This window comes from Paraburkholderia sp. CNPSo 3272, assembly GCF_024206495.1.
In the GTDB taxonomy this organism is placed as follows: Bacteria; Pseudomonadota; Gammaproteobacteria; order Burkholderiales; family Burkholderiaceae; genus Paraburkholderia.
Window position 1 is genome coordinate 1 of record NZ_JAMBPQ010000019.1, and the last position, 57,671, is coordinate 57,671.

A 57,671-nucleotide genomic window follows, 5' to 3' on the forward strand; every position below is an offset into this window, starting at 1 on the left:
CCGCCCACGAGGTGAGTGGTCTGATAGCGGCGCGAGTCGAAGTGCGCGCCGAACTCGCGCGTGTAGACGTTGATGGCCTTCGGGCCCATCGCCTCGGCAATCTTCTGCATCTGGCCCGTCACGTACCGCGCCATCTTGATGTCGTTGTCCTTCCAGTCGAAGGTCATGCGCAGGAGCGGCTGGCCGTACGAATCGCGATAGGTCGGATCGAGGTCGAGGTACACGTCGCGGTACGACATGTTGGAGCCGTGCGCGTCCATCGAAATGGTGTGCGCGTAGTGGTCCTTCACGGCCTTCTTCCAGCCTGCTCCCCAGTTCGGCGTGCCCGCGGGCGTGGCGATGCCGCTGATCGGCTTCACGCCCGCCTGGTTCACCCACAGCGGCGAGCCGCCCACGAAGCCGGGCGGCCCGTGGTCGAAGTTGTCGGCGTTGAAGTCGTCCACGGCCACGCCGTTGCCGCCCGCGCCGATGAACGGGTTCGTCCACGTGTCCTTGTCGAAGAACGCCGTGATGGTCGAGAGGTTCTGATAGGCGAAGTTGCGGCCCACCACGCCCTCGCCCGAAACCGGGTCATAGGGCTTGCCGATGCCCGAGAGCAGCAGCAGGTGCACGTTGTGATACTGGAACGCCGAGACGATCACGAGATCGGCAGGCTGGAACACTTCCTGGCCCGCCGGATCGATATACGTCACGCCCGTGGCGCGTTTTTTGGTGTCGTCGAGTTCGACGCGCAGGACGTGGCATTTCGAGCGCAGTTCGAAGTGCTTTTCCTGCTTGAGCGCGGGCAGGATGTTGAGGTTCGGCGAAGCCTTCGAGTACATGTAGCACGCGTAGCCGCTGCAGAAGCCGCAGAAGTTGCACGGACCCATCTGCACGCCATAGGGGTTCGTGTACGGTCCCGACGTGTTCGCCGAAGGCAGGCGGTAGGGATGCAGGCCGAGAGACTTCGACGCGTCGAAGAAGCGCTGCGCCGAATAGGTATTCAGTTGCGCGGGCAACGGGAAATTGTCGCTGCGCGCGGCTTCGAACACATTGCCGTCGCCGACCACGTTGCCCTTCACCTTGTACGCCTGGCCCGAGGTGCCGAACACCTTCTCCGCGAAGTCGAAGTGCGGCTCCAGTTCGTCATAGGTGACGCCGTAGTCCTGGATCGTCATGCCTGCGGGGAGGAACTTCTTGCCGTAACGCTCTTCGTAGTGGCTCTTCAGGCGCAGCTCTTCAGGCGTGATGCGGAAATGCACGCCCGACCAGTGCAGGCCCGCGCCGCCCACGCCTTCGCCGGGCAGAAACGCGGCGAGCTGGCGGTAGGGCAGGGCCGTGTCGTTCACGCCGTGGCGGATCGAGACAGTGGTCTTCGAAAGATCGAGGAAGAGCTTCTTGCGGATGTTGTACGTGAGCTCGTCGATGGTGTTGGGATACGCGCCGTCCGGGTAGGTGTCGCGATACTCGCCGCGCTCGAGCGCGACCACGTTCAGGCCCGCTTCGGTCAGCTCCTTCGAGAGGATCGCGCCGGTCCAGCCGAAGCCGACCACGACGGCATCGACGTGAGGTTTTTTGATCGCCATTTACGTACGCTCCCCGTTGATCGAGACCGGGCCGTACGGATAGGGCTTGCCGTTCTGGTTCACGAAATCCATGAAGTCGGCGCGTGCGCCGGGAAAGCCGATCATTTTCCACGCGGCCATGTTGCGGTTGCCGCCGTGGATCGGGTCGCAGAAGTAGCCTTCGCGCGTGTTCTGCAGCAACTGGCCGAAGAACACGGAGGCCGGCACGCCGTCCAGTTCGACCTTGCCCGCCTCGAGCGCGGTGAGCACGCTGTCGCGCGTGCTGGCGTCGAGCGCGTCGAAGTCCTTGCCGTAGGCCTTCGCGCAGTAGGCGTTCACGGCCTGGATGCCGAGCCGGTAGATGTCGCGCGGCACGAGCTTCAGCTGGTAGCCGAGTTCGGGCACGCCTTGCTGGAACGGCCCCTGCATGTACCAGAGCGCGCCGTGCGCGTAGGGCGTGTCCATCTGCCTGTCGATGAATTCGGGCACGCCGGCTTCCAGCGCGCCGGGGCCTTCGGAGTCGGCGGGAATCAGACGGTCGGTGGCGGCTTCGAGAAAGGCCCACTCGCGCGCGTCGAAGAAGCGCGGTTTGTAGTCTCCGTGGGCTTGATGCGCCGCGCCTGCGGACCCGGAAGGCTGGGCGCCTTGCTGCGCAGTACCGGAGGAAGCCTGCGAGCCGCGTTCGCAGCCGGCAAGCGCTCCTGCGGGAACCAGGACCGCCGCCGTACGCAGGAAGCCGCGGCGTGATGTGAGAGGAGAGTCTGACATAGTTGAAATCCGTATCAAGACTGTGCAGCCGGTTTCGACCGAGGCGGCAACGGGGATTGGCTCATGAACTGTGTGAAATGCTCAACGCGCCGCGCTGGATGCTGTGCGTGGATGCATGCTGCGTTCGCTGCCGCTCGCGTCCGCACATCAGGAGCGAGTATTAACGGCAGGCACCTTCCTTGCCTGAGACGCTCGGAGGAATCCAATTCGTAGATCTTCCCGTTCTTTTGACTTTCAATTTCGTAGTGCGAATTAAGAAACTCGCCTCAATAAAGTCGATTCTCGGCAGCGTGACCATAATCAGCAGTGCGCCGATGAGCGCGAACTGAAACCCAATCCTTATATCCCCAGTCAACGGAGACGACACTCCCTTGCGGCACTAGATTGCCCATGAAACTCAGAGGTATGTCTGCTCGAGGAGATTCGGTCCACTAAGCGGGGAGATACTCCACGTCGCAACGTCAATGGCTTGACAGAACATTAGTCTCTCGGCTTGACTCAGTCGGCCGCCTTCGTTAAACCCGCGAAAAGGCTTCCGCCTACGAGCCAATCTAGAGTAAGGCGAGCGAAGACGCAAATACACTTTGGGTTACATACGACATGACGCCGCTACCTGTCGACACATAGATGTAGGTAAACCATTGTGCAGTGGGCCGTTTGAGAGAGCTGGCTTAACTCGACGGCCCGATGGCTTGTCTGATGGCACTGAAGGAACTGCTCTAGACGTTGGTCAACGAGAAGGCGGCGCGGGGGCTCCGTAAAGTCAATCGAACGGCGCCACTCGTCGGTCGCCTGAGTTGCGCAGAGTGACGGCACGTGTGTGTATGACGACTGCCGGGCGCCTCGCGTACTGGCAGAGACGGCAAATACATTCGGCTTGTCCGTAGAGATGACACTGCTGTAGTTGTGCAGGCAGCCATGCGCAACCTACAATCATTCCCGCGCACGTAGCTCTTGCGTAGCCGTCAGTGGCGGTTGATCGCGCAACCAGTCACTGCGCCCCATTTGCGCAATGATTTCGCAAAACTCGGGGTAACGGTACAACCGGTATGACAAAGGAAAATATCGGGAGAAGAAAAAGAAGTTGGCGTCGCGGATTTCGTACGCTTCGCGGGCGTAGCGAATCGCCTCGTCCTTCCTCGCCACCGCGCAAGCCGCGATAGCGAGTGACGTCGGCGTCACATATTCACGGCGGGATCGGGCCTGCATTTCGGCGCAAACCGCGTCGGCCTCAGTGGCTTTGCCCCAACTTGCGAGGGCCACGGCAAGCCACGCCATAGACCAAGGGTGCCGGCCGGACATGGCCAAGGCCGATTCTCCCGCCGCGATGGACGCTTCGAACTGGCCATTCGACAGCAGAGCCATCTGCAGCACCCAGTTAGCAAGGAAGCTCTCGGCATCGAGATGGACGGCGCGTCGGCTGACCTCCACGCCTTCAGCGGTTTTGCCTGCGACAAGACAGGTCAGTGCGTATAAGGCGTGTGCGTAGGCTGATAGGGGGTCCGATTTCAGGGCTAACTTCGCTTGCTCCATTCCCTCCGCCAGTCGCCCTTCAGAGAACTGGAGATAAGCGCTTCCGTACCAGCCGAGTGCCGAGATGTACTTCGGATTCAGTTGCAGCGCGCAAAGAAACTCACGCTCGGCTTCCGCCGAGTTCCAGCCCCAGATGAGGGAGGCGAGAGCCAAGGTGCAGTGAGCTTCGGCGAGCGATGGATCCAGTGCCACCGCGTGTCGAGCGGCCTCGATTGCCTTTGGCATGAAAGCCTGAGGAGCCGCAAAACCGTAGAAGCAAAGCATCGAGTAGCAATCGGCAAGATCTGCCCACGCCAGTGCATAGCCTGGATCGAGATCCACGGCCCGCTGGCAACAGGCGAGGGCACGGGAAATGGCGGGGCCCCTTTTGTAGAGCAGAGCGTGACCCTTCAGGTAGGACTCGTAGGCCTCGAGATTTGGGGTTCCAGGGTTCACCAGGCTTCTTGAACCCCACGGGAACGTGAACTTCAACCGCTGGACGATCGCTTGTGCAATCTCCTCCTGAATTGCAAACACATCCTTCAGCTCACGGTCATAGCGCTCCGACCAGAGATGATATCCGTCCACCGCAGACACGAGCTGCGCCGTGATACGCAGACGGTTATCCGCTCTGCGCACACTTCCCTCGAGAACGGTGCGCACGTTCAGTTGCTCGCCAACAATGCGCAGGTCGATGTGCTTACTCTTGAACGAGAAGGCGGAGCTTCGTGCCACGACGTGAAGCTCCGGGATCTGGGCGAGCGCGTCGATGATTTCCTCGGTGATTCCGTCGGCAAAATATTCGTGCTCCGGATCTGCGCTCATGTTGATGAACGGTAGTACCGCAATGGAATCGTTTACCACGCGCTCAGTGTGGGCAGGCGGGGCGCTGCCTGCAGTTACCGGTGCGACCAGTCGATAACCTCGTTTCGAGATTGTCTCGATGACGCGGGGATTGCGGGCATCGTCGTCGAAGGCGCGGCGTAGCTCGGCGATGCAGCGCTTCAATACATCCTCGCTTACCACGATCTTGGGCCACACGGCTTGAAACAGCTGCTCTTTGGAAACCGTCTCTCCGGGGTGCCGGGCCAGGCACACCAGGACTTCCATTACCTTCGGCTCGACGCGAACGATCCCGCCCAGGGATGAGATGCTGTTGAGGCTGGGGGTGACCACCCAGTTCCCCACTTGGAGGTCGTCCATCGGGTCTCTCCTCCAGCCGGCCGGTTATCAGAATTATAGCTTTGCTGAATAACGTCCGCACGAGCGTGCCCTACGTCGAGGCGCTATACGGCGAGTCGCGACGGCTGCCATCAAGGCTCCATCGGCATCATTAAACGCTGGCCAGAAGAATACGCGATGTCGAACGCGTTCGAAGCTGCGATCCACGTCGCGCCATACGAGAGGATCGTCGTCGACAAGGACCTTGAGTGCAGGATCGACGGCGAGATCGACGCGCATCGGATTCGAGTTATGCCACCTGGGGCTCGGATCGCCGAAAGCCGTCCTCACCAAAATTCCACCTCAACATCACCGTCTCCTCACGACTTCAGGCATATCCAGACTAACAATAGTCGCATCGGAACGACTTATTTTGAAGGGAATATTTAATTTTTCGCGAGCAGAAGCGCGAAGCGAACTCGCCGACCGCCGCTCCGGCTGTTGGTGCCGACCGGGACGCGCCAGGCGGGCATATCGTTCGACGAAATCCGGGATGCCGGGCTGGCATTCACACGCTTTGGCGACGGGCGATCGATGACGCCCAGACGCATCGCGCACCGACTCGGGCGCAAATCGGAAAAGTTCGCGCTGGCAGCGCGCCTGGAGAGAAGAACCACGATGGAAAATGAGCTCAGTCGTACTGTGGATGCGCTCCCGGGCCTGGTATGGACCGCACTGCCGGACGGCCGCATTGAATTCGTCAATCGCCCATGGTGCGAATATACGGGGCTTTCCGTCGAGCACGCGTGTGACGAGGGCTGGCAGTCGGCGATCCATCCCGATGACCGACCCGCACTGCTTGAGACCTGGCGAGCCGTCATTGCTTCCGGTGTGCGGGGCGAGGCGGAAGCGCGGATGCGTCGCTTTGATGGCACCTATCGCTGGTTTCTCTGCCGTGTCGGCCCAGTCGTCGACGCTGCCGGAAAAGTCGTGAAGTGGTGCGGGATCAACACGGATATCGAGGACCGTAAGCAGGCCGAAGCTGCCCTGCGGGCACACGAGGAGCGCTTTCGGCTCATCGTGGACGGGCTGCCTACGCGTGTGATTCTCTTTACGCCGGAGGGAGAGGTATTTCAAGCCAACCGCCATACGCTCAAATATTCAGGCGCGACGGTTGAAGAATTGAAGCAGTGGACTGGCAGAGACTTTACCCACCCAGATGATCGGCGTGCGACTGTTGCCCGATTTTATGCGTCGATCAGAACCGGCGAGCCTTACGATTTTGAGTCCCGTCATCGTCGCGCTGACGGCGTTTATCGATGGTTTCGCGTACAAGGCTTTCCGTTGCAGGACAAGGAGGGGCGAATCGCTCTCTGGTACTTCCTGCAGACAGACATCGACGACCGGAAGCGAGCCGAGGCGTTGCTTGCGGGCGAGAAGCGCCTGCTCGAAATGGTCGCCATGAACCTGCCTTTGCCCACGGTTCTCGATGACTTATGCCGGCTGGTCGAACAGATCGCGAGCGACTGCTTCTGCAGCATCGCGTTGATCGAACCCAGCGATATGTCATTCCAGCAGGTGAATGCGCCAGGCCTCGCCTTGACCTACACCTATCCTTCGAGTGGCGGCCGCGTCCACCTGGACTTGGGACCTTGCGGATTAGCAGCGTCGCTCAGCGAGCAGGTCATCGTATCGGATATCGCGTCCGAGTCACGTTGGCCCACGGCATGGCGCGATCTGAGTCTCGCGCACGGTCTGCGCGCGTGCTGGGCGACGCCGATCCTGTCGCGTACAAACGAAGTGCTGGGTACATTCACGATATTCCGGTCGGAACCTGGAACCCCCACTGCGTTTCAATCCGATCTCACAGGGCGGCTTGCACACCTTGCGAGTATTGCGATCGAGCGTGCACGGAGCGAACTCGCACTGAAGCGAAGTGAGGAGCGTTTCCGTGCGATCGTTGACACGACACTGGACTGCGTGACGGTCCTCGCAAACGACGGAACGGTATTGTGGGTCAATTCGGCTGCACGCCGCGCTTTGGGACCGATGCGTGCGGAAGGCGTGATCGGAGCGTGTTACTTCGATTTCGTGGCTCCTGAACATCGCGCGCGGTATGTCGAGTTCAACAGAAACATTTGCTCGGGGAAGGATGGCGTCCTGGAGTTTGACTTCATCTCGCCACACTGCAAGCGACGGCACCTCGAAACCCATGCCGCGCCGATGCACGACTGCGACGGCGCGATCGTGCAACTGGGCGTCACGCGCGATATCACGGCACGCAAGCAGGCGGAGGAGCAAATGCGCAAGAGCGCGGCGCTGATGGCCAAAGTGGAGCAGCTCACCTTGAGCGGAAGCTTTAGCTGGCGCCCGGAGACCGGTTCATTCACCTGGTCGGAACAGCTCTATCGAATCTTCGGCGTCGAGCCAGGTGTGAGGATCACGCTGGACACGATCGCCGCGCGAGTCCACCCTGGCGACCTTCATCTACTGCACGAAATGATCGAGCGGGCGAAAGACGGCCAGCACCTGGAGTTCGAGCACCGCTTGCTGCGGTCCGACGGCTCGGTCAGGTATCTGCGCATACAGGCTCATGCCACGCATAACCCGCAGGGCTGGCTGGACTACATCGGCGCTATACACGATGTCACCGAGCGCCGCGAGTCCGAAAAAGCGCTCTACGGCCTGCGCGTCGAACTAGCCCACGCAAGCCGGGTCAACAGCCTGGGAGTGCTGACCGCCTCGATTGCACACGAGATCAACCAGCCGCTGGCCGGCATCATGACCAACGCCAGCACAGGCTTGCGCATGCTGAGCGCCCAGCCGCCGAATGTCGAGGGTGCGCTCGGGACCGTGAAGCGCACGATCCGGGATGGACACCGCGCCTCGGAGATGATGACGCGTCTGCGCGCAATGTTCAGCAAGAAAGCGTTGACGAAGGATGCCGTCGATCTGGTCGAAGCCGCAAACGACGTCATTGAGCTACTGCGCGCAGAGATGCGCAACAAGCGGATCGTGCTACGACTGGAAACTGCCGAAAACCTGCCGCCGGCCACAGGCGACAGGGTCCAGCTTCAGCAGGTGGTGCTGAACCTGCTTCTCAACGCCGTAGAGGCGATGAATGGCATCGATGATCGCCCACGGCAAATGCTGGTCAAAATAGAGCGCGAGGATGGCGACCACGTGCGACTTGCTGTCACTGATTCCGGCGTGGGCATCGAGCCGCAGAATGCGGGCAGGCTGTTCGACGCGTTTTTTACGACCAAGAGGGAAGGGATGGGCATCGGGCTGTCCGTATGCCGACGCATCATCGAGAGCCACGGTGGCCGCTTGTCGGCCACCTCGAATGAGCGCTTTGGTGCGACGTTTTCATTCTCGCTACCGTCTCGAGCCGAATTCGAGGCGCCCGCGGACCGTTCTGTCAATAAGAGCTTGCCGGTGCGCCCGGACGCAGAGCAGTTCGTGAGCGACCTGTGATGGCCGAACGCTCGCTTATCGCGGTGGTCGACGACGACGAGTCGGTGCGCGAATCGCTGCCTGACCTGTTGCGCGAGTTCGGCTTCGCGGCGCAGGCCTTTGCTTCGGCAGAGGCGTTCCTGGCCTCCAGCTGTGTGGGTGAGGCGCACTGCCTGATCCTCGATATGTGCATGCCCGGCATGTCCGGCCGAGAGCTGCAGCGCGAACTGGTGCGACGCTGGCACACGGTTCCTATCGTCTTCATTACAGCGCATGGAGATGAAGCCCTCCGCCCACGCGTGTTAGAGCAGGGTGCCGTTGAATGTCTCTTTAAACCATTCAGCGACACTGCGCTACTCGGCGCGATCCGGGCCGCGCTCCACCTCAAATGATCCATCCGGGTGCCTACGAATGGAGTTCTCAGTGACACCAGCCCTAGTAGTTGAACGTGAATCGGAATTCTCGCCGGCGCAAGCCACACCGATCGTCTTCGTCGTCGACGACGATATCTCGGTGCGTGAGGCAATCGAAGCCATGATCCACTTTGCCGGTCTCAGAGCAGAGACGTACACCTGCGCACAGGACTTTCTCAAGCGCCCTCGCGTTAAGGCGCCGAGCTGTTTGGTGCTGGACGTCATGCTTCCCGATCTCAGCGGCCTCGACCTTCAGAGTCTCATTGCCGCCGAGCGTACCGACACGCCGATCATCTTCATCACCGCCTTCGGCGACGTGCCGATGACAGTGCAGGCCATGAAAGCTGGCGCGATTGAATTTTTCACCAAGCCCTTTGACGACCAGGTCCTGCTCGATGCTATCCGGAACGCCATCGAGCGCAGCCGCGTGGCATTGAGCGAGGAAGCCGGGCTGCAGTCGATCAGGGATCGCCACGCCTCACTCAGTGGGCGCGAGCGCGAGGTCATGGCGTTGGTCGTGACCGGGCTTTTGAACAAGCAGGTGGCGGCCGAGATGGGCATCGTAGAAATCACCGTAAAGATGCACCGCAGGCAAGTCATGCGAAAGATGAACGCCCGCTCGCTCGCTGAACTCATAGGCATGGCGCGAAGACTTTTTCCCGACGGTGCGCCAAAGGCCGCGCTGCAAAACATCGCGTAAGGCGGTCCGCATACCGCCGGAAGACTACGCGAGCGACCTGACCATGCACCCGCAGGCTGTGTGCGCTCCGGTCGCCGTTCCTCCCGGTAGGCTAGCGACGCGTTCGAGCATCGCTCCGGGAGAGTCAGGCACGAATGCCGCGCAGCGTTCCTGCGAGCGATCGCACGTACGGGGCATGGTCTGACGTGCAAGTGTCGACGCTGCCCGCCTGGCACGCTGCCTCGGCCGATCCAATCGAGGACGAAGCTCATGTTTGGTCGTCGGTCGTTCGCTTTCTTACGCTCAGATGGGCGTCAACGCTTCCTCCTGCCGACGACGCGATGGCGAACGATGCAACGCACGCTGCTTTGCCAATGCACTCAACCGTCGAGAAGACTGCTATGGCAACGCAGCGCGTGTACTCGAGGGGTAATGCCGGTGCTATCGCGAACGCGCCCACGCCGCAGATGAACGTGAAAACCTGACGGGCAAAGCGCAGGTTGGCGATGGCGGCGGTACCGATGAGGCCGAGCAGTACTTTCGACACCACCAAGGCGAGCAGACCGTTGGGATCGATCGAGCCGCCGAGTTCCAAAGGAAACTCGACTACCGCCCAGCTGCAGACAGCAATGACAAACGCGTTGTACAGCAGGTCACATTTTTGCGCGAACCGAACGGGATTTTTTTGAACACGTGCGGACAGAGCGTCCTTATAGTCTATCGAGTCGTTCATGTTGGCTGTCTTCTCGCAATCCACTTGAAATCCTCCTCTTGGCGGGATACATGTCCATATCGCGCTCCCGCCATGGAGACAAACTACGTTCGATGGATGAAGCAGGCAATGCTTTTAAAGGGCGGAGCGCTCCCGCCACGGCGCTAGCGACACTGAACAGCGCATATGCATACGGCGGGCATCTACGGGGAATTGCCTCCTGCAGAGATGCCGCCATGTGTGGACGTCGGGGAAAATCTGCGTGTTGAGCGTCGGCTTGTGAACGAATTTATGGCATGCCCAATTCGGACGCAATGACACTTTGGATGAGGGGGAAGCGAAACTTGCTCCCGTCGATGCGGCGATGTCCCCACACCATTGTGCATTTGAGTCGCTCGCCGCCTTGCGCTTACCATCTCTCTGGAAGGCGACTTTCAGGACGACTTGCCAGGTAATCACTGCGGCAACGCGGCTCGATGATTCGGTAGGCCGGGCAGGCACATCGAACGCGCTATCAAAATGACGTTCCTCTGTGGATCCTGCAGTCTTCCTTCGCCCCTTTCCATGCCCCTCACAGAGCGGCCATAGAGCAAGGTTCCCGTATGAGAGAGATCTGCCGGAAATTTTTTCGTTTTGGCGTACTAATCGTAGGACTGTCAAGCCTCGGTGGCTGCGGATGGGTGCTGCTCAACTCGAAGGGCAGTGTTGGGCTTCAGGAGCGTGACCTCATCGTCCTGTGCACCGGATTAATGCTAATCGTGGTTTTGCCGGCGATCGTGCTGACCTTTGTCTTTGCATGGCAGTATCGGGCGGCGAACCACAAGGCGAGGTATATGCCAGAGTGGGCGCATTCCACGCGGATCGAAGCCGTGGTCTGGGGTATCCCGATACTGATCATCGTCACACTCGCGACCATCGTGTGGAAATCGACGAACGCATTGGATCCGTACCGGCCGCTCGACGTGCCGGGCCAGCCCATCAACGTCGAAGTCATCGCCACCGACTGGAAGTGGATCTTCATCTATCCAGACCTCGGCATTGCCACAATCAATCAGCTGGTCTTCCCCGCACATCGCGAGGTGGCGTTCAGCATCACCTCGAACTCAACGATGGGGACGTTCTTCATTCCCCAACTTGGCGGCCAGATCTACGCGATGGCGGGCATGCGAACCCAGCTGCACCTCATGGCAAATGAGGAGGGGAAGTTCCGTGGTATGTCGGGTAATTTCAACGGACCCGGCTTCTCCGACATGAAGTTCATTGCAACCGCCACCAGCGAGGATGACTTCCAGCGCTGGGTGAAGCAGGTCCAGACCTCACCTAACCGGCTCGATTTCAACACGTTCCAGAAAGTGGCAACGCCCAGCCAGGGAACCGCCGTAGTGCAATTCTCGCGGGTCCAGCCAGGTCTTTTCAGGGCTGTGATCGACCAGTTCGTTGCTCCGGGAGCGGATGCCGCGGCACATACGGCTCTCAACTTCAGCGCTTCGTCGAAAAGAGAGGAGTAACCCATTCATGTTCGGCAAATTGACATGGGCGGCCGTGCCATTGCACGAGCCCATCATCGCGGTCACCCTGGCGGGCATCGCGGTAGGTGGAGTGGCGGTTCTGGCCGCGATCACCTGGTTCCAAAAATGGGCGGTGCTCTGGGACGACTGGATTACCACGGTTGACCATAAACGCATTGGCGTCATGTACATCTTCGTGGCAATCGTGATGCTGGTCCGCGGCTTTGCCGACGCCATCATGATGCGCACGCAGCTTGCGCTCGCCGGGCCCGGGCACTCGGGCTACCTGCCGCCGCATCACTATGACCAGATCTTCACGGCGCACGGCGTGATCATGATCTTCTTCGCGGCTACGCCGTTCGTCGTGGGCCTGATGAACATTGCCGTGCCGCTTCAGATCGGGGCCCGTGACATGGCGTACCCCTACCTGAACGCCTTCAGCTTCTGGTTGTTCATCGTGGGTGTCGTGCTCGTCATGCTGTCGCTCGGCGTAGGCGAATTCGCGCAGACAGGTTGGGTCGCCTATCCACCGTTGTCGGACATAAAGTTCAGTCCGGGAGTGGGGGTGGACTACTACATATGGGCGCTACAGGCATCCGGTCTGGGAACGCTGTTGACGGGCGTGAACCTCTTCGTGACCATTCTCCGGATGCGCGCGCCGGGGATGACGCTGATGAAGATGCCGATCTTCACGTGGACGGTGTTCGTCACCAGTGTGATCATCATTGCCGCCTTCCCGATCCTGACCGTCGCGCTGGCAGCGCTTGCGCTTGATCGCTACCTGGGCTTCCATTTTTATACGAATGAACTCGGTGGCAATCCGACCATGTACGTCAACCTTATATGGGCGTGGGGACACCCAGAGGTGTACATCCTCGTTCTCCCGTCGTTCGGGATTTTCTCCGAGGTTACCTCGACGTTCGCCCGCAAGAAGCTGTTCGGCTACAAGTCGATGGTGGGCGCGACGCTGGCAATCGGCGTCCTGTCGTTCCTCGTCTGGCTGCATCACTTCTTCACGATGGGTTCGGGCGCGGACGTCAACAGCTTCTTCGGTATTATGACGATGATCATCGCGGTTCCGACCGGCGTAAAGATCTTCACGTGGTTGTTCACGATATACCGCGGGCGCGTCGAGTTCTCGACGCCCATGCTCTGGACACTGGCGTTCCTCGTGACGTTCACGATTGGTGGCATGACCGGCGTGCTGCTCGCGATTCCGGGGGCCGACTTCCTGCTTCACAACAGTCTGTTCCTCGTCGCCCACTTCCACAACACGGTCATCGCCGGTGGGTTGTTCGGCTATTTCGCCGGTTTGAACTACTGGTTCCCGAAGGCCTTCGGCTTCAGGCTCAATGAACGTCTAGGCAAGTATTCGTTCTGGTGCTGGGTCATCGGTTTTTATCTCGCATTCATGCCGCTTTACATGCTCGGCTTCATGGGCATGACCCGGCGCATCAATCACTACGATAACCCGGCGTGGACACCGTATCTCCAGGTCGCATGGGTGGGTGCGGTCTTCATCCTTGCGGGGATCGGCTTCCTCATCGCGCAGATTGTCGTCAGTATCCGCGAGCGCCAGCAGAATCTCGATGTCACCGGCGATCCGTGGAATGCGCGCACGCTGGAGTGGTCGACGCCGTCGCCGCCGCCGTTCTACAACTTCGCCGTGGTGCCGCACGTGGATGCTGTCGATGCCTTCCACGAGGCGAAGAAGCGCGGACTACCGCCGCGCCCGACCCAATACGAGCCGGTTCATATGCCGCGCAGCACCGGTATGCCGTTCATCCAGAGCGTATTCGTCCTTTTGCTGTGCTTCGCGCTGATCTGGCACATCTGGTGGCTCGCGGGTGCAAGCTTCGTTACCACGATCGCGCTGGTGATCGTCCGCTCCTACAACGACGATACCGGTTACTACGTTCCGGGCGATGAAGTCGCGCGGATCGAACAAGCGCGCCTCGCTCCCATGACACGAGATCTGAAACATGTCGACGCACTCGCTGACTGAAACAACCATGCCCGCGAACGCGAACGCGAACGCGAACGCGAACGCGAACGCGAACGCGAACGCCCATGACGGCCACGACGCGGGCTCGCGCAAGGTGTTGGGCCTGTGGATCTACCTGATGTCCGACTGCATCCTGTTCGGTTCGCTGTTCGCGTCGTACGCGGTATTGAGCGGTGCGTTTGCAGGCGGGCCCGGTCCGAAGGACATCTTCGAGCTGCCATACGTGCTGGCCGAGACGTTCATGCTGCTGCTTTCCAGCATCACCTGCGGCTACTCGATGCTTGCCGTGCACCGGCGCGATCAGGGCGCCGTGCTACGGTGGCTGAGCCTGACCTTCATTCTTGGCGCCGTCTTCATCGGCATGGAGATACATGAGTTCCGTCACCTGATCTCGCTCGGCTTCGGGCCGCAGCGCAGCGGCTTCCTGTCAGGCTTCTTCGCGCTTGTCGGCACGCACGGACTGCACGTCGCATCCGGCCTGCTCTGGATGGCGGTGGTTCTGCATCAGGCGGCGACTAGAGGACTGACGCCCACGAATGTGACACGGCTGTCGTGCCTGAGCCTTTTCTGGCACTTTCTGGATCTGGTCTGGATCTGCGTATTCACGATTGTCTATCTCATCGGAGCATTCTGACCATGGCAAACCATGCGACTACCCGCGCCGGGCAAGCGCCCGGCAGCGCGAAGTCCTACAACACGGGCTTTACCCTCTCGATCGTCCTGACGGTCATCCCGTTCGCGCTAGTCATGCATCCGGTGCTGCCGCGCGCGACGACGCTGCTTGTGGCCGTGATATTCGCGGTCGTGCAAGTCGTGGCGCATCTTGTGTACTTTCTGCACATGGGCCGTTCGTCGGAGGGCGGCTGGAACCTGATCAGCTTCGTGTTCACGCTTGTGATCCTGTTTATCGTCGTGGCGCTCTCGGTCTGGATCATCTCCAGTATGCACTTCAACATGATGATCCATTGATTCATGGCGTGCGTACCTCCAAAGGATCGTGCGGCTGCAGCCGTTGCTTCGCATTGCCACATAGTCCGACGAGCGTTGGGGCGCACGCCGCTGGACACTACGGGTATCCAAAGACAAGCCGGATCACGTCGCCCCGGAAGTCGTTTAGCTTTCCTTAGTTCCGGCTGGTATCGCGCGATGGAATTTGCCCGGGCGCCTCGTCGACAGGTCAACGTCGTACAGCCTCTATGAGCTTGTTTTTGCCGCACTCCCAGAACGCGAGCAGGGGCACCGCCTGTCGTTAGTGCGATAAACGATCCGTTTCTATAGCTGCTGGCCGGGGATTGTATTCCACGGGCAATAGCAGCCGACTGCCACTATTGGTGAGGGTTCGACGTGTTGCCCGGCAACAAGCCTATCCAGGATCGGCTCCACAAAACTGTTGGCCGAGCTGCAGACAAGGCCGTTGCTGTAGGGTCCCGCGTAGGCAAGTTTTCCGTCCGCGGCCCAGATGGCGATCGCGGGGCTGGCTGCTATATGCTCCATTCCCTGGATTTCCGATAACGCTTTGAGCTTGCCTCGCAGGAAGGTTGGTAACTCGCCGCGAGTACCGGGCTTGCGCACGCTGTAGAAGTCAATATTCGCGCCTCTGAACATCGTGATGAGATAGTTCAAGTGGGCGTCGGTATTCTCGTTACAGCTTGCGCAGTCAGGGTCCCAGAAGTGCACGACACGAATGCGTCCGGTATTGCCTACCAGGTTCGAGGGTAGACGCAGGTCGGAGTCTTGAAAGAGAACAGCGTGATTCGAGTAATCGGTCGATCCACCGACGCCGAAGTATCGGAACAGTGCGAGGCCGGTTCCGATCAGAATGCATATGCAGGTACAGAGAAACAGGATGACCGGGCGGCGACGCAGCAGGGGAATGTTTGATTGAGGGCTGGCCTCGTCGTTGGCTGGAGACATGTGGCGAGAGAAGGGGTGTTGACGCTTGGGATCGGCGACGGCGCCCACCATAGACCGTGTGGTCGCCGGGTCGATGCCGCTCACTAAGCGCAGGAAGGCTTACGCCTGCGAGTGAATATAAGGCAGTCCATGCGTAGTCGCTATTACACTTTGGATTACATATGAACTGACACTCGTACCTCGGTACGAAGTTTCGATAAACCATTGTGCAATGGACCGACTCACCTCTTGCAACGTAGAGTCGCTGTCATGTCACGCTGTCCACTGAAGGCATTGTGTGCGTGTGACTTTCGCGTTCATGCGGGTCCAGATTGGCCTCGTGTTCCCGGCGTTAATCGGCTCCAACCTGTACCAACACGCGATTTCCCGCTGCGGGGTGATTGGCAGGACCCATGCGGGAGGGCACGCGAATCAGCTAACCGGCTTAATTCATGGAGCATCCAATGAGGACGAGAGAGTACGCTGCAGAAGACGTTGCACGAGTCCGGGTCGAAATTCTCGAACACTTTGAAAACACACTTCTTATCCGCTGGGTGGAGCCGGGGCGATGCCACTATGGCGAGCAGCGTTGGCGTCGGCGTACCGCGAGGGTGTCGGGAGTGTGCGTTGTGTCGAAACGAGCAATTAGACGCGGAGACGCCGTATTTCGCCCCGCCGAGCGGCCCGTCCCGCCTAACGGATCGGCAATGATCTCCGTGGAGGCGTTCACGCTATTCGATATGGCACCGAGAGAATCCCGGCTGGCGCGCGAACGCCGGCGACTGCCTCGCCAACCTCAATGTGAGGCCGCGGTGGGTGGGGAAGAGTCTATCGAGCGGGTGTAGCCGGCGCGAGACTTCGCAGCGTAAGAGCCAACTCAACGGGATCCGGATCCCGCGTGTGATCCGGATGAACTTCTGCAGATCCAACGCTGCGCCGCAGCACCGTTTCCTGGAGACTCGCATTGCGACACGGGAAAGCCTCTCTTGTGCTCCGACGTGTTGTTGTCGGTTTCGCCATCGTCTCGACTGTGAGTCACGCAAAAGAGATTGGTGGCAGGCTGGACTGCCATATCGGAGCCCATGACTTCATTGAGCAGTTGGTCGAAGAAAAGGAAATCGATCCAGTACCGATGGAAGTGGCGAGCAACTCGGTCAACGCGTATCGACTGAGGCCGAATCAGAACTTGACCGCACTCGGCTTCAAAGTCCGGGCTGTCTTTGGCTTTTCGCCGAACGATGAGATGTTCGCAGAGAGCGGCGGAGGTGATGTGTCCCACCCGGTCTATGGCGTTGTCGTCATGGCAGGGAAAGAGGCGGTTAGCGACCGCATTCGCGAAACTGGAAGCCCGGCGACAGTGAAGGAGGTCATGCCACTCGTCCTGTCGGCCGTCGTGTGTGAAAGATAGCTTGCCTTCGACCACACGTCACCCCTCAACCCGTTTGCGCTGTGCAGTCGAAAGGTTGTATGGCACTCGAAGGTCAATGCCGTTCCCCCTTCGTATGAAACCGAATTTCGTGCTGACCTGCTCAACGACCCGCTTACGGGATTGCGACCGAGATAGTCGTTGACTTTGCGATACTGCCCGCCGTAAGGATACTGTAACTACAGCTCGCGCTCTGATGTCTTGAATGTCGACGGAGTGAAGACTCTCGCGTGGGATCGGCTGCCCGAACCGAACCCACGTCCGGCGTGAATGGCAGGACGGGACCGGACGCGCTGGTTGCTGCCGAAGCCCTGATCAACGACGATCAGTGCCGCGTGCAGTAACCTCTTCAACGCGAGCCCGGGTTCCAGGGGCGACCATCCCAGGCACATACATGGCGATTTTCTACAAGCCTGCATGAGTAAAAACGCCTGACGGGGCGACAGGGTGCCGGGCGCGGGTGGGTCCGCGAAGAGGTCCTCCGTCACCCACCACTCCTTTTGCATGCCGGTCGCGCTTAGGTTTCCCGGATATCCACCCAGCGCCCCCCGCTGACTGCCAGCTGCGGGTACGCGTTTTGCTGTCGGGCGGATTGCGCTCCCCGTGCGTCCCAATCTTTCATTTCGCCCTGGCCCGCGGTCGCTCAAGAGCGGCCCGGGATCCCGTCGACTGGATCTGGACCGGCGGCGTCGGCTTCCCCTCTTTCATGGGCTTGAGGTGAATAATGGACGCTCCTGCGGTTACGACGATGGCGGCGCAAGACAACAACCTTGAGCGAATTGCCAGCACGCTGGCAGCCTTCCGGCGCGGTGATCCCTCTGTGCGGTTGCCTGACCACTGGGCGGGCACGTCAGGGGAAGTCGCGGCGGAATTCAATCTGCTTGCTGCTCAATGCGGAAGGATCTCGGTTCAGGTCCGGGACGTGGCGAGTGATCTGTCCGTGCACACGCCAGGCGACACCGGCCGGCGCCTGGCTGTCGAGGCCCTCGACGGCTTCTGGCTCGATCATGCTGCAAACGTCAATGCGATCATCCAGCGTGGCGAACCCGCCACCGAGCGCACAAAGACCGTGCTGCTCGCACTGAGCTCACTCAAGGATGGTGAAACGGCCGAGCTGCCGCCTGATTGGTCGGGTCTGCATGGCAGGCTGGCGCAGGTGTTCAATGAACTTGTCGCCCAGAACGTACGCATGTCGGAAGAACTCGCGCGTCTGAGCCGGGTCGTCGGAAAGGAAGGGCGCCTCAACGAACGTGCAGCATTGCCGGCCGCCCGCGGTTTCTGGCGCGAATCGGTAGATGCCGTCAACTCGCTCATCGCAGATCTGGTCCACCCCACGAGTGAGGTCGCCCGCGTGATCGGCGCTGTGGCGCAGGGTGACCTCTCGAAAAACATGGCACTCGAAGCCGATGGCCGCGCGTTGCAGGGGGAATTTCTCCGCACGGCGCGCACGATCAACACGATGGTTGAACAGTTGGGCACTTTCGCGGCAGAGGTCACGCGCGTGGCGCGCGAGGTGGGCACTGAAGGCAAGCTTGGCGGGCAGGCTGACGTCCAGGGCGTGGCAGGCACCTGGAAGGACTTGACTGACTCCGTCAATTTCATGGCGGGCAACCTGACCAGTCAGGTGCGCAATATCGCAGAAGTGACCATGGCTGTCGCCGCTGGCGATCTGTCGAAGAAGATCACGGTCGACGTAAAGGGCGAAATTCTCGAACTGAAGAATACGATCAACACGATGGTCGACCAGCTTCGCTCCTTCGCGTCAGAGGTGACGCGTGTCGCCCGCGAAGTCGGTACGGAAGGTCGGCTGGGGGGGCAGGCGGATGTCCAGGGGGTCGCCGGCACGTGGAAGGATCTCACCGACAACGTCAACTTTATGGCGGGTAACCTGACAAGTCAGGTCCGCAATATCGCGGAGGTCACGAAGGCCGTGGCTGCCGGCGACCTCTCGAAGAAAATTACAGTTGACGTCAAAGGCGAAATCCTCGAGCTGAAGAACACAATCAACACGATGGTGGATCAGCTGCGTTCGTTCGCCTCGGAGGTGACGCGTGTCGCCCGTGAGGTTGGCACCGAAGGCAAGCTCGGCGGACAGGCCGACGTGCAGGGCGTGGCCGGCACGTGGAAGGACCTGACCGACTCGGTCAATTCGATGGGCAGCAACCTAACCGCGCAGGTGCGCAACATTGCAGGGGTGACCACCGCAGTCGCCGCAGGCGATCTGTCGAAAAAGATTACGGTGGACGTGAAGGGCGAGATTCTCGAGCTCAAGAACACCATCAATACGATGGTGGACCAGTTGCGTTCATTCGCATCCGAGGTGACGCGTGTCGCCCGCGAAGTCGGCACGGAAGGCAAGCTCGGCGGTCAGGCCGACGTGCAGGGCGTGGCCGGCACGTGGAAGGACCTGACCGACTCGGTGAACTCGATGGGCAGCAACCTCACCGCGCAGGTCCGCAACATCGCCGAGGTGACCACTGCCGTTGCAGCCGGGGATCTGTCGAAGAAGATCACGGTGGACGTGAAGGGCGAAATCCTCGAACTCAAGAACACCATCAATACCATGGTGGACCAGCTTGGTTCGTTCGCCTCGGAAGTGACGCGCGTGGCGCGCGAAGTCGGCACCGACGGCAAGCTTGGCGGCCAGGCGAATGTGCAGGGGGTGGCGGGTACGTGGAAAGACCTGACCGACTCGGTGAATTCGATGGGCAGCAATCTCACCGCGCAGGTTCGAAATATTGCGGACGTAACGACAGCTGTCGCCGCGGGTGACCTGTCGAGGAAGATCACCGTTGACGTAAAAGGCGAGATTCTCGAACTGAAGGACACGATCAATACGATGGTGGACCAGCTGCGCTCTTTTGCCTCCGAAGTGACGCGCGTGGCGCGCGAGGTCGGCACGGAGGGCAAGCTCGGCGGTCAGGCCGACGTGCAGGGCGTGGCCGGCACCTGGAAGGATTTGACCGACAACGTGAACTTCATGGCGGGCAACCTCACGAGCCAGGTGCGCAACATTGCGGACGTGACCAAGGCTGTGGCAGCCGGTGACCTGTCAAAGAAAATCACGGTGGACGTCAAGGGCGAAATCCTCGAACTGAAAAATACCATCAACACGATGGTCGACCAGCTTGGCTCCTTCGCTTCGGAAGTCACGCGCGTGGCGCGCGAAGTCGGCACGCTCGGCAAGCTCGGCGGTCAGGCGGATGTACAAGGCGTAGCCGGTACGTGGAAGGACCTGACGGACAACGTGAATTTCATGGCGGGAAATCTCACGAGCCAGGTTCGCAACATCGCGGATGTGACCAAGGCAGTTGCGGCCGGCGATCTCTCCAAAAAAATCACGGTCGACGTAAAAGGCGAGATCCTCGAGCTCAAAAACACCATCAATACGATGGTCGATCAGTTGCGCTCTTTTGCTTCGGAGGTGACACGCGTCGCGCGGGAAGTCGGAACGGAGGGCAAGCTCGGTGGCCAGGCCGATGTGCAAGGCGTGGCTGGAACATGGAAGGACCTCACCGACAACGTGAATTTCATGGCGGGCAACCTGACGAGTCAGGTGCGCGGCATCGCCCGGGTCGTGACAGCGGTGGCAAACGGAGATCTTGACCGCAAGCTGACCGTCGAAGCAAAAGGCGAGATCGCAGCGCTCGCCGACACCATCAACAGCATGACCGACACGCTCGCGACCTTCGCGGATCAGGTGACCACGGTGGCGCGCGAGGTGGGCGTGGAGGGCAAGCTGGGTGGCCAGGCCAAGGTGCCCGGCGCCTCGGGCACCTGGAAGGGGCTCACCGAAAACGTCAACCAGCTTGCCGCGAACCTCACGACCCAGGTGCGCGCGATTGCCGAAGTCGCGACCGCGGTGACGCAGGGCGATCTGACACGCTCCATTACCGTGGAGGCGCAGGGTGAGGTGGCCGCGCTCAAGGACACGATCAACGAAATGATCCGTAACCTGAAGGACACCACGCAGGTCAATACGGAGCAGGACTGGCTGAAAACGAACCTCGCCAAATTCAGCCGGATGTTGCAGGGCCAGAAAGACCTTGTTGCGGTGGGCGAGCTGATCCTTTCGGAACTGGCTCCCGTGGTGGGCGTCCATCGGGCAGAATTCTACGTGCTCGATACGGCTACCAGCCCGTCATCGCTTCGCCTCACCGCGAGCTACGCCTCGGGCGGACGCGCTACGCATGGCAAGCAGATCCAGCCTGGGGAGGGTTTGATCGGCCAGTGCGCGGTCGAAAGACGCAAGATACTTCTGGAGCCGCCCGCAACGGAGCCGTTCCGGATCATGTCGGGGTTGCTCAGCGCGACGCCTCACAATGTGCTGGTGCTGCCTGTCGTGTTCGAGGCCAAGGTCAAGGGCGTGATCGAGCTTGCGTCGGTCGAGCGATTCAACCCCACGCATCAGGCATTTCTCGATCAGCTCACCGAAAGTATCGGCATTGTGATCAACACGATCGAAGCGAATTCCCGCACTGAGGACCTTTTGAAGCAGTCCCAAACGCTCGCCAACGAATTGCAGAGCCGGCAGGAGGAGCTTCAGCAAACCAACCAGCAGTTGCAGGAAAAAGCACACCTTCTCGCGCACCAGAACGAAGAAGTCGAACGCAAGAACGCCGAAGTGGAGCAGGCGCGCCAGGCGCTCGAAGAAAAAGCAAGCCAGCTGGCGCTGACCTCGAAATACAAGTCCGAGTTTCTTGCCAACATGTCTCACGAACTTCGCACGCCGCTGAACAGTCTGCTAATCCTTTCGGACAATCTGTGCAAGAACGCGGATGGCAACCTCTCGTCAAAACAGGTCGATTTCGCGAAAACCATTCACTCGTCTGGTAACGACCTGTTGATGCTCATTAATGACATCCTCGACCTTTCGAAGATCGAGTCGGGCACGGTGGTCGTGGACATCACCGAGCATCGCATTGAAGATCTCACCGTGTACGTCGAGCGCACGTTCCGTCATGTCGCCGAAGCCCGCAAGGTCGACTTCATGATCCATACGGGCACACAACTGCCCGTGTCTCTCCATACCGATCCGAAGCGCCTGCAGCAGATCCTCAAGAACCTGCTTTCCAACGCGTTCAAATTCACTCACGAAGGGCACGTCACGTTATCGATCGAAGAAGCCTTCGATGGCTGGACAATCGACAACGAGAGTCTGAATCGAGCGCATCAGGTCATTGCGTTTTCCGTGTCCGACACCGGCATCGGTATCTCCGCGGAAAAGCAGCAGATCATTTTCGAGGCATTCCAGCAAGCCGACGGCAGCACGAGCCGCAAGTACGGGGGCACAGGTCTTGGTCTCGCAATCAGCCGCGAGCTGTCCAAGCTACTAGGCGGGGAAATTCGGCTGATTAGCTCGCCTAACAAGGGCAGCACTTTCACCTTGTACCTGCCCTATGGGGACGAATCCGGCAAGCCAGTACGCAGAACAGTCAACCATGACGAGCCGCACAGTTCGATGCCCCTACCGCGTTCGCAAGCGCATTTGCAGGCGGCCCGTGACGCCGCCGTGCGTGAGCTTGTCACAACTGCGGTGGAGGAGGCCGGGAATCTCGTGGACGATACGCAGGATGATCGAGGCAGCATCGCGCGGGGCGATCGCGTGCTGTTGATCGTCGAGAACGACCGTCCCTTCGCCGAGTTTTTGCTCGATGCAGCGCGTGAAATGGGCTTCAAAGGCCTCGTCACGCCGTTGGGTTCCGTGGCGTTGACGCTTGCAGATCAGTTCAAGCCCGATGCCATTACGTTGGACCTGTTCCTGCCCGATATGGAAGGCTGGCGCGTGCTGTCTCGCCTGAAGCACGATCTTGCGACCCGTCATACGCCCGTTTGCGTGATCTCCACGGACGAGTCGCGCGAGCGCGCGTTCAGTTCCGGCGCCTTTGGCTTTCTGCCCAAGCCGATCCAGTCGCGCGAGCAACTCGACGAAGCGTTGGGGCGCCTGATGAAGTACGTGCAAGCCGACGCTCGCCGGCTGCTGGTTGCGCTGGCGCCAACGCCGCAGCGCGAAACGCTTTTGCAGCGCCTGGCGAGCGACCGGATAGCGCTGGAGTCGGCCGCGCCGGGTGAAGAAATGTTGAGCCGCCTCGCTTCGCAGCCGGCGGACGCACTGTTGGTGGACGTCGACGGAATGACCGGCGTGTCGCCTGACCAGCTGCATGAGGCGCTGTCCGGGCGCACCGCCTTCTCGCCGCTGCCGGTCGTCCTGATCGGCGAAAGGACAGCAATACCGGCACATTGGCTGCGAGCAGCCGAGCGGTACGTTGTCATTCCGGTATCAACCCCGGAGCGTCTGCTGGACACGACGGTCGCCGCCGTCCACGTGGGATCGTCCCGACTCGGCAAAGAAGCACAGGCGGAACTCGACAGCCTGATGGAGTCGGAACTCGCGCTGCACGGCAAAAAAGTGCTGATCGTCGACGACGACATGCGCAACATATTCGCGCTCGCGACGGTCGTCGAAGACTACGGAATGCGCCATGTTTGGGCGGACAACGGACGCGACGCGATCCGCCTTGTCGCAACAGACCCGGCAATCGACGCCGTGCTGATGGATATCATGATGCCCGAGATGGATGGCCTCATGACAATACGCGAGCTGCGCAAGCTGCCAGCGGGGCGAACCTTGCCGATCGTTGCCGTCACCGCCAAGGCAATGAAGGGCGACCGCGAACGGTGCATTGCAGCAGGCGCGTGGGACTACCTCTCAAAGCCGGTGGATCGCGGCGATCTGCTTGCCGTCCTGAACGCGTGGCTTCATCCGTAGGAGCTGGCCATGCAAACGTATCCGCGGGAAGACGGGGGACAGGTGAACATCCTGGTCGTGGACGATGTTCCCGAGCAGCACCTCGTTCTTCGCAGCGTTCTCGAGGAGCTCGGCGAGAACATCGTGACGGTTTCGTCTGGACGCGCCGCACTTGCGGCCGTACTCGAGCAGGAATTCGCAGTCATCCTGCTTGACGTTAACATGCCCGGCATGGACGGCCTCGAGACCGCATCGATGATGCGTACGTACCGCCGAACCATGCGAACGCCGATCATTTTCATTACAGCGTACGTCGACGACAAGGAGATGTCGCGCGGCTATTCGCTTGGAGCCGTTGACTATATCTCCTCGCCGGTTGTTCCCGAAATACTTCGGGCGAAGGTCCGTGTCTTTGTCGATATGTACCGGATGCGCAATCAGTTGCTCGCACGTGCAGCTGAACGCGAGGAGCTTGCGAAAGCGGAAGCGCAGCGCGCCGCCGCCGAAACGGCGCGGCACCGGGCGGATTTTCTCGCTCGCGCGGGTCAGGCGCTCACTCGCTCACTGGAAGTCGACGCGACTATCGCGAAGATCGTCGAACTGGCCGTACCCGCGCTTGCCGACGTGGCGGTGCTCGTATTGATCGGTGGGGAGGGGCTGGCGCCGAAATGCGTTGCATGCGTGGCGAACTCGGCGTGCGCTGACGCCCACTACGGGTCGGACGGTGTACTGCAACTCCGGACGCTGCCCCTGCAGGCGCTCGACGCCCTGATCGAGGAAACACTGTCGACGGGGCGGCCAACGAACCGCCAGATCAACGGAGCTCCCGTGCTGGCATCCATCCACGATGACGGTACCAGCAGCGAGATGCACCTCGCTCTCGATGACATGACCGCGTTGCCCTTACTCGCGGACACGGCGCATCCCTGCGCCATCGTGTTCGGAAGTCACCGCTCGAACGCACGCACTGACGACTCACAGGTAACGCGCGAGTTTGTGGGCCGCGCCGCGATCGCCCTCGAGAACGCCTTTCTCTTTTCTGCGATCCGGGATGGCGACCGGCGCAAAAGCGAATTTCTGGCGATGCTTGCACATGAACTGCGCAATCCGCTCGCGCCCATCGTCAACGCTGTCGCAGTCATGCGAAGTGCCGCGCCAACGGACGCCCAGGTGCTGCGATGGGCAAGCGATATTATCGGAACGCAGGCGGAGCATCTCGTGAGAATCGTGGACGATCTGCTCGATGTTTCACGAATTGCTCGCGGCGTCGTCACACTCCGCACGGAGCCTGTGCTTCTTTCGAGTGTCATCGACCGGGCTGTCGAGACGAGCGGACCGAACTACACCAGACGATCGCAGACGTTGATACGTGAAACGTCGGACGTCGAAGTTGTCATCGACGGCGACATTGTCAGGCTGTCGCAGATCGTTGCGAATCTGCTCAATAACGCGTCGAAATTTACGCCGCCCGGGGCGCGCGTATATATCTCGACGAATTTCGACGGTGCAACGGCCTCCATTGTAGTCACCGACGAGGGCGAGGGCATCGATCCGGCGTTCATGCCACGCATCTTCGAACTCTTTGCGCAGGGAGAGAACTCGCTGGACCGCGCGCAGGGCGGCCTTGGCATCGGGCTGACGCTGGTTCGCCACCTGACGGAGATGCACGGAGGGACTGTTCACTGCGAGAGCGAAGGCTGCGGAAAAGGTAGCCGGTTTACCGTCCGCTTGCCTGCGCGCGTCGTTCAGCAGTCGGCCGAAACGCGGACGAACGTGGTGCCGATCCGACGCGCGCGCGGTGTGCGCGTCCTGATTGTCGACGACATGGCCGCGACAGCGGAAAGCCTCGAAGCATTTCTGCGCATACATGGGCATCAGGTTCAGCGTGCGCCGGATGGACCTACGGCCCTCGTGCAGGCGAGGGCATTTCTGCCAGAAGTGATTCTGCTCGACATCGGGTTGCCTGGCATGACCGGCTTTGAGGTTGCGCAACGTGTGCGTGCGGACGAATCGTTGCCACCCAGCCTGATCATTGCAATAAGCGGCTACAGCCAGGAGGACCATCGCCATCTCGCCGCCGACGCCGGTATCGACCATTACCTGGTCAAGCCGGCCGATCTGGACGCTCTGGTCGGCATCATCGAAGACCACGGAAAGTCGAAGGCGCCGGGCAACGGGGCCGTTGCCTGAGCTGAGCGACTATGCCGCGCGAGGTCTACCGGTAGCCACTGCGCTTCGAGGCAAGCACATCGTTGCGGTTTGCAATGCCTTTCATGCTGACTCGTCCACAACGCGGTTGCGCTCGCGGGCGCTTCCAACCGACTCGCTGACCTGCGCGACTGCCGGCAATGGGTTTCTCGGGCCTCGCTCGCCGTAATCGAAGTCGGCCAGTCGACCGGCGAACTGTTTCAATAGCGCGGGTGCGTCCATCGTCGGCAGCACCAGTTCGATAAAGACGAGCTGGTCGGCTGTTTCCGCCTGCGTGAGCGCAGCCTCCAGGTCGCCAACCGTTTGCACAACGAACGATAGTGTGTTGTCGCGGCGATTGAACGCACGGGGTAACTCCGCGTAACGCCAGTTGTCGACATCGTTGTAGGCGGATCGTGCGCCCAGAATCAGCCGCTCGATCGTGTAGCCCCACGGCGCCCCAGGTCGGCGCCGCGATGTAGCTTGCGGCGGCCGGCAGGCTCAGCGAGACGAGCGCTGCATGCGTGGTGCCGGCCTCGCCGATGATCACGTCACCGGGTCTCAGGAAACCACGCACGCGCGGCCATAACGTTGTGTGCGTCAGCGCTTCGTCGGCTTGCGACGGGGCCCGCTCCACGTCGCTCGCGACAACCGGCGAATCGATTGCCGCCGGCGGCCGGCTGGCTTCGCGCCTTCCACGATCCTGGCGAGCAGGTCTCGCAGCATGACACCCGGCATTTGGACCGCGCCGATGAGCCGCAGCGTAATGCGCCGCCAGGTCGCATCGGTATCCGCGTTCCTGAGCGTGGCCGCGCTGCCATCGCGCGTTACTGCGCTGTTGCTGAACGCGCGCAGGGCGTCCGCATCAGTTTCCAAAGGTGTTGTCATTGCGTCCTCGCCGCGTGCCGTTGTTCGGAGCGCGCTTGTGCGCGATCCGCGAGGCGCTCGACCCAGTCATCGCCGCGCCGGTCCTGATCGATGGGGCGATGTTAAACAAGCAGGGGTTTTGCAAAAGTTAAGTTCGTTGCAATCCTGGGGATAACGCGGGGTAGAAACGAATCTGGGCGAGGGTTGCGCGTTCGGGGTTAAGGGAAGTTTCTGCTCTGCCTACAAGGCGCCGCAGCCCGCCGCGTCGCTCGCCATCTCCCGTGCCGCCATGGCGCCTTCGACCCGTAGCAGTTCCGGCAACGACACGCCATTTTTCGCGGCCGTCAATTCGGCCAGTATCGACAGGGCGATCTCCGGCGGCGTCCGGCTGCCGATGTAGATGCCCACCGGTCCGTGCAGGCGCGCGAGTTCTTCGTCGTCGAGATCGAACTCCTTCAAGCGCTTGCGCCGCGCCGCGTTATTGCGACGCGAACCGAGCGCACCCACATAGAACGCGGGTGTTTTCAGCGCTTCCATCAGCGCGAGATCGTCGAGCTTCGGATCGTGCGTCAGCGCGATCACCGCACAGCGTTCGTCGAGCTTCATGTCCATCACGGTGTCGTCGGGCATGGCGCGAACGACGGTCGTGCCCGGCACGTTCCACTCGTCCGTATATTCCTCGCGCGGATCGCACACCGTGACCTGATAATCCAGCCCCACCGCAACGCTGCACAGATAGCGCGACAACTGTCCCGCGCCGATCACCAGCATCCGGTAACGGGGCCCATGGACGGTCAGCAGCGTCGTCCCGTCGAAGAGGACGCCGTCCGTCGCCTGCGCGGGTTCGAGTCGCGCAGCGCCCGTCGCCATGTCGAGCGTGCGCGCGACGAGCCTGCCTGCCTCCACCGCTGCGCACAGCTCGGCGATACCGCTCCCAGCCGTCAACGGCTCCAGCACGAGTTGAATGGTGCCGCCACAAGGCAGGCCGAAGCGATGCGCCTCTTGCGCGCTCACGCCGTACTTCAACGCCTGCGGCCTTTCCTGTTCGATGCCTCGCTGCCGCACGCGATCGATCAGATCGTCTTCGATGCATCCGCCCGACACCGACCCGACCACATGCCCATCGGCGCGCACGGCGAGCATCGCGCCTGCGGGACGCGGCGACGATCCCCATGTCTTCACCACCGTCACCAGCAGCACGCGATGCCCGTCTGCCAGCCATCGCGCGCTGCTCTTCAGGACTTCGAGGTCCACGCTGTCCATTGACTCGTCTCCCTGCCAGTCACCGCAACGGCGTGGTCCGGTCCGCAACGCCGGCCGGCATGACGGTGTCGTTGGCTTTTTCGATCGCTTCTTTGGGTGTGCCGAGCCAATCCGCGGCAATCCAGTTTCGTGCGTTCATGCTGAACGTTCCTTGTTGGGGTGTGAGGGCTCGTCGCCCGACATGTTCGACGCGCGGTGCAACTCGTCGCCGATGACCTCGATCAGTGCTTCCGCCGCCGCGCTCAACGGGCGGCGCGGATGGCTCACGCACACAATGTGCCGCACGATACGAGGCGCGAGGATCGGGCACGCTCGCAGGGTGCCGTGACGCGCCGCCCGCTCGACGACGATGCGCGGCAGGATCGTCGCGAATCGCGTGTGCTCGACGAGCTTGAGAATGGTCGACAGCACATCGATCTCGAAGCGCGGCGCAAGCAGAACGTCTTCGTGCTGCGCGGCGCTGTCCAGCACGCCGCGCAGGCCGTGGCGCTTCGTCGGCAGCACCAGTTCGAGTTCGGGCAGTTGCGCGAGCTCGATTGCGTGCGGCAGATCCGGCCCATGTGCCGCGCTGGTGGCCAGCACCATCTCTTCGTCGAGCAGCGCTCGCGAGTCGAGGGAAAGGCGCGCTCGCGGCTTGTTGATGATGGCGGCATCGAGCTGCCCGCCCGCCACCCAGTCGATGAAGGTTGCGCTGTAGCCATCGGCGACGGTGACTTCGACATCGGGGTAACGCGCGTGAAAGCGCGACAGCGCATCCGCGAGCACGCTTTCCGTCACCGATGCGATCAGCCCGATGCCGACATGCCCCGTCACCACTTCGTCGCGCTGCACGAGTTGCTGCCGCGCGTGGGCAAGGTCGCGCACGATCGGTAAAAACAGGCGGTACATCAGCCGTCCCGCGGCGGTCGGCGCCATGCCGTGTGCGCCGCGCTCGAAGAGCTGCTGATGCAGTTCGTCTTCGAGCTTCGCGATCTGCATGCTGAGCGCGGGCTGGACGATGTTCAGCCGCTTGGCGGCGCGCGTGACCGAGCCGTCCTCGAAGAGCGCGATGAAGTACTGGATTTGCTTGAGGTCCATTTTTCCGGGGCATCAGAGCAGCTAATAGGCCGTGTCGGCATTATCAACCTGCTTTCTGCACGCGGGCACGGTGTCGATTCTTCATGTCCCCGTTACCCGGGCATGTGAACGATACATTCATACGGAACCGTAAGGACACTGTCATCCGGAGGAACACGGATATAACGAGAAATGATCTTGCGCATCAATACACGGTATTAGATCTTATGGGGCGATCTCGCTACGCTTCATCCATGCGCTTGCCTCGGCAGGTGCTCACAGATGGAGACGCTGATGAATACACGCGATGCCGCCACGAACGGCATTCCCTCGCTTGACTGGGCCCCCGGCCGCGCCGGCACCGGCTCGCTTTCGCTGCGCGACTGGCTCGCGTATCTCGCGAAAACCGGTCGCGTCGCGACGATCGACAAGCCCGTTGCGCTCGAACACGAACTCGCCGCGATCGCGAAGCGCCTCGACGGCACACAAGCGGCTTTTTTCACGCAGCCGCGCGGTCATGCAGTGCCCGTGGTGAGCGGCTTCATGTCGAAGCGCGCGTGGATTGCGGAAGCGATGGGCGTCGATGAATCCGCGTTACTCGCGCGGTTCTCCGCTGCGGCCGCCGCGCCGCTCGCATCGAAGCTCGTTGAACGCGACGATGCGCCGTGCCAGCAAGTGGTGCACACGAGCGGCATCGATCTTCACGCGCTGTTGCCGATTCCCACGCACAGCGAGCATGACAACGGCCCGTACATCACAGCAGGCCTCGTGATCGCGCGCAATCCGCGCACCGGCGTGCAGAACGTCTCGATCAACCGCATCCAGGTGCACGGCCCCGATCGCATGGCGATCCTGCTGCTGCCGCGCCATCTCTACGCATTTCAGCGCGAGGCGGAAGCCGCCGGCGATGCGCTCGACGTGGCCATCGCCATTGGCGTCGATCCGTTGACCCTGCTCGCCTCACAGGCGATCACGCCGATCGATCACGACGAGCTCGAAATCGCGGGGGCGCTGCAGGGCGCGCCGCTGCCCGTCGTGCAGTGCGTGACGAACGGCACGCATGTGCCGGCGTTCGCGGAGATCGTCATCGAAGGGCGCATTCTGCCGAACGTCCGCGAGCCGGAAGGCCCGTTCGGCGAGTTCCCGAAGTACTACAGCGCGAAGGAAGCACGCGAAGTCATCGAAGTAGCGGCGCTCACGCATCGGCGCGATCCGATTTTTCATACGATAGTGCCGGCCGAAATGGAGCATTTGCTGCTCGGCGCGATCCCGCGTGAAGCCACCTTGCTTGCGCATCTCCAGCGCAGCCATCCGGCGGTGAAAGACGTGCATCTGTCGGTGGGCGGCGTGTGCCGCTATCACCTGTGGGTGCAGTTCGACAAGAAGCGCGAAGGGGAAGCGAAGAACGTCATCCTCTGCGCGTTCGGCGCGCACTACGACATCAAGCAGGTTGTCGTCGTCGATACCGATGTGAACGTCCACGATCCCGCGGAAATCGAATGGGCGATCGCGACGCGCTTTCAGGCGGACCGCGACATGGTCGTGATCGCGGGCGCGCAGGGCTCGCCGCTCGATCCGTCGACGACGGTAGGTCAGCCCGACGATGCGCCGCCGCATCTGCAGGGCGTGAGCGCGAAGCTGGGCCTCGACGCGACGCGCCCGGTCGTCTATCCGGCGCACGTCTTCACGCGCGTGCGCATTCCCGGTCAGGACACCGTTGATCTGAATGCGCTCGTCGCCGCCGACAACAGCGCCTTCGAGGCCTACATGGCGCGCAATCATGACTGAACGCAGGAAGCGCATCGTCGTCGGCATCTCGGGCGCAAGCGGCGCCGTGATCGGCGTGCGTTTGCTCGCCGCGTTGCGCCGGCTCGGCACGCACGAGACGCATCTCATCGTGTCGTCGTCGGGCGCGGTGACGGCCGCACAGGAGCTCGGCCTCACGCGTGGTGATATCGAAGCCCTTGCCGATGTCGTGCACAACGTGCGCGATATCGGCGCGGCGGTGGCGAGCGGATCGTTTCTGACCGAAGGCATGGTGATCGCGCCATGTTCGATGAAAACGCTCGCGGGCGTCGCGAACGGCTTCGCGGACAACCTGCTTACGCGTGCCGCCGATGTGATGCTCAAGGAGCGTCGCCGCCTCGTGCTGGTCGCGCGCGAAACGCCGCTCAATCTCGCGCATCTGCGCAACATGACGCTCGCCACGGAAATGGGCGCGATCGTGATGCCGCCGGTGCCCGCGTTCTACGCGCATCCGCAGACTATCGACGACGTGGTCGACCACACTGTCGGGCGGATTCTCGATCTGTTCGGCATCGAGCACGACGAGATTGCGCGCCGCTGGAGCGGTCTCGCCGATGAATTCGGCGGCCGCGCCGCAGGGGAGGAGTAAGGTCATGAACCAGCGCGAAACCGCATTCGCCCAGGTAGACGCGCGCGACGCCGACAACCCGGCGCGCGAAGCGAGCGCACCGCAGCGTCACGTCGGACGCCCGATGGAGCGCCTCGAAGACCCGGCGATCCTGACGGGCCGTGGCCGCTACGGGGACGACATCGCTGTAAAGCCCGGCACGCTGCACGCCGCGATTCTGCGTTCGCCGCACGCGCACGCGGACATCCTGTCGATCGATACGGAAGCCGCATCCAGACTCGCGGGCGTGCGCGCCGTGCTCACGCGCGACGATCTGCGTCCGTGGTCGCGACCGTTCGTCGTCGGCGTGAAATCGCCGATGGAACAGTGGGCGCTCGCGATGGACCGCGTGCGCTACGTCGGCGAGCCGGTGGCCGTCGTGATGGCGCAATCGCGCGCGTTGGCGGAAGACGCGCTCGATCTGATCAAGGTCGAGTACGCGATGCGCGACCCCGTGACGTCGATCGAACAAGCCGCGCAGGACGACGCCCCGGTGCTGCACGAACGCGTCGGCAGCAACGTCGTCAGCGACCGGCATTTCCGCTACGGCGAGCCGGAAGCGGCCTTCGAGCGCGCGCCGCATCGCGTGAAGCTGGTCGCGCATTATCCGCGCAACTCGTGCGCGCCGATCGAATGCGGCGTCGTGATCGCCGAATACCTCTCGGGCGATGAAGGCTACGACGTCACGTCGAATTTTATGGGGCCGTTCTCGCTGCACGCCGTCATGGCGATGGCGCTGAACGTGCCCGCGAACCGGCTCCGTCATAAGGCGCCGCGCGATTCCGGCGGCAGCTTCGGCGTGAAGCAGGCGGTGTTTCCCTATGTCGTGCTGATGTGCCTCGCGTCGCGCAAGGCGGGCGCGCCGGTGAAGTGGGTGGAGGACCGGCTCGAACACCTGAGCGCAGCCACATCGGCGACGGCGCGCGTCTCGACGATCGAAGCCGCCGTCGAAGCGGATGGCCGCATCGTCGCGCTGTCCTACGATCAACTGGAAGACGTCGGCGGCTACGTGCGTGCGCCCGAGCCCGCGACGTTCTACCGGATGCACGGCTGTCTGACGGGGGCCTACGACATCCCGAATCTCGTCGTGCGCAACCGGGTCGTGTTGACGAACAAGACGCCAACCGGCCTCGTGCGCGGATTCGGCGGACCACAGGTGTATTTCGCGCTGGAACGGCTGATTCAGCGCATCGCCATCGAGCTGAAGCTCGATGTGCTCGACGTGTATCGCCGCAACTTCGTTGCCGCCGATGCGTTCCCGTATCGCGCGGCGGCAGGCGCGCTGCTCGATTCGGGCAACTATCAGGAAGCGCTGCGCCGTTCGCTCGACGAAGGCGGATACCGCGAACTCGTCGCGCGCCGCGACGCCGCGCGCAACGCAGGGCGGCTGTATGGCATTGGCTTCGCCGCGATCGTCGAGCCGTCGGTATCGAACATGGGCTACATCACGACCGTGATGCCCGCCGATGCGCGCAGGAAAGCCGGGCCGAAGAATGGCGCGATAGCGAGCGCGACCGTCAGCGTCGATCTGCTCGGCGGCGTGGTCGTGACGATTGCTTCGACGCCCGCGGGCCAGGGTCACATGACGGTGTGCGCGCAAGTCGTCGCCGATGTGCTCGGGCTCGATCCGAAGGACATCGTCGTCAACGTCGAATTCGACACGCACAAGGACGCCTGGTCCGTCGCGGCGGGCAACTATTCGAGCCGCTTCGCGGGCGCGGTGGCGGGCACGGTGCATCTCGCCGCGACGCGCGTGCGCGACAAACTCGCGCGCGTACTCGCGAAGCAGTTCGACTGCGCGCCCGGCGACGTGCGCTTCGAAGGCGCGCGCGTCTTTCCGCACGACGCCGTAGACCGCGCGCTGCCGTTCGCACGCGCCGCGAGCAATGCGCCGCACTGGGCGCCTGCGCTCCTGCCCGAGGGCGAAGAGCCGGGCTTGCGCGAAACCGTGTTCTGGTCCCCGCCGCACATGGATGCACCCGACGAACAGGACCGCATCAATACATCGGCGGCGTATGGCTTCGCGTTCGACATGTGCGGCGTCGAAGTGGATCGCGCGACGGGACGCGTGCGCATCGACCGATACGTGACCGTGCACGACGCCGGCACCATCCTCAATCCCGCACTCGCCGATGGCCAGATTCGCGGCGCGTTCGCGCAAGGCGTCGGCGCGGCGCTGATGGAAGAGTTCCGGTACGGCGCGGACGGCAGCTTCCAGTCCGGCACGCTCGCCGACTATCTGATGCCGACGACCTGCGAAGTGCCCGATCCGCTGATCGTGCATCTGGAGACGCCTTCGCCTTTCACGCCGCTTGGCGCGAAGGGTCTCGGCGAAGGCAACAACATGAGCACGCCGCCGTGCATCGCGAATGCGGTGGCGGACGCGCTCGGCGTCGAAGACATTCGTCTGCCGCTCACGCCGCCCAGAGTGATGGCGATGATCGGCATGGACGATCCCGAACCGTCGCGGCCGGAATATCGCGAAGCGGCCGTCACGAAGCCCGCGACGCCGGGGGGCGGACGCGCACTGACGGCGCAGGGCGCTGTCGATCTGCCCGCGACCCCCGAAGCGGTGTTCGCCGTGCTGCTCGATCCGAAGGCGCTCGCGAACGTCATTCCCGGCTGTCACGCGCTCGAAGAGACGGCGCCGAACCAGTATCGCGCGGACGTGACCGTCGGCGTCGGCATGATCAAGGCGCGTTTCGAGGCGCGTATCGGCCTGTCGGAAATCGATGCGCCGCGCCGCCTGCGGCTCGCTGGCGCGGGCATGTCGCCGCTCGGCAGCGCGCGCGGCAGCGGTCTCGTCGAACTGACGCCGCAAGGCAGCGGCACGCGGCTCACGTACGACTACGAAGCGCAGGTGTCGGGCAAGGTCGCGGCGGTCGGCGGCCGCATGCTCGAAGGCGCGGCGAAGGTCGTGCTGAAGCAGTTGTTCGAATCGCTCGGACGGCAGGCGGCGGGCAAGCCCGTGCAAGCGCAAGGATCGTGGATCGCAAGACTCCTCGCCCGTTTCAGGAGACACGCATGAAGCCCGCACCGTTCGACTACCTGCGCGCAATGACCGCGCAAGACGCGCTCGACGCGCTCGCGCAATACGGCGAAGACGCGCGCGTGCTGGCGGGCGGCCAGTCGCTGATGGCCGTGCTCAACATGCGGCTCGCGCAGCCGAAGGTGCTGATCGATATCTCGCGCACCGCTGAACTCGATGCCGTGCGCGTGGACAAGCAGGCGGGGCATCTCGTCGTGAACGCCGCGGCGACGCAAGGCAGCGTCGAATGGCGCAGCACGCTCACCGACGAAGCGCCGCTGCTCGCGATGGCCTTCCCGCACATCTCGCACTTTCAGATTCGCAATCGCGGAACCGTGTGCGGATCGATCGCGCATGCGGACCCGAGCGCGGAGCTGCCGCTCGTGCTTTCGGCGCTCGGCGGCGACGTGATGCTGCGCTCGCGAAAGAGGCGCCGCACGCTCGCGGCGCAGGACTTCTTTCAGGGAATGCTGATGACCGCGCGCGAGCCCGACGAACTCGTCGAAGCGGTGCGCTTCCCGCTGCGCAAGGCGGGCGAGCGCTACGCGTTCGCGGAATTTTCTGCGCGACACGGCGATTTCGCGATCGTCGCGTGCGCGGCCGTGGTCACCGACGAGTCGATCCGTATTGCAGTGGGCGGCGTCGCGGACCGGCCGGTGACGGAGCAATGGCCGCGTCTGCAGGGCGACGACCTGCGCGGCGCACTGAACGATTTGTGCTGGAAACTGCACGCGCAGGACGATGCGCACATCAGCGCGAAATATCGCCGGAATCTGATCCGGCAACTCGGATGGCGCGTGATCGAGGAGGCAAAGTGAGCAAGATGGCGGACACCATGATGCGGCACGGCGAAGCGCAGCGCATTGCGCTGACGCTGAACGGCCGCGAACGAAGCGGCTTTTGCGAGCCGCGCGAACTGCTGTCGGACTTCATCCGGCACGAACTCGGCGCGACGGGCACGCACGTCGGCTGCGAACATGGCGTGTGCGGTGCATGCACCTTGCAGGTCGATGGCGTCGCGGCGCGCTCGTGCCTGATGCTCGCGGTGCAGGCCGAGGGGCGGCATGTCGATACCGTTGAAGGCCTTGCGCCCGATCAGACGCTGGGAGACCTGCAGCAGGCGTTCCAGCGGCATCACGCGCTGCAATGCGGCTTCTGCACGGCGGGCATTTTGATGTCGTGCGCGGATTATCTGCGGCGCGTGCCCGATCCGTCCGAAGAGCAAGTGCGCGAGATGCTCTCGGGTCATATCTGTCGCTGTACGGGCTACACGCCCATCGTGGCCGCGGTGCTCGACGTGGCGGCGCGCCGCCGGGCCGAGGCGAGCGCGAAGGAGGTCGAACATGCTTGACCTCGGACGCACGTTCCTGCAAAGCGTCGAGCGCAGTCCGAACGCGCTCGCGCTCGTCGATGGTGATGTGCAACTGACGTACGCGCAGTGGCATCGCATGATTCTGAATGTCGCCGACGGCCTGCGCGAACTCGGCCTGGAACGCGGCGACCGGCTGCTCGTCGTGCTGCAAAACCGCTGGGAAATGGCGACGCTGCATTGGGCCGGACAGTTCGCGGGCATCGTGATCGTGCCGCTCAACTGGCGTGCGAAGCCGGACGAACTCGACTACTGCGTGACCGACGCGGGGGCGAAGGCGATCGTGTACGAACCCGTCAGCGCCGATTCGGTCGCGCAGAGCGCCGCCGCGCAAAAACTGCCGCGCGTCGGACTCGACGATGCGCCCGGCCGCACCACCACCTTCGATGTGCTCATCGTCGAACCGGCGCGCAGCCGCAATGTGGCCGACACCACACACGCCACCGCCGACGACGTCTCGCTGATCCTTTACACGTCCGGCACGACAGGCAAAGGCAAGGGCGTGCCGCGCCGGCATCGGCACGAACGCGCGGGTGCGCTTGCGCACGTCGCGCAGAACCTGTACCGGCGCGGCGAACGCACGCTCGGCGTGATGCCGCTCTATCACACGATGGGCGTGCGCTCGCTGCTCGCGATGGCGCTCGTCGATGGTCTTTTCGTCTGCGTGCGGCGCTGGAACGCGAAGCTCGCGCTCGAATGCATCTCGAAGCACGCGCTCACCTGCCTCTATCTCGTGCCGACGCTCTATCACGATCTGCTTGCCGACAGCGCGTTCGCGGACACGGACACGTCGTCGGTCAAAAAGCTCGGTTTCGCGGGCGCGCCGATGAACGACGGCCTGCTCAAGCGCCTCTCGGCCGCGTTCGAGCCGGAGCTGTTCGTCAATCACTACGGCTCGTCAGAGGTCTACACGTTCAGCATCGACCAGGACGCGACGAAGAAACCCGGCAGCGCGGGCCGCGCGGGCATCAATACGCGGCTGCGCGTCGTCAAGCTCGATGCACTCTCGCCCGATGAGGTCGCCGAAGTGGGCGAAGAAGGGCAGATCATCGTGGACCTGCTCGGCGACGAAGCCTTCGAAGGCTACTGGAATCGCCCGGACGCGAACGCGAAGTCGCTGCGCGACGGCTGGTACTTCACCGGCGACACGGGCTACTTCGATGCCGACGGCGATCTCTATGTGAGCGGCCGCGTCGACGACATGATCATCAGCGGCGGAGAAAACATTTCGCCCGTGGATATCGAATCGGTGCTGTCGCTGCATCCCGCCGTCGACGAAGTCGCCGTCGCGGGCGTCAAGGACGAGCGCTGGGGCCAGCGCGTGGTCGCGTTCATCAAGCGCCGCGAGTACGTCGATTCCGCTGCGCTCGACGCATGGTGCCGCGAGTCGGACCTCGTCAACTTCAAGCGCCCGCGCGACTACGTGTTCGTCGATGACATTCCGAAGTCGCCCGTCGGCAAGATTCTGCGCCGCAAGCTGCAAGCGGGCGAGTACACGCCCGATTCGAACGCCCAGGCCGCGCAACCTATAGAAACCACCAAGGAGTAACCCGCAATGAGCGATCTCAATCATCACGGCCAGACACTGCTGCAAGACCTCGACGGCTTCTCGGTCGAAATCGACGCGCAGCGCGAGCGCGCGGACATCGTCCTCCATCGCCCGCCGTTCAACGTCATTTCGATGCACGCTCGCGACCAGTTGCGCGCCGTATTCGAAGCACTCGACGAAGACGAACGCGTGCGCGTAATCGTCGTGCGCGCGAAGGGCGAGCACTTTTCGAGCGGCGGCGACATCAAGGGCTTTCTCGAAGCATCGCCGGAACACGTGTCGAAGCTCGCGTGGAATATCGCGGCGCCCGCGCGCTGCTCGAAGCCCGTCATCGCGGCGAATCGCGGCTTTTGCTTCGGCGTGGGATTCGAGTTGTCGCTGGCGTGCGATTTCCGCATCGTCACCGATACGACCTTCTATGCGCTGCCCGAACAGAAGCTCGGCCAGATTCCCGGCTCGGGCGGCTCGGCGCGTTTGCAGTCGATGGTCGGCATCGGTCGCACGAAGGACATCGTGATGCGCTCGCGCCGCATTCCGGGCAAGCAGGCGTACGAGTGGGGCATCGCGGTCGAATGCGTCGCGGACGCGGAACTCGAATCGGCGACGGATGCGCTCGTCGACGAACTGCGCGCGTTTTCCCCGCTCGCGCAGCGCACCGCGAAGAAGCTCCTGAACGATTCGGAAGACGCGCCGCTGTCGATCGCGATCGAACTTGAAGGGCATTGCTATAGCCGTCTGCGCTCGTCGGACGATTTCCGCGAAGGCGTCGAAGCGTTTCATGGCAAGCGCAAGCCGTCGTTTCGCGGCAGCTGACACCTGACACGCCGCGCGGCGGACGAGACAAGAGGAGACAACGCGATGGATCGCTTCGACTACGTGATCGTAGGCGGCGGCTCGGCGGGATGCGTGCTTGCGCACCGGCTGTCGGCGGCGCCGTCGGTGCGCGTCGCGCTGATCGAGGCGGGCGCCGATACGCCGCCGGGCGCGGTGCCTGCGGCGATTCTCGACAGCTATCCGATGCCCGTCTTCTGCGGCGAAGCGTACATCTGGCCCGATCTGAAAGCGAAAGCCACGCAGCACGCCGCGCCGCGCATCTACGAGCAGGGCCGCGTGATGGGCGGCGGCTCGAGCATCAACGTGCAGTCGGCCAATCGCGGCCTGCCGCGCGACTACGACGAATGGGCCGCGAACGGCGCCGAAGGCTGGTCGTGGCGCGACGTGCTGCCGTACTTTCGCAAGCTCGAACGCGACGTGAACTTTCCCGGCGGCGAATTGCACGGCAGCGGCGGACCCATGCCGATCCGCCGCATCATGCCGAAGGACTGGCCGGCGTTCTGTCATGCATTCGCGAAGGGTTTGCGCGCGAACGGTTTCGCCGAACTTCAGGACCAGAACGGCGAATTCGGCGACGGCTTCTTTCCGGGCGCGTTCTCGAACATCGATGACAAGCGCGTGTCGACGGCCATCGCCTATCTCGACGAAGCCACGCGCAAGCGCCCCAATCTCAGTGTCTATGCGAATCTGCGAGTCGAACGCATCGTCATGGAAGGCGCGAAGGCGCTCGGTGTCGTCGCGATGGCGGCGAACGGCGAGCGCTTGCGTTTCGATGCGGGCGAAGTCGTTCTGAGCGCGGGCGCGCTGCAGTCGCCCGCGATGCTGATGCGCGCCGGTATCGGCGATGCGAGCCAACTCGTTGGGATGGGTATTCCGTGTGTGGCGGATTTGCCGGGCGTCGGACGCAATCTGCAGGATCATCCGTCCCTCACGTTCTGTCATTTTCTCGAACCGCGCTTTCGCATGCCGCTTGCACGCCGCCGCGCGAGCATGATGGCCGCGCGCATGAGTTCGGGCGTTGCCGGCTGCGACGAGTCGGACCTGTATCTGTCGAGCGCGACGCGCGCCGCGTGGCATGCGCTCGGCAACCGGCTCGGCCTCTTTTTCCTGTGGTGCAACCGGCCGTATTCGCGTGGCCGGGTGCAGCTGGCATCGCCCGATGCGGCCGTTGCGCCGCGCGTCGATCTGAATCTGCTCGACGACGAACGCGATCTGCAACGGCTCGCCGCCGGCGTGCGGATGCTGGCGCGCGTCGTCGATGCATCGGGCCTTGGCCGCGACTCACGCGACTTCTTCCCGGCCGCGTTCTCGCCGCGCGTGAAGGCGTTGAGCCGGGCCGGCGACGGCAACGCGCTCCTGACCTCGATGCTCGGCGTGCTGCTCGATACGCCCGCACCCGTGAGGCGCTTGCTGATTGAACGCTTCTTCACGCGCGGCCTGAAGATGGCCGCGCTGATCGGCGACGAGCGCGCGCTCGCCGATTTCATCCGCGCGAACGTGTTCGGCGTGTGGCACGCGAGCGGCACGTGCCGCATGGGCGGCGCGCAGGACCGCTACGCCGTCACCGACACCGAAGGCCGCGTGCGAGGCACGCGAGGGCTGCGTGTCGTGGATGCATCGCTGATGCCGCGACTGCCATCGGCGAATACGAACATACCGACCATCATGATCGCCGAGAAGATCGCCGATGCGATGGTCGCGCAGCGAGGGGCAAGAGCGGCATCGCTCGCCGCCGCGCACTGACGATTTTTCAACCCCGGCAAGAGCACGCATCCAACAAAGCGTGCCTGTGACACACAAGGAGATGCAAATGGCAGTAGCAGCGCAAGACGGGGCCACCGTGCTTCCGGTCAATCAGCGGCAGATCATGGGCGCGGTGATGGCGTCGTGCATGGGCTGGGCGCTCGATCTGTTCGACCTGTTCGTGTTGTTGTACGTTGCGCCGATCGTCGGGCGTCTGTTCTTCCCGTCCGAGCACGCGATGCTTTCGCTCGCTGCGGTGTACGCGTCCTTCGCGGTGACGCTGCTAATGCGCCCCCTCGGCTCCGCGCTGTTCGGCTCTTATGCCGACCGTCATGGCCGCAAGGGTGCAATGATTGTCGCGGTCGTCGGCGTCGGGATTTCGACGGCGGCCTTCGGCGCGCTGCCGACGGTCGCGCAGGTCGGGCTCCTGGCACCGGTCCTGTTTCTGCTGCTGCGTCTTGTGCAGGGAGTATTCGTCGGCGGCGTGGTGGCTTCGACGCATACGATCGGCACTGAATCGGTGGCGCCGAAGTATCGCGGCGCGGTGTCCGGTCTGATTGGCGGCGGCGGGGCCGGGCTCGGTGCGTTGCTCGCATCGCTCACGTATCTGGCGATGTCCGCGCTCTTTCCCGGCGATGCGTTCGACGCCTGGGGCTGGCGTTGCATGTTCTTCACAGGCATCCTGAGTTCGGTGCTCGGTCTGTTCGTGTTCAACAGCCTCGAAGAATCGCCGCTCTGGAAGAAGCTCGCCGCGGAAAAAGCTGCAAAAGCCGCTGCGCAGACGAAGATCGTCAACGCCGAAAAGGTGCGCTCGCCCATCCGCACGCTGTTTTCGCGGGAGTATCGCGGCGTGCTGTTCGTCAATCTGCTGCTGACTATCGGCGGCGGCAGCGGCTACTACCTCACATCAGGTTATCTGCCGACCTTTCTCAAGATCGTGAGCCATGCACCGAACGGTGCCGCCGCCGCGATCCTGATGATCTGCAGCGTGGCCGTGGTGCTCGCTTCGGTCGCGGCAGGGCACGTCAGTACGTTCATCGGACGCAAGGGCGCGTTTATCTGGATCGGCATCATCCGGCTCGTCGCGATGCCCGCGCTGTTCCTGCTGCTGCCGACGGCGCAAAGCATCACGATGATCGGCGTCTATGCGGTGCTGCTTTCCGCGCTCGGCAGCGCTGGTTATGCGCCCGTGCTGATCTTCCTGAACGAACGCTTTCCGACCGAGATCCGCGCGACCGGCACGGGTCTGTCGTGGAACATCGGCTTCGCGATCGGCGGAATGATGCCGACGTTCGTCTCGCTCGCCGCAAAGGATGCGGGTCAATTGCCGTCGACGCTCGCGATCTTCGTCGTCGCGATCAGCGTGATCTTTCTCGTGGGCGCGTTCGTGGTGCCCGAGACGCTCGGCAAGCTCGAAGGCGGTTCCGCGCGCAGTCCCTCCTGAGTCATTGCGCACAACGGCGGACGCCAACGGGCGCACGCCTTTCACAACGGCCGGAGACATCGATGAAATACGAAGAAGACGTTCGTGCGCGTTCCTACAAGTTCCGTGACGAGTATGTCAATGCCACGCCATGGTGGTATCGCGGCGAAATGCACCTCGGCTTCACATTGCTCTTCACCGGCGGCGTGATCGTGTATTGCCTGATGCAGCTTCATGCACCGACGCTCGCCGAATGGCTGGCGGTCATTCCGCTCTTTCTGTTCGGCAATTGGGCGGAATGGGCGGCGCACCGCTACGTGCTGCATCGTCCGACGAAGTATTTCAGCATGATCTACAAGCGCCATTGCGCCGTCCATCACCGGTTCTTCACGCATGTGACGCTTGAATACAAGGGTCACCGTCACTGGCGCGCGCTGCTGTTTCCGCCTTTTGCGCCGGTTGCGTTCGTGCTGGCGGCCGTGCCGTTCGCGCTCGTGATTGGGTTCGTATTCTCCCGCAACGCAGGCTACATCGCGCTGCTCACGATGGCGGCGTACTTTCTAATGTACGAGGGCCTGCATACGCTCTCACACGTCACCGACAGCCCGTTCCTCGACCGCGTTCCGCTCGTCAACACAGTGCGGCGCCTGCACACCACACACCACGATCCCGAAGTGATGGCGACACAGAACTTCAACCTCACGTTCCCGATCTGCGACACGCTGTTCGGCACGCGCAGCGACGTTCCGAGTAGTGCGCGCGAACCGTTGGAACGCGGCCGCTAAGGCGCTTGTTTCCCCAAAACACCCGTCGTCACGCGCTTTATCTCATCAGTGATAATCGTGATGAGCGCCTGGGCGGCCGGCCCGATCGGCCGCTTGGGATGCGTGACCTGAATGATGTGGCGCACGATCGGCGGCGACGCGATCGTGCGTGCGCGCAGGCGCCCTTCGTCCACTTTCGCCTGCACGACGACGCGCGGAAGAATCGTCGCGACACTGCTCTGCTCAACGAACTGGACGATGGTGCTGAGCAGATCGATTTCGAACTTCGGCTGAATGACGACGTCGGCCGCCATCAGCGCGGCATCGAGTGCGCCGCGCAGGCCGTTGCGGCGCGTGGGCAACACGAATTCGATGCCCGACTGCTGCGTGAGATCGATCTCGTCGGGCAGCTCTGGGCCGTGCATGACGCTCGTGACCAGCACCATTTCCTCGACGAGCAAAGGCTCTACGTGGAGCGTCAGCCGTCCGCGCGGCTTGTTGATGATGGCGGCATCGAGCCGGCCAGATTCGACAGCGTCGATCAGTTGCGCGCTGAACCCATCGGCGACGGAGACTTCGACTTGCGGGAAAAGCGCATCGAAGCGGGCGAGCGATTCTGGCAATACGCTCTGCGCCTCCGACGAAACCATCCCCAGCGACACCCGTCCCGTCACGATGACATCGCGACGACTCAGGTGCTCCCGTGCGTGCTCGATGTCGCGCATGATCGGCGTGTAAAGGCGGTACATCAATCGCGCGGCTTCGGTCGGCGCCATGCCGTGCGGTCCACGCTCGAAGAGCTTCTGCCGAAACTCGGTTTCGAGCTTGGCGATCTGCATGCTGAGCGCCGGTTGCGCGATGTTGAGCCGCCTGGCGGCGCGCGTGACGGTGCCTTCTTCGAAAAGCGCGATGAAGTACTGGATCTGCTTCAGTTCCATGGGACAGGGGAGTACCGGACGGGGCCGACGAAGATAGTACCGCGCGCCGTCTTTCACGAGGTGGGCGTCGTCTCGCTAACCCACGGGTATCGACTCGAGTGGGGATCGAGTCCTGACCGAAGGCATTCTGCCCAGTGATCGAGCAAGCCAATACGTTTCTCCTGTTGCCCCCAGCGTGACGAAGACGGTCGGGCATGGCAATTGCGCAGCGGCAAAACAAACTAGCTGGAACAGGGAGAAACGATGTCCAAGCGCTTCAACACGCCTCTGCGTGCGCTCGCACCTGCGCTCGCCAGCGCGTGCCTCGCAAGCGGTCTCGTGCTCGTATCGTCCGACGCCAGCGCGCAATCCGCGGCCTACACGAGCGAACCCGTGGATCTGTACGCCGGGCCTTCAGGCGATTATCCCGTCGTTGCGGAATTGGGACCCGGCCAGCCCGTCACCGTGATGGGCTGCGTGGGCGACTATTCGTGGTGCGACGTCACGGTGCCCGGTCTGCGCGGCTGGGTCTACGGCGGGTATCTCAGTTATCCGTATCAGGGCAACTACGTGCCGCTCACCGACTATGGCGCGGAGATCGGCCTGCCAATCGTGGCGTTCTCGCTCGGCGCCTACTGGGGCAGTTTCTATCGCGACCGGCCATGGTATGGCGAACAGCAGCGCTGGGAGCACGTGCCGCCGCCTGAACGCGGCCGGCCGCCGGCAGCGCCGGCGTGGCATGGTGCGCCGGGCCGTCCACCCGCCATTCAGTCTGGCGGTGGCGGGCGCCCGCCCGCGCCCAATGAGCCGATGCGCGGCGCACCGCCGCCCGGAGCGCAACGCCCGCCCGGGAACGGAGAGCAGCCGGGCACCATGCGTCCCCATGAGGCGGGGCATCCGCCCGAGCAGCAGCAGTTCGGCGGCCGCTCGCCGGCCGGCGCGCCCGCGCAGGGCTATGCGCGTCCGCCGGAGCCTCAGCCCCAGGGCGGCATGCGCGCGCAGGGACCAGCACCTCAACAGCCGCAGGGCGGCATGCGCCCGCCCGCGCCCGCACCTCAACAGCCGCAGGGGCGGCCGGCCGCGCCGCCTCAGGGTGGTCAGGGCGGCCATGGTCCCAGCCAGGGTGGCGAACGGGGCAACGAGCGGCAAACCGAGCACTAACGCATACCGCATCGCTTCGCAGCAGCGGGATCCCATGGCGGGAATCCCCCGCTGCTGTTTTCCGGCTGCGAGTTAGGATTGCGAATCAATCAAGGCGCCTTACGGTCGCGCGTCGCGTTACCCAGGCTCGCGGGAGCCATCGCCCAAACCATGCTATCCGGCTGGCTTTCCATCGTTTTTCGTCGGTTCTGACAGATTTAACAATCCCTGACAGTAAATCCATGGCAGCCAGGTGAGAATACGTCGTCGCGGCTCATGCAGGCATCGCCGCACGCCGCCAGCGCCATGCGAGCTTCGCGCATGCGCCGCTGGCAATGGATTTCTGCTATGGGGGCTGGCTCGCTCGGGACCTGGCGACGCAGTCAGCAAGAGGAAGTCAGAGCGAACCCGAGTTCGCCGGATAACGCTGGGAAAACCAGTGCTTTGAGGTGGACGTGGCGATGGCGGCACGTGCCTCGTCGTGCAGGGAGGCGGCTGCGGCCCGCTGATAGCGTCGGGCGGTGACGCTGGCAGCGGGGCTCGCGCCGCGTACGACGATGACTGCGCTGGCGGTCCGACTCCGGGGCGGAATCCGGAGACCACGCAGTGCGCAGCACGCGGCCGTCGCCACATTTTTTTCCGCACTTCAGAACGCCTCCTTTTTGCCGCTTCGCGCATTGCGAACGGCTCGACGTCGTTGCATCCGCGAATAAACGCCTGGCCGCTTCACACCTCAGTTGCTGTGCCTGCTTGTCTGCAGCCCGACTATGCACATGCGGCATAGCACGTGTGCTCCCATCTGAGCGCGCGGATCGCACAATCGCCGTCGGCTGCGGGCGAGGCGGCCAGGCCCGGTTCGAACCAGGGCAAATTCGACTACCATGAGCGATTAACATGAGAGCGATCTGTTCACCGAAGTCGAGCGCGGCCTCGCGCTCCCATTTTTTTCGAGACGCGGCGACAGTAGCGGGCTTTGGTGCACGGCGGCTCCCGCGTGCCGCCAGGGCCCGGGCGGGCGCCCCGCGATCCGGCGCCCACGCGCGCGCCAAAGCCCGCCAGGCAATGGTCCCGGTGGCAGCGCGGTGCGGCAGGGAGGCAGTCCATCGTAGGACGATGAAGAACAAATCTGGTTGCGGGGTGCTATGAGAGTTGCAGTACTGGATGACGATGCAGCGCAGACAGAGTTCGTCTGCCAGACCTTGAGCGCGGCGGGCCACGTCTGCCACGCGTTTGCCAAGGGCAGCGAGCTCGTCAGGCAGCTTCGGCGGCAGACGTTCGATCTGCTCGTGCTCGACTGGAACGTGCCAGACATGGCCGGCGACGAAGTGCTGCACTGGGTGCGGCAGAGCCTCTCCACGCGCCTGCCGGTGCTCTTCATGACGAGCCGCAGCCGCGAAGCCGACATCGCGCAAATGCTCAATGCCGGCGCCGACGACTATGTCGTCAAGCCTGTCTCGGCGCCGGTGCTGATCGCCCGCGTCAATTCGCTGCTGCGCCGCGCCTATCAGCTACACACGCCCGCGTTCAAGGAAACCTTCGGCGAGTATGAGTTCGACCTGAAGTCCCGCCAGGCTTCGGTGAGCGGCCGCAACGTCGCGCTCACGCAGAAGGAGTTCGATCTCGCGCTGCTGCTGTTTCAGCACCTGAGCCGGCCGCTGTCGCGCGCGCACATTCTCGACGTGATCTGGAAGCAGTCCGACGACATTCCTTCGCGCACGATGGACACGCACGTTTCCATGCTGCGCTCGAAGCTCGGCCTGCGCCCCGAAAACGGCTATCGCCTCACGCCGATCTACGGCTACGGTTACCGGCTCGAGCGTATCGAGGGGGACAACGCGTGAGGGGCGTGTGTGCGGTGCGCGCCACAGCGGTGCCGTTCCTTGCCTTCGCGCTTGCGTTCGTTGCACTTCCCCGCGGCGCAGAGGCGGGCGAGAACGCTGCGGCGCAGCCGCCCGAGATGACCACTTACGTCACCCGCCCCGGCGACTCGCTCTACGACATCGCTACCCGTTACCTGCGCAATCCCGCCGACTGGAATAAGCTCGCGAGGCTCAATCATGTGAGCGAGCCGCGCCGCCTCCGGCCGGGCACGACGCTGCGCGTGCCGGTCGCGCTGCTGCGCCAGGACGGTCTGAGCGCGAAGGTGGTCGCCGCGAACGGTCCCGTGCAGCATGCGTTCCGCGCCGGACCGCTCCTGCCGCTCACGGTCGGCGCGAGCCTCGTCGAAGGCGACCGGGTGCAGACCGGCCACAACGGCTTCGCCACCCTCGAACTGGCCGACGGCTCGCATATTGCGCTGCCGCCCGATACCTCTGTCGACCTTGCCACGCTGCGTCAAGCGGCGCTCACGGGCGCGACCGACCGCATTGTCGATCTCCGTCATGGCGAGGTGAACAGCGAGGTCACGCATGCCACGAAGAGGGACGATCGCTTCCAGATCCGCTCGCCTTCCGTGGTGGCCGGCGTGCGCGGCACGCAGTTTCGCGTGAGCTACGACGGCGACAAGGGCGCGACGGCGGTCGAGGTGCTGGACGGCGCGGTGGGCGTAGACGCCGATTCGCCGGCCGGCAATCGCCACGGCGCTCGCGCGCAGCCGCCTGCACCGGGCACGCCGCTCACCGCCTCGGAGCAACTCGTCGCCGCGCACCACGGCAACCTCACGCTGGCGGGCCAGCCGGCGGGCGCGCCCGTCACGCTGCTCGACGCGCCCGAGCTGCTGCATCCGTCCAAGGTGCAGGACGACCAAGACGTCGCCTTCGAAATCGCGCCCTCAGCGGGTGCAAGCGCCTGGCGCGTGCAAATCGGCCGGGACGCGGGTCTGCTCGACATGATTCGCGACCGGCGCAGCGCCGACCCTCGCGTGTCGTTTGCCAACCTCGAAGACGGCACCTACTTCGTACGCATCTCGGCCATCGACGCCCGTGGTCTCGAAGGCATGCCGGCGTCGTATGCGTTCGAGCGCCGGCGCGTCGCGCTCGGCACGAGCGCCGGCCCCGTCGAAGGCTCGCGCGACTTCGCGTTCCGCTGGTTCATCGACCGCAACGCGCCGAACACGCGCTTTCGCTTCGTGCTCGGCACGACGTCCGATCTGCGCGCGCCGCTTATCGACCGTACCGACATCACGGAGGGCGACGCGGTCGTGCGCGACCTGCCGAAGGGCGTCTACTACTGGACGGTGATCGCCGAGCAGTTCGACAACGGCCACTATTACCAGAAGGCCAGCCCGGTCCAGTCGTTCAGGCTCGACTGGTGACTCGGGTGGACGAGGTGGAGCCCCGCATGAGCGTGAGGCCGCCCGCGCGCCTTGGCCGCTCCGTCGGGCGACGCTTCCTGTTCGAATGGGCCGCAGTGGGCTGCGCGGGCGTGGCCGTGGTCGTGCTCTGCGTGCTCTGGCGGCTCACGAGCGGCGCCGACCATCTGGTCTATGACCGCCTGCTCTCCGCGCGCGCGCTGCCTGTGTCGCCGGACATCGTGCTCGTGGAGATCGACAACGCGAGCGTCGCGGCGCTCGGGCGCTGGCCGTGGCCGCGCGAGCTGCATGCGCGGCTCGCCGATCAGCTCGCGAAAGCGGGCGCGGCGGCCGTCGTCTACGACGTGCTGTTCACCGAATCGTCTCCCGACGACGCGCACTTTGCGCAGGCGCTGCGCGCGCGCCCGGCGTTCCTCCCCATCCTGCTCACGCCCGCCGACGACACCGGCCGCCGCGAGGCCGTGCGCCCGGTCGCATCGCTCGCGCAGGCGGTCGCCGGCATGGGCCATATCAATTTCGAAGTCGATAGCGACGGCATCGTGCGCAGCGTCGCGCTGTTCGAAGGCGACGCGCAGCAACGCTGGCCGCAACTGATGGTGCCAGTCTGGCGGGCGGTACGCAGCGGCGCCGTGAAGCTCGCCCACGGCACGCCCGCCGCCGCGCAGCGCGATGATGTGCTGCATGCGGGGGCGACGGGCAGCGAGGCCCGTTTCCTGATTCCGTTCGGGGTGAATTCGCAGACCTTTCACAAGGTCTCGTTCGCCGACGTGCTCGGTGGCCGCGTGCCGCCCGAACAGTTGCGCGGGCGCGTGGCGATCGTCGGCGTCACGGCTTCGGGGCTTTACGACCGCTTCGCCACGCCGCTCTCGGGCACGCTCGGGCCGCTGCCCGGCGTGTACATCCACGCCATCGTGCTCGACACGCTGCTCAACGGCAGCGCCATCCAGCCCGCGCCGCCGGTCATGGTCGTGCTTGCCTCGCTCGTGCCGCTCGTGGTGCTGCTGGCGGGCTTCCTCGTGCTCTCGCCGCTGCGCACGCTGCTGCTGCTCGCGTTCCTGATCGCCGTGTCGCTCGGCGCGAGTGCGGGTATGCTGCACGCGCGCCTCTGGCTCACGCCCGTGCCCGCGATCGTCGCGCTGCTCATCGTCTATCCGGTGTGGGGCTGGCGTCGCCTCGAAATGACGATGGCTTACCTGCGCAAGGAACTGCGCCAGCTTGCCGACGAACCCTACCTGCTGCCCGAGGCGTCCAGGCCGCGCCGCGAATTCGCCGGCGACGCGCTCGCCCAGCAAATGGCGCTCATGGCGCAGGCCGCGCAGCGGCTGCAGGACATGCGCCGCTTCGTTTGGGACAGCCTCGATTCGGTGCCCGAGCCGATTCTCGTGGCCGACCTGCGCGGTGTCGTGCTGATCGCCAATCATGCTTCGCGTGCGTATCTCGAGCGCCTGAACGTGAGCGCCGCGGAAGGTCGCCGGATGCAGGACGTCTTCGGCGACCTCGCGCTCGTCAAGCCGATCGACCCGTCGCCCGACGCGATGGCGTTTGCGCACGCGCATTGGCCCGCGCCGCTCGACCCGGCGCGCGGCGAGTTCGCGGAGTTGATGGAGCGCGGCGTGGAAGTGCGCGCGCGCGACGGCAGCGACTACCTGCTGCGCTACGCGCGCTGCACGAACGCGCAGGGGCAGGCGGTGGGCTGGATCGCGGGTCTCGTTGACGTGACCGAGCTGCACGACGCCGAACGCCAGCGCGAGGACGCGCTGCGCCTGCTGTCGCACGATATGCGCTCGCCGCAGGCCTCGATCGTCGCGCTCGTCGAGACGGAGCGCGAGCGCGGCACGCTCGGCTCCGAGCCCGTGCGCGGCGTGATGGAGCGCATCGAGCGCTACGCGCGCCGCTCGCTCAAGCTCGCCGACGACTTCGTGCAGCTCGCGCGCGCCGAGTCGCAGGTGTATGCGCTCGAGCCCACGAGCCTCGCGGAGCTGGTGATCGACGCGAGCGACGAAGTGTGGCCGCAGGCGCACGCGAAGCGCATCCAGATCGACACCGCGTTCGAAGGCGAGCAGATGGGCTGGATCAACGCCGACCGCTCGCTCATGACGCGCGCGCTCGTGAACGTGCTGAACAACGCAGTGAAGTACAGTCCTGCGGATACGCGCATCGTCTGCACTGTCGCGCTGGACGACCGCGCTCCGCCGCGCGTGGTCTGCTCGATTCGCGATCAGGGCTACGGCATCGCACCGGAAGATCAGGCGAGGCTGTTCCAGCCGTTCCAGCGCTTTCACGCGGAACAGCGGCCCGAGGTGAGCGGCGCGGGGCTCGGCATGGCGTTCGTGAAAACGGTCGTGACTCGCCACGGCGGCGACGTCCAGCTGGACAGCGAGCCAGGCAAGGGCACCGTCCTGACGATGTCGCTGCCCGCGTTCGACGCGCCGTTTTGAGGCGCGCCGGGTCGCTGCGACTGCGCGTGAATGCATGAATAACTGAATGCCGCCGGCCGTATGCCGGCGGCAACCCGATGGAGTGTTTCGTGAAGACCTTGCTGTCGATCTGTCTCCTGCCGATGCTCGTCGCCCTCGCCGGATGCGCGGGCGTGACGACCGACGTCGCGGCCACTGGCGCGCTGCCTGCTGCGGAGGCGACCAGCCAACCCGTGATCTACCGTTTTGCGCCAACCCCCGCCCAGGCCGATGCGGGCGAGGTCCTCCCGTATCAGGCGTTGCTGAGCGACGGCCTCGCGCAGCGCGGCTTCAAGGCAGGCGCGCCCGAGGCGGCGCGCTATCTCGTCTCGGTGGCGTGGGACACGCGCCCCGCCGAGGTGAAAGTCGTGGACGCCGGCTGCGGCGGCGGCTGCGCGCCGGCCGAGGGACCGTCGTTGCCGTGGTTCGGGCGGCCCCACGTGCATACGCTGACGCTGCGTTTCTTCGCGCTGCCCGAAGGTAGCGAGGTCTACAAGGTGAGCGTCGTGAAGCGCGACCGCAACGCCGACGCCCGCGAGGCCGTGCCGTATCTCGTGGCGGGCGCACTGGCGCGGCTGCCGTACGCGGGCGCGCCGCAATGGCGCGTCAAGCTGAAGGGGCGGCCCAGCGCCGGCACGGAGGATCAAGCGCCGGGCATGCCGGAAGTGCTCTCCGTCTCACCCGTCAATCAGCAGTAGTTCAGGGCACCTTTCCGGGTGTGTGCGGCGCCGCTTCGGGCACGCTCGCCGGCTCGTCCTGCGGCCAGCGGTTTTCGTACACGCATTCGCCAAGCGGCTTGCGTTCGGCCCATTTCTCCATTTCGAGCATCGGCTGCGGGTAGAACGCGTCGACCTGACCCACGCAGAGGATCGCCACCGGCTTGGCGCCGGGAGGCATGGCGAGCAGGGCGCGCACCTCGGCGACGTCGAAGATCGACACCCAGCCCATGCCGAGCCCTTCGGCGCGCGCCGCGAGCCACATGTTCTGGATCGCGCACGCCACGGAAGCGAGGTCCATCTCGGGCAGCGTGCGGCGTCCGAAGACGTGGGCTTCCCGGCGATCCATCAGCGCGACCACGAGCACCTCGGCGCAATCGCGCATGCCCTCCACCTTGAGCTTCATGAACTCGTCGCGGCGTTTGCCCAGCGCATCGGCGGTTGCAATGCGTTCTCGCTCGACTGTCGCGTGTAGTTGCTCGCGCAACGCACCGTCCGTTATGCGCACGATCCGCCACGGCTGCATGAAGCCTACGCTCGGCGCGTGATGCGCGGCGTCGAGCAGGCGCGCGAGCGTCGCGGGATCGATCGGGCCCGGTGCGAAGTGCCGCATGTCGCGGCGCTCGTAAATCGCGCGGTAGACCGCCGCGCGTTCGGCTTCGTCAAAGGGCTGTGCCATGAAAGAGTGCGGCCGCGAAAGCCGGATTGGAGGGCCAGTAAGCGTGCATATAGGTGGCCGTGATCGAGCCGTGCCGGTACAGCGCCTCGCCGGGCGCGCCAGTTTGTGCGTGGTGTGCCGTGAGCGCGGGGGCCAGCGGCGTCGCCACGCGCGAGTAGTGAAACGTGTGGCCGCGCAGCGCGCCATGAGCGCCGTCGAGCTGCTGCATGCCGAGCGCCGCGAAGCGCCTTTGCATGACTGCCTCGCCCGGCAGCAGGCCGAGCATCGGCGTACGCGCGCCTTCCACGTCGGTCAGTGCGTCGAGCAGATAGAGCATGCCGCCGCATTCGGCGACGAGCGGTTTTCCCGCTGATACATGCGCGCGCAACGAATTCGCGCTCTGCGTATTGCGCGCTAGCGTCGAGGCATGTAGCTCGGGATAGCCGCCTGGCAGAAAGATCGCGTCGGCGCTGGCGGGCGCGGGCTCGTTTGCGAGCGGCGAGAAGTAGCTCACGCTCGCGCCCAGCGTTTCGAGCAGCGCAATGTTCGCCGGATAGAGAAACGAGAATGCGGCGTCGCGCGCAATGGCGATATGGCGGCCTTCGAGCCGGTGCGCAATCGCTTCGTCATGCGAAGGATCGGCGAATGCCACCGCAGGCGGCAATTCGGCGAGCGCGGTTTGCGCGAGCGCGTCGGCGGCGCGTTCGATGCGCGCGTCGAGGTCGTCGATCTCAGCGGCCTGATGCAGGCCGAGGTGGCGATCGGGGAGAGCCATCGTCGCTTCGCTCGCAACGTGCCCGAGCCAGCGTACGTCGGCGGGCAACGCCTCCTGCAGCATCTGCGCGTGACGCGCCGAGCCCACGCGGTTCGCCAGCACGCCATGAAACGGCACTTCCGGCCGAAAGCGCGCAAGACCGAACGCGATCGCGCCGAAGGTCTGCGCCATCGACTTCGCGCTGACGATGGCGGCCACCGGCACGCCAAACTCAGTCGCGAGATCGGCGCTGCTCGGCGTGCCGTCGAACAGACCCATCACGCCTTCGATGAGAATCAGGTCGGCTTCGTGCGCGGCCTGCGCGAGCAGGGCGCGGCACGTTTCTTTACCCACCATCCACAGGTCGAGCGAGAGCACGGGCGCGCCGCTCGCGCGTGCGAGGATCATGGGGTCGAGAAAATCCGGCCCGGTCTTGAAGACGCGCACACGCCGGCCCGCGCGCCGGTGCAGTCGCGCGAGGCCAGCCGTGAGCGTGGTCTTGCCCTGGCCCGAAGCGGGCGCGCTGATGAAGAGCGCGGGGCAGGCAACCGTTGCGCTCATGCGCTTAAAACTCCACGCCCTTTTGCGCCTTCACGCCTTGCTCGCGATACGGATGCTTCACGAGGCGCATTTCCGTGACGAGGTCGGCCGCTTCGATCAGGGCGTCGGGCGCATGGCGACCCGTCACGACCACGTGCACGCGCGGCGCGCGCGAGGCGATCACACCGAGCACTTCGTCGAGCGGCAGGTACTCGTATTTGAGCACGGTGTTGAGTTCGTCGAGGATCACCATGGCGTACTCGCCGCTCTCGATCATGCGCTTCGCTTCGTCCCAGCCCTTGCGCGCGGTGGCGATGTCGCCGTCGCGATTCTGCGTGTTCCAGGTGTAGCCGTCGCCCATCGTCACGAAATCGCAGTGCGCAACGCTGCCGAGAAAATCGCGTTCGGCCGTGTGCAGCGCGCCCTTGATGAACTGCACGACGCCAAGCTTCATGCCGTGGCCGAGCATGCGCACCGCCATGCCGAACGCGGCCGTGCTCTTGCCCTTGCCGTTGCCGGTGTTGACGATCAACAGGCCCTTTTCGTGCGTCGCGGCAGCCTGCTTCTTCTCGTGGCCCTCGCGGCGGCGTTGCGTCATGCGTTGGTGCGAATCGGGATCAGTTTTCATCATCGGGAATGGGTGGGTTGCGGCGCCTTCGCGTCCGTGTTTGCAGGGTCTTGCAGAAAGGCTGCGATGGCGACCGTCACGCCGTCGAGCGCCAGCTTGCCGCGCACGAGCGGAGCGCCGCCCGCCGCAAGACGCGCGCAGGGCTCGCACACGCCGTCCACGCCGAATCGCGCTTGCGCGGTTGCGGAGGGCGGCGCGAGTGTCGGCGTTGCGGCGAGTTGCTCGCGCGGGTACGTCTGCAACGGCAGCGCATGTGCCGCGCAAAACGCTTGCAAGCCGGGTTCGCCAGCTTTCGCGTCGAGCGTTGCCACGGCCGTTACGTTGGCGAGCGGCCACGCGCCGAGCGCGGCGCGGACCGCGGCATCGATCTGCGCGAGCGTCACGCCGCGCCGGCAGCCGATGCCGAGCGCGAGCGGCGGCACGCGCTGCGCGGGCTCCAGCGTGGCTTCGAATGAGGCTGCGCGCGAGGCGCGATGTTCGGCAGGATTCACGGCGAGAGCGTCGATCGAAGGCGTGACCGCAGAGGCAAAACGAGCAAAAGAGTCGCATTCCGGCCGGCGCCGGATGCGCGCTACGATAGCACACGCTTTTGCGGCTTCCCACGCCTTCCTTGACGCGCAGGCCCCCCGCGCCTACACTCGCACGCACTCTGGTGCTCGCGCGCGCGATCCAATAATGCACGCGCAGTTAAACGGGAATCAGGGAGCCATCCCTCCTCGGGCATGGCCAACCTGAACTGCACCCGCAACGGTACAACGAGCGCGGCGTTCGCACGAATGCCGCAAACCGCTTCCATGCTTTACGCAGTCCACGCCACTGTGCAAGCCGGCCGCAAGGCCGCTCGCGCGGGAAGGCGAAGCGGTGTTTCGTCAGTCCGGATACCGGCCAGATACGTGGGATTCGCGCTGCGGGGATGCGGTGCCGGGTCCGTGATTTTCATGCGTCAGCCGGGCGAGGCCCGGGTGCGTTTCTGGTCGTTCGTCCCCTGCAGGTTTTGAATCGTTGCGCGTGACAGCGTCTCCACGGATACGCGCGCGTGCGCAACACGACACCCGCACGAACGGCAGGCGCGACGCACCATGCCCCTCGATACGGCCTGGCGCCGAAGGAGCACTCAATGCAAATGCGCAAAATTCCGGTCACGATCGTGACGGGCTTTCTCGGCAGCGGTAAAACCACGTTGCTGCGTCATATTCTTCAGCACGCGGGCGGCCTGCGCGTCGCGGTCATCGTCAACGAATTCGGCGAACTCGGCATCGACGGCGAAATTCTGCGCGGCTGTGGCATTGGCTGCGACGAGAACGGCAACGAAACGGAAGGCCAGCTCTACGAACTCGCGAACGGCTGCCTTTGCTGCACCGTGCAGGAAGAGTTCTTCCCCGTGATGGAGAAACTGCTCGAACGCCGCGGCGATGTCGATCACGTGCTGATCGAAACTTCGGGTCTCGCGCTGCCCAAGCCGCTCGTGCAGGCGTTCAACTGGCCGTCGATCCGCAATGCGTTCACCGTCGATGCGGTCGTGACCGTGGTGGACGGTCCCGCCGCCGCGAGCGGCCAGTTCGCCGAAAACCCTCAGGCCGTGGACGCGCAGCGCCGCGCCGACCCGAATCTCGATCACGAGTCGCCGCTGCACGAGCTGTTCGAAGACCAGCTTTCGGCCGCCGACCTCGTCATTCTCAACAAGACCGATCTGCTGGACGTTGCGGGCCAGGACGCGCTCATCGCCGAGCTGCGCGAAGAGCTGCCGCCGCAGGTGAAGATCGTGCGCGCGCAGCACGGCAAGCTCGATCTGCATACGCTGCTCGGGCTCGAGGCGGCCTCCGAGGAGAGCATTCATCTGCGGCACGACCATCACGGTTCCGCCGACGATCCCGATCATCATCATGACGAGTTCGATTCGGTTGTGGTGTCGGGCAATGCGGCTTCGCGCGAGAGCGTGATCGAGGCGCTTCAGCAACTCCTCGATGCGCACACGATCTATCGCGTGAAGGGCTTTGCCGCGTTGCCGGGCGCGCCGATGCGCCTCGTGATTCAAGGCGTGGGCCGTCGCTTCGACAGCTATTTCGACCGCCGCTGGAACGCGCAGGAAAGCGCGGCGCAGCCGCTCGCGAGCCGCTTCGTGCTGATCGGCGAAGACCTCGATGGCGCGACGCTGCAAGCGGCCTTCGATGTCGCGTTGGCAAACGTGCAGACCGCGGCCGCGAAGTGATCGCGCCTAGCTAGACGAGGCAGTCCCATGCATTTGCTGCGCACTACGCCTGGCGGTTTCGTCGACGACACGCAGGGCGTTATCCGGATCGACCAGCAGCCCGCCGAGATCGTCGTGCTCAGTTCGGCGGACACGACGCTCGCGCTACTGGCGAGCGTCGTGTCGCGCCTGCCCGCAGGTTTCCCGAGCGTGCGGCTCGCGAACGTAACGTATCTGCGCCAGCCCGCGTCGGTGGATTTTTACGTCGAAGACGTCCTGCAGCACGCGCGCGTGGTGGTGGTCGATCATCTGGGCGGCGAAACGTACTGGCCGTATGGCATCGAGCAGGTCGTCTCGCTCGCCGAGCGACGCGGGCAACTGCTCGCGATGTTTTCGGGCGACTTGCAGGAAGACCCCAATCTCATCGCCAAGAGCCGCGCCGAGCCCGAATTTTGCCGCTTGCTGTGGCGCTATCTGCGCGAAGGCGGCGCGGCCAACGCCGAATCGTTTCTGCGTGCGCTCGCGTGGCGCGCATTCGACTGGGGAAGCGAGCCTGCGCCGCCCGTGGCGCTGCCGGCCGCCGCGCTCTATTGCCCGCAGCGCGACGTCGCGACCATCGACGAATGGCGCGCGCGCTGGCAACCTGGCGCGCCGGTCGTCGCGCTGCTGTTTTACAAGGCGCATTTGCAGGCAGCGAACACCGCCGCTTTCGATGCCCTCATCGACGCGCTGCTCGCGCGCGGCATGAACCCGCTGCCGCTTGCGATCACGTCGCTCAAGGACACCTTGAGCCGCGACGTGCTCGATCAACTAGCGGCCGAGCACGATGTCTCGCTGGTGCTGAACACCACCGCATTCGCGGCTTCGTCGCTGGACGACCCCGAACCGATCGCGCTCGCCGGTGACGCGCCCGTGCTCCAGGTGATCCTGAGCGGCGGCAATCGCGAAGACTGGGTGAAGGACAATCACGGCCTGAATTCGCGCGACATTGCCATGCATATCGCGCTGCCCGAAGTGGACGGCCGCGTGATTACGCGCGCGATCAGCTTCAAGGGGCTCGCGTACCACTGCAAGGAGACGCAGGTCGATGTCGTGCGCTATCAGCCCGATGCCGAGCGCGTGGCGTTCGTCGCCGAACTGGCGCGCCGGTGGTGCCGCTTGCGCAGCCTGCCGAACGCAGAGAAGAAACTCGCGCTCGTGCTCGCGAACTATCCGATGAGCGAAGGGCGCATTGGCAACGGCGTGGGACTCGACACGCCGGCCTCGTTGGTCGGCATCCTGCGCATGCTGCGTGACGAAGGCTATCGCGTGGCCGATCTGCCCGAAGACGGCGACGCGCTCATGCGCATCCTCACGCAAGGCGTCACGAACGATCCCGACACGCGCGCGCTGCGCCCCGCATGGCAGAGTCTTTCCCTCGATGACTACCGCGCGCGCTTCTCGCAACTTCCCGTCGAGGCGCAAAACGCGCTGATCGCGCGCTGGGGGGTGCCGGAGGACGACCCCACCGTGCGCCGCGGCCGCTTCATGATTGCGGGCTGGCGCTGTGGCCAGGTGTTCGTGGGCATTCAGCCTTCGCGCTCGCGCGGCGACGACACCTACGCGAACTATCACGACGCCGAACTCGTGCCGCCGCATGCGTATCTCGCGTTTTACTTCTGGCTGCGCGAGACGTTCGGCATCGACGCCATCGCGCATGTGGGCAAGCACGGCAACCTGGAGTGGCTGCCGGGCAAGAGCGTGGCGCTTGCCGACACCTGCTGGCCCGACATGGCGCTCGGGCCGCTGCCGCATCTGTATCCGTTCATCGTCAACGATCCGGGCGAGGGGAGCCAGGCCAAACGCCGCGCCCAGGCCGTGATCATCGATCACCTGATGCCGCCGCTCACGCGCGCCGAAAACTATGGGCCGCTGCAAGACCTCGAACGTCAGGTCGATGAGTATTACGAAGCATTGATGGTGGACCCGCGCCGCGCGAAGCTGCTGCGCAAGACCATCCTTGCGACGATCATCGAGCATCGGCTGCACGAAGAGTTGAGCGTTTGCGCGCCGCAGGATCAGGCCGGCGAAGACGAATTGCTCACGCGCGCCGACGCTTACCTC

41 protein-coding genes, 1 pseudogene and 1 riboswitch (1 of these 43 running past the window's edge) are annotated in these 57,671 nt (G+C 63.8%); of the genes and pseudogenes, 28 read left to right on the plus strand and 14 right to left on the minus strand.

Annotated elements, in window-relative coordinates; genetic code table 11:
- From M3I53_RS22165 to M3I53_RS22175, 3 genes are all read right to left on the minus strand, one after another.
- A partial coding sequence (locus M3I53_RS22165) for a GMC family oxidoreductase (RefSeq protein WP_254317998.1) occupies positions 1–1,565 on the minus strand: 1,565 nt, incomplete at its 3' end.
- Entirely contained in the window at positions 1,566–2,321 is a 756-nt protein-coding gene (locus M3I53_RS22170) for a gluconate 2-dehydrogenase subunit 3 family protein (protein WP_254318101.1), read from the minus strand.
- A gap of 924 nt (positions 2,322–3,245) precedes the next feature.
- On the minus strand, positions 3,246–5,027 hold the full coding sequence (locus M3I53_RS22175; protein WP_254317999.1) for a winged helix-turn-helix domain-containing protein: 1,782 nt from the start codon (positions 5,025–5,027) through the stop codon (positions 3,246–3,248).
- A gap of 462 nt (positions 5,028–5,489) precedes the next feature.
- Between M3I53_RS22175 and M3I53_RS22180 the strand changes: the two genes are divergently transcribed.
- The 3 genes from M3I53_RS22180 to M3I53_RS22190 are packed head-to-tail and all read left to right on the plus strand — an operon-like array spanning position 5,490 to position 9,554.
- Positions 5,490–8,462, plus strand: a complete 2,973-nt coding sequence (locus M3I53_RS22180) for a PAS domain S-box protein (protein WP_254318000.1) — start codon at positions 5,490–5,492, stop codon at positions 8,460–8,462.
- On the plus strand, positions 8,462–8,833 hold the full coding sequence (locus M3I53_RS22185; protein WP_254318001.1) for a response regulator: 372 nt from the start codon (positions 8,462–8,464) through the stop codon (positions 8,831–8,833). The genes M3I53_RS22180 and M3I53_RS22185 overlap by 1 nt, the downstream gene beginning before the upstream one ends.
- 31 nt (positions 8,834–8,864) lie before the next feature.
- Positions 8,865–9,554, plus strand: a complete 690-nt coding sequence (locus M3I53_RS22190) for a response regulator transcription factor (protein ID WP_254318002.1) — start codon at positions 8,865–8,867, stop codon at positions 9,552–9,554.
- 247 nt (positions 9,555–9,801) lie between these two features.
- Here M3I53_RS22190 and M3I53_RS22195 read toward each other — a convergent pair whose 3' ends face one another.
- Complete coding sequence (locus tag M3I53_RS22195; RefSeq protein ID WP_254318003.1) at positions 9,802–10,266, minus strand: hypothetical protein; 465 nt, start codon at positions 10,264–10,266, stop codon at positions 9,802–9,804.
- A 581-nt stretch (positions 10,267–10,847) separates the two neighbouring features.
- Between M3I53_RS22195 and cyoA the strand changes: the two genes are divergently transcribed.
- Genes cyoA through cyoD form a run of 4 tightly spaced genes read left to right on the plus strand, consistent with a single transcriptional unit; the run spans position 10,848 to position 14,727 of the window.
- Positions 10,848–11,753 carry a ubiquinol oxidase subunit II gene (gene cyoA, locus M3I53_RS22200; RefSeq protein WP_254318004.1) on the plus strand — a complete coding sequence of 302 codons (906 nt, stop codon included), beginning with the start codon at positions 10,848–10,850 and terminating at the stop codon, positions 11,751–11,753.
- Positions 11,754–11,760: 7 nt separating this feature from the next.
- Positions 11,761–13,758, plus strand: coding sequence for a cytochrome o ubiquinol oxidase subunit I (gene cyoB, locus M3I53_RS22205; RefSeq protein ID WP_254318005.1), 1,998 nt, complete (start codon positions 11,761–11,763; stop codon positions 13,756–13,758).
- A gap of 7 nt (positions 13,759–13,765) precedes the next feature.
- Positions 13,766–14,392, plus strand: a complete 627-nt coding sequence (gene cyoC, locus M3I53_RS22210; RefSeq protein ID WP_375542566.1) for a cytochrome o ubiquinol oxidase subunit III — start codon at positions 13,766–13,768, stop codon at positions 14,390–14,392.
- Positions 14,393–14,394: 2 nt separating this feature from the next.
- On the plus strand, positions 14,395–14,727 hold the full coding sequence (gene cyoD / locus M3I53_RS22215) for a cytochrome o ubiquinol oxidase subunit IV (RefSeq protein WP_254318007.1): 333 nt from the start codon (positions 14,395–14,397) through the stop codon (positions 14,725–14,727).
- Between the two features lie 303 nt (positions 14,728–15,030).
- Here cyoD and M3I53_RS22220 read toward each other — a convergent pair whose 3' ends face one another.
- Complete coding sequence (locus tag M3I53_RS22220; RefSeq protein WP_254318008.1) at positions 15,031–15,756, minus strand: DUF6436 domain-containing protein; 726 nt, start codon at positions 15,754–15,756, stop codon at positions 15,031–15,033.
- Between the two features lie 359 nt (positions 15,757–16,115).
- On the opposite strand from M3I53_RS22220, the pseudogene M3I53_RS22225 reads away from it, so the two are divergent.
- From M3I53_RS22225 to M3I53_RS22240, 4 genes and pseudogenes are all read left to right on the plus strand, one after another.
- A pseudogene (locus M3I53_RS22225) lies at positions 16,116–16,373 on the plus strand (DUF3331 domain-containing protein); the annotation flags it as partial.
- A 242-nt stretch (positions 16,374–16,615) separates the two neighbouring features.
- A complete protein-coding gene (locus M3I53_RS22230; RefSeq protein ID WP_254318009.1) occupies positions 16,616–17,059 on the plus strand; it encodes a hypothetical protein in 444 nt (147 codons plus the stop codon).
- Between the two features lie 742 nt (positions 17,060–17,801).
- Positions 17,802–23,846, plus strand: a complete 6,045-nt coding sequence (locus tag M3I53_RS22235; protein WP_254318010.1) for a HAMP domain-containing protein — start codon at positions 17,802–17,804, stop codon at positions 23,844–23,846.
- A gap of 9 nt (positions 23,847–23,855) precedes the next feature.
- Complete coding sequence (locus tag M3I53_RS22240) at positions 23,856–26,015, plus strand: response regulator (RefSeq protein WP_254318011.1); 2,160 nt, start codon at positions 23,856–23,858, stop codon at positions 26,013–26,015.
- 81 nt (positions 26,016–26,096) lie between these two features.
- Here the strand turns inward: M3I53_RS22240 and M3I53_RS22245 are convergent, their stop codons facing one another.
- From M3I53_RS22245 to M3I53_RS22260, 4 genes are all read right to left on the minus strand, one after another.
- Positions 26,097–26,342, minus strand: coding sequence for a hypothetical protein (locus M3I53_RS22245; RefSeq protein WP_254318012.1), 246 nt, complete (start codon positions 26,340–26,342; stop codon positions 26,097–26,099).
- Positions 26,343–26,612: 270 nt separating this feature from the next.
- The gene (locus tag M3I53_RS22250; RefSeq protein ID WP_254318013.1) at positions 26,613–26,900 is read right to left on the minus strand and encodes a hypothetical protein; all 288 of its coding nucleotides are present in this window, start codon (positions 26,898–26,900) and stop codon (positions 26,613–26,615) included.
- Between the two features lie 219 nt (positions 26,901–27,119).
- Entirely contained in the window at positions 27,120–28,142 is a 1,023-nt protein-coding gene (locus M3I53_RS22255) for an XdhC family protein (protein ID WP_254318014.1), read from the minus strand.
- A 135-nt stretch (positions 28,143–28,277) separates the two neighbouring features.
- Positions 28,278–29,219 carry a LysR family transcriptional regulator gene (locus tag M3I53_RS22260; RefSeq protein ID WP_254318015.1) on the minus strand — a complete coding sequence of 314 codons (942 nt, stop codon included), beginning with the start codon at positions 29,217–29,219 and terminating at the stop codon, positions 28,278–28,280.
- 273 nt (positions 29,220–29,492) lie between these two features.
- On the opposite strand from M3I53_RS22260, the gene M3I53_RS22265 reads away from it, so the two are divergent.
- From M3I53_RS22265 to M3I53_RS22310, 10 genes are all read left to right on the plus strand, one after another.
- A complete protein-coding gene (locus M3I53_RS22265) occupies positions 29,493–30,986 on the plus strand; it encodes a UbiD family decarboxylase (protein WP_254318016.1) in 1,494 nt (497 codons plus the stop codon).
- Positions 30,979–31,593: a UbiX family flavin prenyltransferase gene (locus M3I53_RS22270; RefSeq protein WP_254318017.1), complete on the plus strand. Its 615-nt coding sequence runs from the start codon at positions 30,979–30,981 to the stop codon at positions 31,591–31,593. Before M3I53_RS22265 ends, M3I53_RS22270 begins: the two co-directional genes overlap by 8 nt.
- A gap of 4 nt (positions 31,594–31,597) precedes the next feature.
- A complete protein-coding gene (locus M3I53_RS22275) occupies positions 31,598–34,639 on the plus strand; it encodes a molybdopterin cofactor-binding domain-containing protein (protein ID WP_254318018.1) in 3,042 nt (1,013 codons plus the stop codon).
- Entirely contained in the window at positions 34,636–35,457 is an 822-nt protein-coding gene (locus M3I53_RS22280) for a xanthine dehydrogenase family protein subunit M (RefSeq protein WP_254318019.1), read from the plus strand. The genes M3I53_RS22275 and M3I53_RS22280 overlap by 4 nt, the downstream gene beginning before the upstream one ends.
- The gene (locus M3I53_RS22285; protein WP_375542565.1) at positions 35,454–35,990 is read left to right on the plus strand and encodes a (2Fe-2S)-binding protein; all 537 of its coding nucleotides are present in this window, start codon (positions 35,454–35,456) and stop codon (positions 35,988–35,990) included. Before M3I53_RS22280 ends, M3I53_RS22285 begins: the two co-directional genes overlap by 4 nt.
- On the plus strand, positions 35,983–37,557 hold the full coding sequence (locus M3I53_RS22290; RefSeq protein ID WP_254318020.1) for an AMP-binding protein: 1,575 nt from the start codon (positions 35,983–35,985) through the stop codon (positions 37,555–37,557). The genes M3I53_RS22285 and M3I53_RS22290 overlap by 8 nt, the downstream gene beginning before the upstream one ends.
- 6 nt (positions 37,558–37,563) lie before the next feature.
- A complete protein-coding gene (locus M3I53_RS22295; RefSeq protein WP_254318021.1) occupies positions 37,564–38,370 on the plus strand; it encodes an enoyl-CoA hydratase/isomerase family protein in 807 nt (268 codons plus the stop codon).
- A 45-nt stretch (positions 38,371–38,415) separates the two neighbouring features.
- Complete coding sequence (locus tag M3I53_RS22300; protein ID WP_254318022.1) at positions 38,416–40,134, plus strand: GMC family oxidoreductase; 1,719 nt, start codon at positions 38,416–38,418, stop codon at positions 40,132–40,134.
- A gap of 67 nt (positions 40,135–40,201) precedes the next feature.
- Positions 40,202–41,578 carry an MFS transporter gene (locus M3I53_RS22305; protein ID WP_254318023.1) on the plus strand — a complete coding sequence of 459 codons (1,377 nt, stop codon included), beginning with the start codon at positions 40,202–40,204 and terminating at the stop codon, positions 41,576–41,578.
- 62 nt (positions 41,579–41,640) lie between these two features.
- Entirely contained in the window at positions 41,641–42,342 is a 702-nt protein-coding gene (locus M3I53_RS22310; RefSeq protein ID WP_254318024.1) for a sterol desaturase family protein, read from the plus strand.
- Here the strand turns inward: M3I53_RS22310 and M3I53_RS22315 are convergent.
- Positions 42,339–43,259 (minus strand): LysR family transcriptional regulator, encoded by a 921-nt coding sequence (locus M3I53_RS22315; RefSeq protein WP_254318025.1) that lies wholly within the window; start codon positions 43,257–43,259, stop codon positions 42,339–42,341. The two genes, M3I53_RS22310 and M3I53_RS22315, sit on opposite strands and share 4 nt — an antisense overlap.
- A 243-nt stretch (positions 43,260–43,502) precedes the next feature.
- Between M3I53_RS22315 and M3I53_RS22320 the strand changes: the two genes are divergently transcribed.
- From M3I53_RS22320 to M3I53_RS22340, 5 genes are all read left to right on the plus strand, one after another.
- Complete coding sequence (locus M3I53_RS22320) at positions 43,503–44,399, plus strand: SH3 domain-containing protein (RefSeq protein WP_254318026.1); 897 nt, start codon at positions 43,503–43,505, stop codon at positions 44,397–44,399.
- 1,121 nt (positions 44,400–45,520) lie between these two features.
- Entirely contained in the window at positions 45,521–46,219 is a 699-nt protein-coding gene (locus tag M3I53_RS22325) for a response regulator transcription factor (RefSeq protein ID WP_254318027.1), read from the plus strand.
- Positions 46,220–46,233: 14 nt separating this feature from the next.
- Complete coding sequence (locus tag M3I53_RS22330) at positions 46,234–47,631, plus strand: FecR domain-containing protein (RefSeq protein ID WP_254318028.1); 1,398 nt, start codon at positions 46,234–46,236, stop codon at positions 47,629–47,631.
- A 26-nt stretch (positions 47,632–47,657) separates the two neighbouring features.
- Positions 47,658–50,066 (plus strand): CHASE2 domain-containing protein, encoded by a 2,409-nt coding sequence (locus tag M3I53_RS22335; protein ID WP_254318029.1) that lies wholly within the window; start codon positions 47,658–47,660, stop codon positions 50,064–50,066.
- Positions 50,067–50,155: 89 nt separating this feature from the next.
- Complete coding sequence (locus M3I53_RS22340; RefSeq protein ID WP_254318030.1) at positions 50,156–50,782, plus strand: DUF4136 domain-containing protein; 627 nt, start codon at positions 50,156–50,158, stop codon at positions 50,780–50,782.
- A gap of 1 nt (position 50,783) precedes the next feature.
- On the opposite strand, the gene bluB is transcribed toward M3I53_RS22340, so the two are convergent.
- From bluB to M3I53_RS22360, 4 genes are read right to left on the minus strand one after another with little or no spacing between them, the layout of a single operon-like run.
- Positions 50,784–51,479: a 5,6-dimethylbenzimidazole synthase gene (bluB, locus tag M3I53_RS22345; protein WP_254318031.1), complete on the minus strand. Its 696-nt coding sequence runs from the start codon at positions 51,477–51,479 to the stop codon at positions 50,784–50,786.
- Positions 51,463–52,773, minus strand: coding sequence for a cobyrinate a,c-diamide synthase (locus M3I53_RS22350; protein ID WP_254318032.1), 1,311 nt, complete (start codon positions 52,771–52,773; stop codon positions 51,463–51,465). Before M3I53_RS22350 ends, bluB begins: the two co-directional genes overlap by 17 nt.
- Positions 52,774–52,777: 4 nt before the next feature.
- Positions 52,778–53,380, minus strand: a complete 603-nt coding sequence (gene cobO / locus M3I53_RS22355) for a cob(I)yrinic acid a,c-diamide adenosyltransferase (RefSeq protein ID WP_254318103.1) — start codon at positions 53,378–53,380, stop codon at positions 52,778–52,780.
- Entirely contained in the window at positions 53,380–53,871 is a 492-nt protein-coding gene (locus tag M3I53_RS22360) for a cobalamin biosynthesis protein (protein ID WP_254318033.1), read from the minus strand. The genes cobO and M3I53_RS22360 overlap by 1 nt, the downstream gene beginning before the upstream one ends.
- Positions 53,872–54,013: 142 nt before the next feature.
- Positions 54,014–54,285, plus strand: a riboswitch (cobalamin riboswitch).
- Between the two features lie 212 nt (positions 54,286–54,497).
- Here M3I53_RS22360 and cobW point away from each other — a divergent pair.
- Positions 54,498–55,589 (plus strand): cobalamin biosynthesis protein CobW, encoded by a 1,092-nt coding sequence (gene cobW, locus M3I53_RS22365; protein WP_254318034.1) that lies wholly within the window; start codon positions 54,498–54,500, stop codon positions 55,587–55,589.
- 27 nt (positions 55,590–55,616) lie between these two features.
- Positions 55,617–57,671 carry the 5' portion of a cobaltochelatase subunit CobN gene (gene cobN, locus M3I53_RS22370; RefSeq protein ID WP_254318035.1) on the plus strand. The gene runs 1,740 nt beyond the window's last position, so only the first 2,055 of its 3,795 coding nucleotides appear in the window; the start codon lies at positions 55,617–55,619; the stop codon falls past the right edge of the window.

What these genes read in the sequence shown, in the direction of transcription:
- M3I53_RS22265 (WP_254318016.1), top strand. Translation starts at nt 29,493, where the DNA reads ATGAATACACGCGATGCCGCCACGAACGGCATTCCCTCGCTTGACTGG.
- M3I53_RS22270 (WP_254318017.1), top strand. Translation starts at nt 30,979, where the DNA reads ATGACTGAACGCAGGAAGCGCATCGTCGTCGGCATCTCGGGCGCAAGC.
- M3I53_RS22310 (WP_254318024.1), top strand. Translation starts at nt 41,641, where the DNA reads ATGAAATACGAAGAAGACGTTCGTGCGCGTTCCTACAAGTTCCGTGAC.
- M3I53_RS22290 (WP_254318020.1), top strand. Translation starts at nt 35,983, where the DNA reads ATGCTTGACCTCGGACGCACGTTCCTGCAAAGCGTCGAGCGCAGTCCG.
- cobO (WP_254318103.1), bottom strand. Translation starts at nt 53,380, where the DNA reads ATGAAAACTGATCCCGATTCGCACCAACGCATGACGCAACGCCGCCGC.
- M3I53_RS22175 (WP_254317999.1), bottom strand. Translation starts at nt 5,027, where the DNA reads ATGGACGACCTCCAAGTGGGGAACTGGGTGGTCACCCCCAGCCTCAAC.
- cyoA (WP_254318004.1), top strand. Translation starts at nt 10,848, where the DNA reads ATGAGAGAGATCTGCCGGAAATTTTTTCGTTTTGGCGTACTAATCGTA.
- M3I53_RS22255 (WP_254318014.1), bottom strand. Translation starts at nt 28,142, where the DNA reads ATGGACAGCGTGGACCTCGAAGTCCTGAAGAGCAGCGCGCGATGGCTG.
- M3I53_RS22320 (WP_254318026.1), top strand. Translation starts at nt 43,503, where the DNA reads ATGTCCAAGCGCTTCAACACGCCTCTGCGTGCGCTCGCACCTGCGCTC.
- M3I53_RS22260 (WP_254318015.1), bottom strand. Translation starts at nt 29,219, where the DNA reads ATGGACCTCAAGCAAATCCAGTACTTCATCGCGCTCTTCGAGGACGGC.
- M3I53_RS22350 (WP_254318032.1), bottom strand. Translation starts at nt 52,773, where the DNA reads ATGAGCGCAACGGTTGCCTGCCCCGCGCTCTTCATCAGCGCGCCCGCT.
- M3I53_RS22235 (WP_254318010.1), top strand. Translation starts at nt 17,802, where the DNA reads ATGGACGCTCCTGCGGTTACGACGATGGCGGCGCAAGACAACAACCTT.
- M3I53_RS22275 (WP_254318018.1), top strand. Translation starts at nt 31,598, where the DNA reads ATGAACCAGCGCGAAACCGCATTCGCCCAGGTAGACGCGCGCGACGCC.
- M3I53_RS22250 (WP_254318013.1), bottom strand. Translation starts at nt 26,900, where the DNA reads ATGACAACACCTTTGGAAACTGATGCGGACGCCCTGCGCGCGTTCAGC.
- M3I53_RS22305 (WP_254318023.1), top strand. Translation starts at nt 40,202, where the DNA reads ATGGCAGTAGCAGCGCAAGACGGGGCCACCGTGCTTCCGGTCAATCAG.
- bluB (WP_254318031.1), bottom strand. Translation starts at nt 51,479, where the DNA reads ATGGCACAGCCCTTTGACGAAGCCGAACGCGCGGCGGTCTACCGCGCG.
- M3I53_RS22325 (WP_254318027.1), top strand. Translation starts at nt 45,521, where the DNA reads ATGAGAGTTGCAGTACTGGATGACGATGCAGCGCAGACAGAGTTCGTC.
- cyoC (WP_375542566.1), top strand. Translation starts at nt 13,766, where the DNA reads ATGCCCGCGAACGCGAACGCGAACGCGAACGCGAACGCGAACGCGAAC.
- M3I53_RS22300 (WP_254318022.1), top strand. Translation starts at nt 38,416, where the DNA reads ATGGATCGCTTCGACTACGTGATCGTAGGCGGCGGCTCGGCGGGATGC.
- M3I53_RS22315 (WP_254318025.1), bottom strand. Translation starts at nt 43,259, where the DNA reads ATGGAACTGAAGCAGATCCAGTACTTCATCGCGCTTTTCGAAGAAGGC.
- M3I53_RS22295 (WP_254318021.1), top strand. Translation starts at nt 37,564, where the DNA reads ATGAGCGATCTCAATCATCACGGCCAGACACTGCTGCAAGACCTCGAC.
- M3I53_RS22195 (WP_254318003.1), bottom strand. Translation starts at nt 10,266, where the DNA reads ATGAACGACTCGATAGACTATAAGGACGCTCTGTCCGCACGTGTTCAA.
- cyoD (WP_254318007.1), top strand. Translation starts at nt 14,395, where the DNA reads ATGGCAAACCATGCGACTACCCGCGCCGGGCAAGCGCCCGGCAGCGCG.
- M3I53_RS22335 (WP_254318029.1), top strand. Translation starts at nt 47,658, where the DNA reads ATGAGCGTGAGGCCGCCCGCGCGCCTTGGCCGCTCCGTCGGGCGACGC.
- M3I53_RS22185 (WP_254318001.1), top strand. Translation starts at nt 8,462, where the DNA reads ATGGCCGAACGCTCGCTTATCGCGGTGGTCGACGACGACGAGTCGGTG.
- cyoB (WP_254318005.1), top strand. Translation starts at nt 11,761, where the DNA reads ATGTTCGGCAAATTGACATGGGCGGCCGTGCCATTGCACGAGCCCATC.
- M3I53_RS22280 (WP_254318019.1), top strand. Translation starts at nt 34,636, where the DNA reads ATGAAGCCCGCACCGTTCGACTACCTGCGCGCAATGACCGCGCAAGAC.
- M3I53_RS22240 (WP_254318011.1), top strand. Translation starts at nt 23,856, where the DNA reads ATGCAAACGTATCCGCGGGAAGACGGGGGACAGGTGAACATCCTGGTC.
- cobW (WP_254318034.1), top strand. Translation starts at nt 54,498, where the DNA reads ATGCAAATGCGCAAAATTCCGGTCACGATCGTGACGGGCTTTCTCGGC.